General features: G+C 47.3%; 53 protein-coding genes (2 of these 53 cut by a window edge). 23 read left to right on the forward strand and 30 right to left on the reverse strand.

Going from position 1 to position 57671, the window contains the following annotated elements; all coding sequences use genetic code 11:
- The 6 genes from ACES2G_RS01745 to ACES2G_RS01770 all read right to left on the reverse strand — a co-directional run.
- Positions 1-272: the 5' portion of a hypothetical protein gene (locus ACES2G_RS01745; protein WP_374001139.1), read on the reverse strand. It extends 751 nt beyond the left edge of the window; only the first 272 of its 1023 coding nucleotides appear in the window; it begins with the start codon at positions 270-272; the stop codon falls past the left edge of the window.
- Positions 273-341: 69 nt separating this feature from the next.
- A complete protein-coding gene (locus ACES2G_RS01750) occupies positions 342-1112 on the reverse strand; it encodes an alpha/beta hydrolase (RefSeq protein ID WP_347358801.1) in 771 nt (256 codons plus the stop codon).
- Positions 1112-3925, reverse strand: coding sequence for a pyruvate dehydrogenase (locus ACES2G_RS01755; RefSeq protein ID WP_374001140.1), 2814 nt, complete (start codon positions 3923-3925; stop codon positions 1112-1114). Before ACES2G_RS01755 ends, ACES2G_RS01750 begins: the two co-directional genes overlap by 1 nt.
- 235 nt (positions 3926-4160) lie before the next feature.
- Entirely contained in the window at positions 4161-4328 is a 168-nt protein-coding gene (locus ACES2G_RS01760) for a hypothetical protein (RefSeq protein WP_347358799.1), read from the reverse strand.
- A 115-nt stretch (positions 4329-4443) separates the two neighbouring features.
- Complete coding sequence (locus tag ACES2G_RS01765) at positions 4444-5640, reverse strand: Bcr/CflA family multidrug efflux MFS transporter (protein ID WP_374001141.1); 1197 nt, start codon at positions 5638-5640, stop codon at positions 4444-4446.
- An 83-nt stretch (positions 5641-5723) separates the two neighbouring features.
- Positions 5724-6674 carry a TonB family protein gene (locus ACES2G_RS01770; RefSeq protein ID WP_374001142.1) on the reverse strand — a complete coding sequence of 317 codons (951 nt, stop codon included), beginning with the start codon at positions 6672-6674 and terminating at the stop codon, positions 5724-5726.
- Between the two features lie 134 nt (positions 6675-6808).
- On the opposite strand from ACES2G_RS01770, the gene ACES2G_RS01775 reads away from it, so the two are divergent.
- From ACES2G_RS01775 to ACES2G_RS01785, 3 genes are all read left to right on the forward strand, one after another.
- On the forward strand, positions 6809-7534 hold the full coding sequence (locus tag ACES2G_RS01775; protein ID WP_347358796.1) for a Stp1/IreP family PP2C-type Ser/Thr phosphatase: 726 nt from the start codon (positions 6809-6811) through the stop codon (positions 7532-7534).
- A gap of 22 nt (positions 7535-7556) precedes the next feature.
- The gene (locus tag ACES2G_RS01780; RefSeq protein ID WP_347358795.1) at positions 7557-8561 is read left to right on the forward strand and encodes a M23 family metallopeptidase; all 1005 of its coding nucleotides are present in this window, start codon (positions 7557-7559) and stop codon (positions 8559-8561) included.
- Positions 8562-8663: 102 nt separating this feature from the next.
- On the forward strand, positions 8664-9260 hold the full coding sequence (locus ACES2G_RS01785) for a hypothetical protein (RefSeq protein ID WP_347358794.1): 597 nt from the start codon (positions 8664-8666) through the stop codon (positions 9258-9260).
- A 79-nt stretch (positions 9261-9339) separates the two neighbouring features.
- On the opposite strand, the gene ACES2G_RS01790 is transcribed toward ACES2G_RS01785, so the two are convergent.
- Positions 9340-11523, reverse strand: coding sequence for a hypothetical protein (locus tag ACES2G_RS01790; protein ID WP_347358793.1), 2184 nt, complete (start codon positions 11521-11523; stop codon positions 9340-9342).
- Positions 11524-11864: 341 nt separating this feature from the next.
- Between ACES2G_RS01790 and ACES2G_RS01795 the strand changes: the two genes are divergently transcribed.
- From ACES2G_RS01795 to ACES2G_RS01810, 4 genes are all read left to right on the forward strand, one after another.
- Positions 11865-12413 carry a hypothetical protein gene (locus ACES2G_RS01795; protein ID WP_374001144.1) on the forward strand — a complete coding sequence of 183 codons (549 nt, stop codon included), beginning with the start codon at positions 11865-11867 and terminating at the stop codon, positions 12411-12413.
- Between the two features lie 18 nt (positions 12414-12431).
- A complete protein-coding gene (locus tag ACES2G_RS01800) occupies positions 12432-13613 on the forward strand; it encodes an acetyl-CoA C-acetyltransferase (protein WP_374001145.1) in 1182 nt (393 codons plus the stop codon).
- Between the two features lie 69 nt (positions 13614-13682).
- A complete protein-coding gene (locus tag ACES2G_RS01805; protein ID WP_347359197.1) occupies positions 13683-14435 on the forward strand; it encodes an SDR family oxidoreductase in 753 nt (250 codons plus the stop codon).
- Positions 14436-14442: 7 nt separating this feature from the next.
- The gene (locus ACES2G_RS01810; protein WP_347359196.1) at positions 14443-14817 is read left to right on the forward strand and encodes a hypothetical protein; all 375 of its coding nucleotides are present in this window, start codon (positions 14443-14445) and stop codon (positions 14815-14817) included.
- 15 nt (positions 14818-14832) lie between these two features.
- Here the strand turns inward: ACES2G_RS01810 and ACES2G_RS01815 are convergent, their stop codons facing one another.
- Entirely contained in the window at positions 14833-16149 is a 1317-nt protein-coding gene (locus ACES2G_RS01815; protein ID WP_347359195.1) for an HD domain-containing protein, read from the reverse strand.
- Positions 16150-16555: 406 nt separating this feature from the next.
- Between ACES2G_RS01815 and ACES2G_RS01820 the strand changes: the two genes are divergently transcribed.
- The 3 genes from ACES2G_RS01820 (at position 16556) to ACES2G_RS01830 (ending at position 20034) form a co-directional block, all read left to right on the forward strand.
- On the forward strand, positions 16556-17404 hold the full coding sequence (locus ACES2G_RS01820) for a flagellin (RefSeq protein ID WP_374001147.1): 849 nt from the start codon (positions 16556-16558) through the stop codon (positions 17402-17404).
- Positions 17405-17894: 490 nt separating this feature from the next.
- Positions 17895-18728 (forward strand): flagellin, encoded by an 834-nt coding sequence (locus ACES2G_RS01825; RefSeq protein ID WP_374001148.1) that lies wholly within the window; start codon positions 17895-17897, stop codon positions 18726-18728.
- Positions 18729-18882: 154 nt separating this feature from the next.
- The gene (locus ACES2G_RS01830; protein ID WP_347359192.1) at positions 18883-20034 is read left to right on the forward strand and encodes a hypothetical protein; all 1152 of its coding nucleotides are present in this window, start codon (positions 18883-18885) and stop codon (positions 20032-20034) included.
- Here the strand turns inward: ACES2G_RS01830 and ACES2G_RS01835 are convergent.
- Genes ACES2G_RS01835 through ACES2G_RS01880 form a run of 10 tightly spaced genes read right to left on the reverse strand, consistent with a single transcriptional unit; the run spans position 20018 to position 30248 of the window.
- The gene (locus ACES2G_RS01835) at positions 20018-21286 is read right to left on the reverse strand and encodes a hypothetical protein (protein WP_347359191.1); all 1269 of its coding nucleotides are present in this window, start codon (positions 21284-21286) and stop codon (positions 20018-20020) included. The genes ACES2G_RS01830 and ACES2G_RS01835 overlap by 17 nt on opposite strands.
- Complete coding sequence (locus tag ACES2G_RS01840; RefSeq protein ID WP_374001149.1) at positions 21283-22350, reverse strand: hypothetical protein; 1068 nt, start codon at positions 22348-22350, stop codon at positions 21283-21285. The genes ACES2G_RS01835 and ACES2G_RS01840 overlap by 4 nt, the downstream gene beginning before the upstream one ends.
- Positions 22347-23087, reverse strand: a complete 741-nt coding sequence (locus ACES2G_RS01845; protein ID WP_347359189.1) for an outer membrane beta-barrel domain-containing protein — start codon at positions 23085-23087, stop codon at positions 22347-22349. Before ACES2G_RS01845 ends, ACES2G_RS01840 begins: the two co-directional genes overlap by 4 nt.
- On the reverse strand, positions 23087-24130 hold the full coding sequence (locus ACES2G_RS01850; RefSeq protein ID WP_347359188.1) for a hypothetical protein: 1044 nt from the start codon (positions 24128-24130) through the stop codon (positions 23087-23089). The genes ACES2G_RS01845 and ACES2G_RS01850 overlap by 1 nt, the downstream gene beginning before the upstream one ends.
- A gap of 12 nt (positions 24131-24142) precedes the next feature.
- Positions 24143-25375, reverse strand: coding sequence for a TonB family protein (locus tag ACES2G_RS01855; protein WP_374001151.1), 1233 nt, complete (start codon positions 25373-25375; stop codon positions 24143-24145).
- An 8-nt stretch (positions 25376-25383) separates the two neighbouring features.
- Positions 25384-25665: a hypothetical protein gene (locus ACES2G_RS01860; protein WP_262554450.1), complete on the reverse strand. Its 282-nt coding sequence runs from the start codon at positions 25663-25665 to the stop codon at positions 25384-25386.
- Positions 25662-28622 carry a hypothetical protein gene (locus ACES2G_RS01865; protein ID WP_374001152.1) on the reverse strand — a complete coding sequence of 987 codons (2961 nt, stop codon included), beginning with the start codon at positions 28620-28622 and terminating at the stop codon, positions 25662-25664. Before ACES2G_RS01865 ends, ACES2G_RS01860 begins: the two co-directional genes overlap by 4 nt.
- The gene (locus tag ACES2G_RS01870; RefSeq protein WP_374001153.1) at positions 28619-29116 is read right to left on the reverse strand and encodes an ExbD/TolR family protein; all 498 of its coding nucleotides are present in this window, start codon (positions 29114-29116) and stop codon (positions 28619-28621) included. Before ACES2G_RS01870 ends, ACES2G_RS01865 begins: the two co-directional genes overlap by 4 nt.
- A 5-nt stretch (positions 29117-29121) precedes the next feature.
- Positions 29122-29571 (reverse strand): biopolymer transporter ExbD, encoded by a 450-nt coding sequence (locus tag ACES2G_RS01875; protein ID WP_347359694.1) that lies wholly within the window; start codon positions 29569-29571, stop codon positions 29122-29124.
- On the reverse strand, positions 29568-30248 hold the full coding sequence (locus tag ACES2G_RS01880) for a MotA/TolQ/ExbB proton channel family protein (protein WP_374001154.1): 681 nt from the start codon (positions 30246-30248) through the stop codon (positions 29568-29570). The genes ACES2G_RS01875 and ACES2G_RS01880 overlap by 4 nt, the downstream gene beginning before the upstream one ends.
- 266 nt (positions 30249-30514) lie before the next feature.
- Here ACES2G_RS01880 and ACES2G_RS01885 point away from each other — a divergent pair, with 266 nt between their 5' ends.
- Positions 30515-31615, forward strand: coding sequence for a hypothetical protein (locus ACES2G_RS01885; RefSeq protein WP_374001156.1), 1101 nt, complete (start codon positions 30515-30517; stop codon positions 31613-31615).
- Between the two features lie 46 nt (positions 31616-31661).
- On the opposite strand, the gene ACES2G_RS01890 is transcribed toward ACES2G_RS01885, so the two are convergent.
- The 3 genes from ACES2G_RS01890 to rnr are packed head-to-tail and all read right to left on the reverse strand — an operon-like array spanning position 31662 to position 36555.
- Positions 31662-32432, reverse strand: a complete 771-nt coding sequence (locus ACES2G_RS01890; RefSeq protein WP_374001157.1) for a LysR family transcriptional regulator — start codon at positions 32430-32432, stop codon at positions 31662-31664.
- A gap of 12 nt (positions 32433-32444) precedes the next feature.
- The gene (locus tag ACES2G_RS01895; protein ID WP_374001158.1) at positions 32445-33944 is read right to left on the reverse strand and encodes an ABC1 kinase family protein; all 1500 of its coding nucleotides are present in this window, start codon (positions 33942-33944) and stop codon (positions 32445-32447) included.
- Between the two features lie 49 nt (positions 33945-33993).
- Positions 33994-36555: a ribonuclease R gene (rnr, locus tag ACES2G_RS01900; protein ID WP_374001159.1), complete on the reverse strand. Its 2562-nt coding sequence runs from the start codon at positions 36553-36555 to the stop codon at positions 33994-33996.
- A 316-nt stretch (positions 36556-36871) separates the two neighbouring features.
- Between rnr and ACES2G_RS01905 the strand changes: the two genes are divergently transcribed.
- Both ACES2G_RS01905 and ACES2G_RS01910 read left to right on the forward strand, forming a co-directional pair.
- Positions 36872-37186, forward strand: coding sequence for a BrnT family toxin (locus ACES2G_RS01905; RefSeq protein WP_347359246.1), 315 nt, complete (start codon positions 36872-36874; stop codon positions 37184-37186).
- Entirely contained in the window at positions 37158-37427 is a 270-nt protein-coding gene (locus tag ACES2G_RS01910) for a BrnA antitoxin family protein (RefSeq protein ID WP_347359247.1), read from the forward strand. The genes ACES2G_RS01905 and ACES2G_RS01910 overlap by 29 nt, the downstream gene beginning before the upstream one ends.
- Positions 37428-37437: 10 nt before the next feature.
- Here ACES2G_RS01910 and ACES2G_RS01915 read toward each other — a convergent pair whose 3' ends face one another.
- On the reverse strand, positions 37438-38343 hold the full coding sequence (locus ACES2G_RS01915) for a Fic family protein (RefSeq protein ID WP_374001160.1): 906 nt from the start codon (positions 38341-38343) through the stop codon (positions 37438-37440).
- Between the two features lie 278 nt (positions 38344-38621).
- Here ACES2G_RS01915 and ACES2G_RS01920 point away from each other — a divergent pair, with 278 nt between their 5' ends.
- A complete protein-coding gene (locus ACES2G_RS01920) occupies positions 38622-39587 on the forward strand; it encodes a hypothetical protein (protein WP_374001161.1) in 966 nt (321 codons plus the stop codon).
- A complete protein-coding gene (locus ACES2G_RS01925; protein ID WP_374001162.1) occupies positions 39587-40348 on the forward strand; it encodes a hypothetical protein in 762 nt (253 codons plus the stop codon). The genes ACES2G_RS01920 and ACES2G_RS01925 overlap by 1 nt, the downstream gene beginning before the upstream one ends.
- A 41-nt stretch (positions 40349-40389) precedes the next feature.
- On the opposite strand, the gene ACES2G_RS01930 is transcribed toward ACES2G_RS01925, so the two are convergent.
- The gene (locus ACES2G_RS01930) at positions 40390-41460 is read right to left on the reverse strand and encodes an outer membrane beta-barrel protein (protein ID WP_374001163.1); all 1071 of its coding nucleotides are present in this window, start codon (positions 41458-41460) and stop codon (positions 40390-40392) included.
- A gap of 502 nt (positions 41461-41962) precedes the next feature.
- On the opposite strand from ACES2G_RS01930, the gene ACES2G_RS01935 reads away from it, so the two are divergent.
- The 7 genes from ACES2G_RS01935 to ACES2G_RS01965 all read left to right on the forward strand — a co-directional run bounded on the left by ACES2G_RS01935 (position 41963) and on the right by ACES2G_RS01965 (position 49796).
- A complete protein-coding gene (locus ACES2G_RS01935) occupies positions 41963-43024 on the forward strand; it encodes a hypothetical protein (RefSeq protein ID WP_374001164.1) in 1062 nt (353 codons plus the stop codon).
- Positions 43025-43733: 709 nt separating this feature from the next.
- Positions 43734-44750, forward strand: a complete 1017-nt coding sequence (locus tag ACES2G_RS01940) for a hypothetical protein (protein WP_374001166.1) — start codon at positions 43734-43736, stop codon at positions 44748-44750.
- A 34-nt stretch (positions 44751-44784) separates the two neighbouring features.
- Positions 44785-45711: a hypothetical protein gene (locus tag ACES2G_RS01945; protein ID WP_347359254.1), complete on the forward strand. Its 927-nt coding sequence runs from the start codon at positions 44785-44787 to the stop codon at positions 45709-45711.
- Positions 45712-45861: 150 nt separating this feature from the next.
- Positions 45862-47100, forward strand: coding sequence for a Fic family protein (locus ACES2G_RS01950; RefSeq protein ID WP_347359255.1), 1239 nt, complete (start codon positions 45862-45864; stop codon positions 47098-47100).
- Between the two features lie 208 nt (positions 47101-47308).
- Positions 47309-47941, forward strand: a complete 633-nt coding sequence (locus ACES2G_RS01955) for a response regulator transcription factor (protein WP_347359256.1) — start codon at positions 47309-47311, stop codon at positions 47939-47941.
- A 204-nt stretch (positions 47942-48145) separates the two neighbouring features.
- On the forward strand, positions 48146-48454 hold the full coding sequence (locus ACES2G_RS01960) for a helix-turn-helix transcriptional regulator (protein WP_347359257.1): 309 nt from the start codon (positions 48146-48148) through the stop codon (positions 48452-48454).
- Positions 48444-49796, forward strand: a complete 1353-nt coding sequence (locus tag ACES2G_RS01965) for a type II toxin-antitoxin system HipA family toxin (protein WP_374001167.1) — start codon at positions 48444-48446, stop codon at positions 49794-49796. The genes ACES2G_RS01960 and ACES2G_RS01965 overlap by 11 nt, the downstream gene beginning before the upstream one ends.
- Before the next feature lie 16 nt (positions 49797-49812).
- On the opposite strand, the gene ACES2G_RS01970 is transcribed toward ACES2G_RS01965, so the two are convergent.
- Positions 49813-49992 (reverse strand): hypothetical protein, encoded by a 180-nt coding sequence (locus ACES2G_RS01970; protein WP_347359259.1) that lies wholly within the window; start codon positions 49990-49992, stop codon positions 49813-49815.
- Positions 49993-50183: 191 nt separating this feature from the next.
- Here ACES2G_RS01970 and ACES2G_RS01975 point away from each other — a divergent pair, with 191 nt between their 5' ends.
- Positions 50184-51026 carry an EamA family transporter gene (locus ACES2G_RS01975; RefSeq protein WP_374001168.1) on the forward strand — a complete coding sequence of 281 codons (843 nt, stop codon included), beginning with the start codon at positions 50184-50186 and terminating at the stop codon, positions 51024-51026.
- Between the two features lies 1 nt (position 51027).
- On the opposite strand, the gene ACES2G_RS01980 is transcribed toward ACES2G_RS01975, so the two are convergent.
- The 6 genes from ACES2G_RS01980 to ACES2G_RS02005 form a co-directional block, all read right to left on the reverse strand.
- Positions 51028-52692, reverse strand: a complete 1665-nt coding sequence (locus tag ACES2G_RS01980) for a hypothetical protein (protein WP_374001171.1) — start codon at positions 52690-52692, stop codon at positions 51028-51030.
- A gap of 30 nt (positions 52693-52722) precedes the next feature.
- Positions 52723-53175, reverse strand: coding sequence for a hypothetical protein (locus tag ACES2G_RS01985; protein WP_374001172.1), 453 nt, complete (start codon positions 53173-53175; stop codon positions 52723-52725).
- Between the two features lie 201 nt (positions 53176-53376).
- Positions 53377-54453 (reverse strand): hypothetical protein, encoded by a 1077-nt coding sequence (locus ACES2G_RS01990; RefSeq protein WP_347355976.1) that lies wholly within the window; start codon positions 54451-54453, stop codon positions 53377-53379.
- Between the two features lie 12 nt (positions 54454-54465).
- On the reverse strand, positions 54466-55338 hold the full coding sequence (locus ACES2G_RS01995; protein WP_374001173.1) for an ABC transporter permease: 873 nt from the start codon (positions 55336-55338) through the stop codon (positions 54466-54468).
- Positions 55339-56367, reverse strand: coding sequence for an ABC transporter permease (locus ACES2G_RS02000; RefSeq protein ID WP_374001174.1), 1029 nt, complete (start codon positions 56365-56367; stop codon positions 55339-55341).
- A protein-coding gene (locus ACES2G_RS02005) for an ABC transporter ATP-binding protein (RefSeq protein ID WP_374001175.1) crosses the window boundary here: on the reverse strand, positions 56364-57671 show its 3' portion. Its footprint extends 159 nt past the window's final position; 1308 of the gene's 1467 nt are visible here — the last part of the coding sequence; the start codon falls outside the window, past its right edge; it ends in the stop codon at positions 56364-56366. Before ACES2G_RS02005 ends, ACES2G_RS02000 begins: the two co-directional genes overlap by 4 nt.

Genomic DNA, 57671 nt, shown 5'->3' on the forward strand with positions numbered 1-57671 from the left:
CCCAAAGCGATGCGAATATCCAGAACGCCGTCGTTTAAAATTCCACCGTAGCGTTTCAGGCAGATGGAACGTTTGTCCGAGGTCAGATTGTTGGGATTGTCAGTGGCTTTGTCTTCTAACAGGGAAAGGTAGTGTTCCCCCATATTGTTGAACAGCTTTTCGTAAAGGTAGCCGGTGCTGCGCCCGCCCCAGTTAAATGCAGAGGCGGTGGATGAAAGGCCCAGAAGAAGGCCAGCAACTAAAACGATCTTAAGACGGATTTTATTCGCCATAGTCCCCCCATGAGGGACCAGAATAAAAAACAGAAGGAACAAACGCCTAGTAAAATTCCTTTGTCTTGTTCAAGAGCAAGGTTGGGCCACGCGCTTAAGGAACTTTTCCAGCGTCGGAGCATACTCGGCCTTAAAGTCCCGCAGGCCTGTCAGGTGACCGGCTTCCGGCAAAGACAGTTTGCTCCAATCAAGTTGAGTATGCGGCTCAAAGACGTCATCGATATGTTCTGGCGGAATCAGCAGATCCTTCCAGCCGCGAATCGACAGGATGCGGAAGCCCGCAGGGAAGGTCGCCAGATCTTTATGAAGATCCTTGTGCAGGAAGGGGCTCCAGCTCAGGCTTAAAACGGGTGTGAGAGCCAATCTTAAAGGTAAAGGACGAATCTTGTATTCATGCGTATAGAGATTGTAAGCCGAAGGCAGGAAGCGTCCGGAAGGACCACTGTCACATACCAGTGCCACAGTGTCGCTGCAATTTCTGCGGGCCATGGCTTCAATGGCAGAAGCTGACGGATTAGAAAACGAAAAGATGATTTTCTTTCCCGGAATCAGATTCAGCAGGGATTCAATTTGATCAGCATAGACGTGTTTAAGGCCAAATCCGCCCTTGGCGCTGATCGGAAGTTTCAGAGAACGAAGATTTTTGTGGTCGCCTTGAAGCTGAAAGGCAAAGGCATCAAAGCCCCAGGAATTAACGAGCTTGATATGGCGGAGAAGCTGCTTTTTGCTGCCTTCGAAGAAGTGAACGAAGAAGATGACTTCTTCAAATTTCTTCTCGCGAGCTAAAAAGAACTCCCCATCGAAGGGGAGTTCTTGCTGAGCTAATTCTGTGTAGCGCATTAGTGCTTCTGGCTGTGGGTGGCGGATGGCCACAAATCAGTCCAGTGAGCCACTTTGTTGGAAGCCTGGTTGGCTTCGCCCAAAGCTTGTTCTGACACCATGACTTTTTCAAGAGCGGTTTCAGAAAGGACTTTTCCGCACGCTTCTACGATGGAAGCGTCGTCAAGGTGGTGGTACTTGTAGATCTCCGTTGGACGACCGCACTTGGAGTGCTTGCGAACCGCAAGGCATTCCTGGCGTACACCAATGATAGAACCCAAGTTATCCAACAGACCCGCTTCACCGTCGTGAACGCTGACTACAGGGATGCGGCGACCAGCGACAGTGATCAAATCACCAGTAGAGATCTCTTCTGCTTTTTTCAGGTAAAGATCCGCGTTGATGCCCAGTTCATTGCGCAAGTAGTGGTAATCATTTTCGTGAGCCTGGATACCAGTCAACAGATCAGATGAGGTCACCACGATCACGTTGGCATAAATACCGCGAGCCAGAAGAGCTTCAGAAGCTTTCATGGCTTCAGCCACCAAGGCACCCATTGCGAAGATATTGATTACGTTGTCGCCTGGCTCGTAGCCTGCGTAACCACGGTAATCAATCAGGAAGTAAGCGCCTTTAAGCACTTCTTCACGAACAGTTGCGAACATTTCTGCTTCGCTCATCGCTGCCACTTCTTCTTCGTTCACAGCTCCTGCAACCGGGAATTCCGCGCGGGACAGTTTGCCTTCCAGACCCACTTTGAAGCGAGCTTGTTTGGAAAGATACTTCACGAAGTCTTTTTGTTCCGCACCGCGAGTCACCAGGCGCAACAGAACGCCGGATCTGCCTACGTTGTCGTTCAGAACGTGTCTGCGAATCGCGTCCACCATGATCCAGTCAAGCTCTTGGCAGAAGTATGGCTCCCAAGTGATTTGATTTGGAATTTGAACGTCAGATTTCCAACCGTGCTGAGCACCTTCCGGAGAAAGAGTCACACCTGATGGAGTACCCACGCAGATAAATGAAGATTTCCAGTATAGATTGTAGAAGTACTGATCCAAGGCACGTTTCAGGAAGAAGTCGTACACAGTCATCAATGGGATGATTGGCACGCCTACAACGTCACGCATTTTACCGAAGGCACCCACGCAGGACATAACGTTGCCTTCCGCGATTTCAAAACGCAGGAAGCGATCCGTAACATCTTCGCCAGGAACCAAGTCTGGAAGTTTGTCATCTTTGACGCCCAACTCAGCTTCGATGTCGTCAACTTCCTGAGCACCGAAGATCTTACCATCCATCGCTGGATTCAAGTTCGTCGAAGTGCCCACGTCTGGAGCCATGGAGATAAACAGTTCGCCCGGAAGCTTGAACGGTTTTTCATTGGCAGTCAGGGCTTTTTGGCCCGCTTTCAATTCAGATTCATTCAGGGATGTGTTGGAGATACGAGTCAGTTTTGCAGTCAACTGGCCCAGCATCCATTGCGTGTGCGGGTAGCTTGTCATCTTCGTGTTGATTTCCAAAGAAGATGGCATGTCGCCAAACTCAGCAAGCTTGTTCAGGAAGAACTCCTGATTTTTTGCTTTCAATGCATTCTGAGCTTTGATGTCAGCAAGGATTTTCTCACCCCGAGCCGCCAGGAATTTACCTTCAACAGATTTTTCTTCGAAACGTGCGTAAAGAGTGTCGCCAGTGATGCCTTGTTTTGCGCGCAACTCTTCAACTTCGTCTTCGTGAGGAAGGGAGGAGTGGTTGCCCTGCTGAGCTGCGGCTTTCAAGCCCCAGCCTTTAAGAGTGTGGGCAATGATGATCGTTGGTTTACGTTTGGATTCTTTGGACTTCATCATCGCTTTTGCCAGAGACATCATGTCGTGTCCACCGAAGTCACGAAGTGCTTCGTAAACATCCTGATCCGCAATCGGCGTTAGGAACTTTTTAAGAGTCGGATAGTCTTTGATCAAGCTGTCTTTAAGAAGTTTTGGATCATGAACCAAAAGCAACGCTTGCAAGTCATAGTCCGTCAGTTCTTTTTCCAGGAAGGTTTTGAAAGTCTCGCCGTCTTTCTTTGCAAAAAGAGCTTCACGTTTAGCGCCGTGACGAACTTGGATCACTTCCCAGCCGTTGGCTGCCATTGTTCTTTCAACACGGTCTGCATCCGTACCACCCAGGATAGCGTTGTTCACCAAGCGGTGACCATCCAGGGATTGGCGGTTGTAATCCAGAATCCAGGTCAGGTTGCCGATTTCACGTTCAGAGAAGTCAGGCACTGCTTCATACATGGAACCTTCACGGAATTCAGAGTCACCGCAAACTGCCCAGAAGTGAGCGTCTGGTACGTCGTAACCGTGTTCATGAGCATAGCGATAAGCCAAAGCCATGTAACCCGCTTCAACAGGTGGAATACCTACAGAGCCAGATGGGAAGAAGTTGTGCTGATCCGGATCGTATGCAGAGTGATAAGATTGGAATACGAACTCGTCACCGTTGGTGAACTTACGCAGACCGTGCATTGCCTGGTTGGCTTCTTCCAAAGAAAGTTTGGAAAGATCGTTCTTAAGAAGATTGTCCAACAGGTAGTTGTAAGCGTGGTCTGTCGGGGATGCGTGCGGTTTGTTGGCGATATGATCGAAGCCGGATTTTACCAACAAGTGCAATGCACCCATGATGTGAAGGGAGCTTGCGCAACCGGCAGGGTGACCACCGATTTTTGGATCGCCTTTTTCTTTGTCAGGACGATGGTTGGCTTGCCAGATCATCTGGGTCGCCAGGTAGTGGGCGCGTCTTGCGATAGAGTCCAGAACCTCAGGTTTTGCGTTTTTGAGTGTAGAGTTATCCACGTGGTTCTCCTAAGTTTTTTCAGTCTTTTATGCGCTTGCAACCTAGCATTCTACCCTAGAGGAGTCCACGTGTTTAAGCCCTGCGGCAAGAGTTCTGGCTCTAATTACAGGGGGCTTTGCAAGGGTTGCTTTGAGGGCCTCATTTTCAATGGGTTTTCAGAGGAAGAGGTCCGGATAAGGATGCAGTGCCCAGATTGCGTAGGGCACTGTTTTTAAAGGGAAATTTATAAACTTTTCAAGGAGCCTGCTCTTCGTGACTTTCTTCAATAGTGCCATCGGGGGTGCGTCGTACGCGGCCGGTATCAGGTTTAGCCGTGCCTTGATGGCGGCTGGGTTTGTGAATTGGAGGACTTGTTTTTTGCGTCGGTTTCGTTGTGGGCGGTTTGGCGGGATGGTTCTTCATGAGGTCTCCTTTTTCAGAGACCCCCAATGCAAAAGCTATGTCCGTTTAAATGGAATAAAAGCAGGAAGTGTAGAAGCTTGGGGGCAGCTTGCCTCATTCGCCGAGGCAAACGACCTCACAGAGATCTTTTGATAATCACCCGGTGCAGAACTAACGCCAACACACCAAAGCCCCCCATCAGTACGCACATCGGCATCGTCGTGCCATTATGCAGACGACTGACTGCTGCAGAAGAAAGGGCTGCGATACCATACTGCAAAGTTCCCAATAAAGCTGAAGCGCTGCCCGCACTTTTCTTTTGTGTCGCCATGGCTCCTGCCGTGGAGTTGGGGAAGGTCATTCCAAGGCTTGCGATAAAAAGAAACAGCGGAATCATGATACCCCAGAAGCCCCAGTTTAATATTCCTGCCGTAGCCAGCAAAGCTCCCAGAACAGCCAGCACCACAAAGATTTTTTCCAGAATGGCATCATAGCTCAGGCGCTTCAGCAGGCGGGTGTTGATCTGGGAACATAAAATCAAACCCACGGCATTGGAGCCAAACACCCAGCCAAAACTTTTTGCCGGAATTCCAAAGTGATTGATAAAGACAAAAGAAGATCCGGTGATATAAGCAAACATTCCAGCCTGGGCTGCGCCCCCGGCCAAAGCGTAACCCATAAAGTTACGATCCTTCAGAATGCTGCCATAAATTTTCCACGAATCTTTAATATGCACCCGTTGATCGGGATGATGTGTCTCAGGAAGGAAGGTGGCGATCAGCACTATGCACAAAGTACTGATGACTGCCAGCAAAGCAAAGATCATGCGCCAGCCAAAGTGCTCACTGATCTGTCCCCCCAAAACCGGTGCCAGAATAGGAGCGGCACCCATAACCAGCATCAGCAGCGAAAAGACTTTGGCAGTTTCCTGATGTGTGAAAAGATCACGTACGATCGCACGCGAAATCACCACGCCTGAACAAGATCCCAGGGCTTGCAGAAAGCGGAATGCAATCAGCATTTCCACATTTTTGGTGAACGTGCACACCACGGAAGCTACAGCGTAAATTCCCAGCCCCACATACAAAGGCTTCTTGCGCCCATAGCGATCCGTTAAAGGGCCATAGAAAATCTGACCTGTTGCCAAGCCCACAAAAAACGATGCCAGAGAAAGCTGTACCGATGACAGCGGCACTCCCAGATTTTCTGCAATCGCAGGAAATGCAGGCAAGTACATATCAATCGACAGCGGTCCGAAAGCCGTCAGGCTGGCTAAAAGTAAAATCAAAGCAGCAAAGGGAATGTTGTACTTGGCGGTGGTGGTGGAGTTCATGGCTCTTCATAGCAGGAAGAGAATTGAATTGCACGGGGGAAGTCCGAAGAGGCCTCTTAGTGAGGAGGCCTCATGAAAAGCACTTAGGTTTCCAGAACAAAATCCCAACGGATTTTCACAGTGCCATCACCTTCGACAATTCCTTTGGGCGGATTCGGGAAGGGAGCGGCGGCACGGAAGGCTTCAATTGCGGCATCATCCAGATCGCGAACGCCGGAATCACTTAGAACTTGCACGCGCACCAAAGTGCCCTTGTCGTTCAGAACGATCATCAGCTTGGTGATACGATCCTGGTTTGTCGCAGCTGGAGAGCGACCTTCTTTGAACATTTTGCTGAGCTTTTCACGAACGCGGCCTTCCCAGTGTTGAGAAAGCTGTTTGCGAATGCGATTGTAGTACGAGTAGTACTTAAACTCGCGCGTGTTCAAAAGAGTTTCCAAACCTCTATCGACGTCTTTTACATAATCATTGGATTGGCTGGCTTCAGAACCGGTTCCGGTGTTTTGTTCTCCGGTGCCACGCCCTTCGCCCAGTCCAGTTTTTTGTTCAGCCAGCTTCTGTCTTTCCAGCGCCTCGCTGGCATCAAATCCTTTGAAAAGATCCTTTGCGATCTGCTTTTGTGCGTCTTCAGACTTGGCCACGGTTTTTTGGCGACCGTCGCCTTTAGGTCCACTTTTGGTGGCCTCGGCCTTCTTCTTGTTCTGGAATTGGCCGCGTTGAGCCGCCATTGTTTGCTTCTCGACCTTTTGGTTTTTGGCACTCAAAAAGCGTGTGTCGACCTCTTCTTCGTTGGCTGAAGTTTCACTCTGCTCTACGACCTGGTTCGCAGGCACCTGCAAGGCTTTCTTTTGAGCTAATTGCTCAGCCTTGGCAAATTGTTGAAGCTGGTCCGGAGTCAGAAAGTCGATGCTGACTGTCTCTTTAAGGGGGGCTTCATGTTTGAAAAGTCCTGCGATGTAGAAACCCGCCACCACGAAAACGTGGAGAGCCAGGGAGAGCACTATATACTTTCTGAAAGACGGTGACTTCTTCATAAGACCTCACCCCTTTCTATCGGTATTATGACACTTGATATTGAGGTGATGGTGAGTCGGCCTCAAAGATTGCGACTCAAGTCTAGGGCCAGACTTTGACTCTTCTGTCAGTAGTGGGTGAAAATGAAACATCTATGAAATTTGACTCGTGGTATCTGACAGATAAAGGTCTTCGTCGTGATTCAAATCAAGATTCCTGCCTCATCAATAGAGAGCTTGGCCTCTTTATCGTGGCAGATGGAATGGGTGGACATTCAGGCGGCGAAGTCGCTTCCAGCATGGCGGTGGAAACCGTTGAAGAAATCATGCTGCAGCCGGAAGCGCACAGGAAATCCCCCCGCGAAATGATTTTGCAAGCCTACGAAGAATCCTCCAAGCGCATTTTCGATAAAGCAGCCAATGAACGTCCAGAGCTGGCAGGCATGGGAACCACGATGGTGATGGCCTATATTCGCGGCAAGCACCTGTATGTGGGAAATGTCGGAGATTCTCGCTGCTATTTATTTAAACGTCCAAATCTGTGGCAGATCACCGAAGATCATTCGCTTATCAACGAGCAATTGCGCGCCGGCGTGATGAGTGAAGAGCAGGTTCGCCAGTTTGTGGGACGAAACGTCATCACACGCAGTGTGGGTTATGAGCGTGAAGTCTATCCAGATATCATTGAACGCGAGATTTTCCCCGGAGAGATCTTCCTCATGTGTTCCGATGGGCTGTCGGGTCTTGTGGACGATAAAAGAATTTCTGAGATTTTAAATCAAAATACACCTGACAAAGCCGTTAAAGCCTGTGTAGAACAAGCCTTGGCCAATGGTGGAGATGACAACGTCACAGTGATGCTGGTGCATTTCCACGAGTAAGTCTGTTTAAGGAGCTAGGGTTTTGGATAAAAAGAAAGTCACGCTGTTTATAGTGAGCAATCAGACGGGGAAAACCCGTAAGCTTGTGCTCTCGGCTGCCTGGCTTAAGGCCATCTCCTTTATTTCTGCGATTGTTATCATCATCTTTGCTGCCGGTCTGGTGGATTATTTCGGCCTTCTTTTGCAGGCCATGGAAAATAAACGCCTGAAGGCGGAAAATGCCCAGCTCATCAAACAGTTCCAGGTGGTTGAAAGTAAAGTCAGCGCGTTGGAAAACTCGTTAGAGCGTGTGAAGACTTTCACGACCAAACTGAAGTTGATCACCAATGTGGATGCGGATGACCGTATCACCAAGCTGACGATGGGTGCGAAACCTTCAGCCGGTCAGCCGGTGGAGGAATACGAACCAATGGAACAGCGTGAAGACGCTGAGATGTTGGCGGAGCAGGATCAGATCTTTGCCAACAAAAAGCCTTTGAATGATCAGACCGGTGAACTGGCAAACGAAAATGCCGACAAAGACTATGCTTCCCTGGTTGTGAGAATTGATAAGGCCGTAAAGGAAACGCAGCTCAAAGAACAAAGTGTTATTGATCTTTGGGAAAGCTTGTCTGAACGCCAGAGTTTGCTGAACTCCACACCTAATATGAAACCGGCCAAGGGTTGGATCACATCACGTTTTGGTTACCGGGTGTCGCCATTCACGGGTAAAACAGCACTGCATGCGGGCCTTGATATCGCAGCAGCTCCGGGATCTCCGGTGTATGCGCCTGCGGATGGTGTGGTGGTTTTTGCCAGCTACGACGAGTCTTACGGAAAGCTGATTACGGTTGATTACGGTTACGGTGTAACAACGCGCTTTGGTCACTTGTCACAGATTTATGTGCAGGCCGGACAGCGTGTGAACAAGTGGGATGTTGTCGGAGCGGTGGGTAATACCGGACGCTCGACGGGGCCGCACTTGCATTATGAGGTTCGCATTAATGGAACCGCCGTGGACCCTCTGAATTACATCCTCGACGAATAAGCCAGACTCTCTTGGTGTGGCGCTTCCTGAGTTTGGCAAATATCAGTAAAATTATTAGACCCGGATTTTTTGTAGGCACTACACTAAAGGTGTGAGGTGTTTATGAGATCCTTTATTCTTGTTTCAGCATTTCTATTCTCGGTTTCGGTGAGTGCGGCTTTGCCGCCGCAGTTCTCGGAATGTCTTTCGCAAAACAGCGGTACGAACATGAGCGCAACGGATGTGGCAGAGATCGCGAAAGTCTCGCGCATCACCTATTGCCAGAATCAGGTCAGTATTGTGGGTAAGAATGATCTTCAGGCGATGCTGGCCAATCCCAACGTGAATGTCGGAATTTCTGTCAGCAAAACCAGCTACTCCAATCAGGATTTGCTGGATATGGCTGCCACTGGAACCTATGTGCTGTATGTGGATGGCAGTCGGCTGTCGCGTGATAACCTGGTGGCGCTGTTAAATGCCGGGGTTCAGGTTGTGGTTCTGTCTGGCAGTTCGGGGCTTAGTAAGTTGGATTTGTTGGCGATGGCTGCAGCAAAATCTTTTATCTTGAATGTGAATTCATCCGTGTCGAAAGCCGATCTGCAGGACTATGTTCGAGCGGGAATGCAGGTTGTGATTCGTACTTCTCAAGCGGGCCTCAGTCGTCAGGACATTCTGGATGTGGCTCAATTGAACACGGAAAAGGTTTCGATTTTCCCGTAAATAGATTTGTGAAGTTTAAAAACGAAAAAGGGCTCCGGATATGGGAGCCCTTTTTCTTGGCATTAATGTCGGGACTTTATTACTGATTCATCACAGAAACTGCAGGCATTGGACACTGCAATTCTTTAAGCTTTTTGCTGATCAGGTTCGCATCGGCCTGGAAGCCTTTGGATGCCAAAGTTGTTCTGGCTTGATCGACAACAGACTTCAGGTAACCTTGGCCACCCAATTGTTTGTTACCACGGCAAGCAGTGACAACGGAAGAATCCATCTTAACATCCAAAACCGGATCAATCATGTCGCAGAAGAACTGGATAGCGCCGATATGATCGATGGATGCAGACCAATCCAACCAAGCAGATTCAAGCTGTTGACATACCAATTCGTTCTCACGAGAACCCACTGGAAGCTGTTTCAGGTTGAAGTTGCTCATCGCCTTGCTGATTTCCAAGCTCTTCTTTTGCATTACAGGGTCTTCGTAGATAGTGCCCATAACGATTCTCATGCCTTTACCTTGGCCGGAATCAGTCATGCTGTAAGAACCTTGGCGCAAAGCTCTCATGTTTGTTGTGAAGGCCGCAACAGACTGGTCATGCATGGTCTTCGTGTGGTTGATCCAGGCAAGAACCGGTGGTTTACCGAAGCTCCAAGAGCTGCGGGAACCGAACAGGCCGGCTTTCAAGTTCACCATACGTTGAGCCAACTCGGAACGGTCAATGATAGAGTTGTCTTGAGCCAATTCCTGCATGGCTTTTTCAACACGTTTGATTGTCAGTTTTTCTGTTTCAATCAAAGCGTACTGAGCTTTCCATTGACGGTAGTCAGCGCTCTTGGACAGGTAGCTTTCAAGCTCCATTTTGTTTTGGTTCACAACACCTGAAGTTGCGTTGACAGCCTGGCGCATAGCCTGAATCCAGGAACGGCCATTTTGGGCGCAAAGTTTCAGAGCACTTTCGTCTTCAACAGCTTTCACTGCGTATTCAGAGACACGCTTCATTGAGTTCGCGTGAACTGTTTTTAATGTCAGCGCCTGAAGTTTTTGAGTGCGATCGCTCTGTACAGTGGCTTTATCCAGATTCACGAAGGCAGAAGCCGGGAAGGTCTTGCCATCAGAAGCCCAGTTCACAAGCTCATTCGCCAAGGTACAAACCATCAGGTCATCGTTGTTGGCTTTAAGTTGTGCTTCCACAGTTTCAACATCAGCACGGTCATTCGCCAACTGAGTGTTTACGGCTGTATAGTATTTTTCAGAAGAATCTTTATAGTTCAGCAGATTCGTAAGCTCCGCTGAAGGTTTAGAGAACTTCGCATTGTAAAGATCAACGCTTTTTTCAAGCTCTTGAGTGATCTTCTCGATCTTTCCACTTTGCGCCAACTGCATGAAGCGAACTTTCTTCGCCACTTTCGTGAATTGGCAAGTGTTCTGAAGAACCGCCTTGCGGTGTTCAGCTTTGCTCATATCCAAAGTGTTTTGATCGATCATTTTTGCGATGGCAGAAATACCGCTGGTTGCAACCACACCACCGATAACGAACGGCAATGCTGGAGCCAAAGCGGCATTCATGGAAACGGCGAACAAAGCATACGGAGCCATACCATTGATCACATCATTCAGGGCCAACAGAACTTTACCCGTGGACATCGTCTGACGACCACACTTGGAGTTCAGGAAGTTGTTGTTGTTGACGATGTCACCCAGATTGCCAACGGCAGTCAGGGCAGCTGTCATGGTCTGCTCAACGCTGTTTACATTCACCTGTGCAGGATCTTGCGCTTGCATGATTTGTTGCAAAGAAGCGATGCTTTGTTTGATCGCGTTCCCGTTGTCTTCGATCGACTTCGCAGACGGACTGCCCGTACATTCCGGAGACGTCTGAACCTCTTTATTCAAAGAATCAATCGCAGAGATCAATTCGGCATGAGGGCGGTTGTCAAACAAAGGACAACTGTAGGCATCAGGAACTTTGGCTGCATTCATTTTCCCTGCACCACTGCTGGTGGAAGTCACCCGTGGAGTGCTGGAGGAGTTATTGTTAGGACGACTTGGAGCACTTGTGGAAGACCCTGCGGAAGAACCGGTATTTGTCTTCGGAATCGTTGGGGAGGTTGGTGTAACCCCGGTATCATCGTCATCGCCGAATAAATTCAACGAGAAGATCGAAGTATTTCCGCTTGAATTGGCCCACACCTGTTGAGGGGGGACAACGAAGCTCGCCGTCAGCGCTAATGCCAGTGCGCTTCTTTGAACGTTCTTGAGTTTCATAAAGTCTCCAATGTTTAACTTTTTGCCACTTTTACTTTTTTCGCGCGCCATTCTGAGACATTCTGCAGACCTTAGCTCATCTAAATACTTAGAATCACATAGTTCCTTCTTAACATCTTAAGCATGCACACGAGTTCAGGTGCCAACGATGCAATTTCAATGCGCAAGTTGCTCCACTTTGAAACAAGTCCATGGTGGAGGTGACAATATATTGCCAAGTGAAGTGCCACTGGACGGCTCTTGACGTTTTTCCGGGGATTTCGCTGTTATTTGCTTATTATCTCCACTTTAAAGGGACTGGGGCCACTTTGCGTGGAACGCTCTTTGTATAAGAGGTAAGTATGAGACTTTTGGTTTCCTGCCTTCTCTTTATGATGACCTTCTCTGGAGCCTGCTGGGCCAAGGTGGACTTGCGTACCACCAAGCCGCTGGTGATTCCAGAGGACAAAGTCACTCCGAAGATCACGAAAGAAGACGTGGCCAAAATCATCCCATTGGACATCAAGAAAAATGAAAGCACAGGATCTGTCATGAGTCGTATTGCCGACCGTGGTTTTAACTTGTGGTTTAATTCGGAATTCATGAAAAACAGTGCGCTGGGCCGTGCTGTGGAAGAAACTCAGGAAAAGCTAAAAACAGATGTTGTGGTTCCGGCGAGCACTCCGCATGGAATCGTTCATAAGTTCTCTTTCCGCGTGGAAGCGTTCCAGGCACTTGCAAAGATGGAATATTCCGGCTGGTTGAAGGCTGCGATCAACTATGATGCGAAGGCCTCCGAAACGGATATTCAGTTCAAAGACAAAGTCTTGGATAATAAAGATCTTATCGTCAGTCATAAAGCCAATAAAGAACAGGGCTTGTCGATGATAGGCCTTGCCTGGTCCTGGTAAGCGTCCTACCCTTAACTCATGGAAAATATCGTATTTATCTCTGGGAAAAGAACTCCCTTTGGAGCCTTTGGCGGATCTCTAAAGGATGTTTCAGCAACGGATCTGGGTGTGGCTGCCGCCAAAGCAACCCTGGAACAAGCCAGTCTTTCACCTGAAAAAGTGGATCACGTCATTTTCGGAAACGTTGTTCAGTCAGGCGCTGATGCTGCTTACTTACCTCGTCATATTGGTTTGAAAACTGGTGTGCCGGTCGCGGTTGGAGCTTTTGCTGTCAATCGACTGTGCGGCAGTGGTTTCCAGTCTTGGATTAATGCCGTGCAAATGATCCAGTGTGGGGAAGCGTCTGTCGTTCTGGCCGGTGGGGTGGAGCAAATGTCGCAGATTCCTTATGTGGCCCGCAAAGTTCGCTTTGATGGAATGCGTATGGGGAACTTCGAACTGGAAGACCTGATGACCTCGGCGTTGACGGATGCCTATGCGAAAATGCCAATGGCCATCACGGCTGAAAATCTGGCTGTTAAGTATGGAATTTCTCGCGAAGAATCAGACAAGTACTCTATTCAATCACAACAACGCTTCCATGCTGCTGTTGAAAAAGGTTTCATGAAGCAGGAAATCTGCCCGGTTACAGTCGAAGGCCGCAAAGGAACTGTGGTTGTTGATAAAGACGAACATCCAAAGCCAGACTCCACTTTGGAAAAGCTGGCGACATTGAAACCGGTCTTTAAAAAAGACGGCATCGTAACGGCAGCGGCAGCCTCTGGAATTGTTGACGGAGCTGCGTGCTCGTTGTTGATGAGTGAATCCAAGGCCAAAGAGCTGGGTTTGAAGCCGATGGCTCGCATCATCAGTTATGCTTCCGTAGGATGTGATCCAACGATCATGGGAATTGGCCCTGCGGGCGCGGCTCGCAAGGCTCTTGAAAAAGCCAATTTGAAACTGGAACAGATGGATCTGGTGGAAGTGAATGAGGCGTTTGCGGCTCAGTATCTGGCAGTGGAAAAAGAATTGAAGCTGGATCCGACGAAAACTAACGTGAATGGCGGCGCGATTGCTGTCGGTCACCCCTTGGGCGCGTCTGGAACTCGCATCATGAATCATCTGGTTTATGAACTTCACCGTCGCAACGGGAAGTACGCTCTGGGCTCTGCCTGTATCGGCGGTGGTCAAGGGATTGCGATTATCATCGAAAAAATCTAAGTCTTGTGAGCCCCGGAACACCTTGTTTCCGGGGTTTTTGTTAATTCGGCCTTTTGTGAAAGACTCATCATGGAATTCAATCTTCGAGAACGTACAACTTTGATCGTCGGCCCCTTCAGTTCCACTGTGCAAAGTCTGGTGATAGGTTTGACTCAGATGGGTTCGGACTGTGTATTGCTGGATTTCGACAACTCCGCCAGCCAGCGATTTTGCAATCAAATTAACGACGCCCGTGAAATCAACCCCCGATACGGCAGAGCTTTGGGAGTGAAGTCCGCCATGAAAACCGCCGATGATATCAAAGACGCGGTCGGATCTGCGGCGCAGGCGTTCGGCAGTGTGGATCTGTTTATTGATGCACAAACCTATAACATGCAGAACCGCTATAAAATTGGCGACAGTATCGACTATCTGGACGAAGAAATTCAGCAGAATTTTAAATCTTCCGTGATGCTGACTCATGCCGTTTTGAATTTTTTGAAAAATCGCAAGCGTGGCAGCATTTTGTATCTGCTAAATGAAGTTTATCCCGACCCGATCCAGGCCGGTGCCCGCGGAGCTTTGGTTCCTTTTGCGCAGTCATTGGCGAAGCAAGTGGCAGAGCATAATATCACCGTGAATGTCTTGAAATTGGGTCTGACCGAAGAGTATATTCTGGCCCAGCACCCGGAAGCCAAGTCCATCAAAGAGGCGATTGAAGCTTTGAAGGTGAAAGAGCCGCATCTGCGTATCACCGAGCCGGATAAGATCACCAATACTGTGACTTATCTGGTAAGTCGATTTGGTGCGGCAGTGAATGGCCAGGTTATTTCTTTAAGTTAGGTGGGACATGCAACAAGGTAAGCTTACGATTCGTCCGGTAGCGGTGATGTTTCAGTGGTGGGATTTTATTCCGCACTACACGCTGAAGGACTGCTGGAACAAGGCCCCTTTGGAACTGGATATTTCCGAGGTGCTGGCGATTTATAAGCGCGGTCCGGCTTATCTTTATCATTGCCGTCGTCAGGATGTGAACTATCTGGTGTATCTGGGGGATGTGCCGGAAGGGTTAAAGCATATTCCAGTTCAAGAAGTGGGACCTTTTGAAGTGCTGAAGGTGATTCGTCAATTTCCTTCAAAATGGAAAAAGGCCTTCCCCAAGTTGTTGGGTCTGGCCTTTATCACGATTGTTCTTTTGAAAATGTTCTTTTCTTTCCGAAGTTAGGCGGCTCTGGTCCGCCTAGAGTTTCAGACCTTTCAGAATCAATTCCGCTTGTCTTAGATTTTCCGGTGCTACATAGATACGGTCGATGATACGAGCGCCTTCGTAGCGTTGGAAGATCTCAGTCGTCTGATTGATCGGGGACGGTTGGGCCCAGCGATCGTATTGATCCACAACATAAATTTGCAAAGCACGTTCTTCCGGGGAGGCCGTGTGGTATTTGGAAAGACGTGCTTTGGAGCTGGTGCGGATGACTTCAATACCGTCAGCTTCCAGAGCTTTTTTGATAGCTTCCGGGCTTTCCGATTCAGAGGTGTTGTGCTGCTCGATCAGAACCTTGAACGGTTTTCTTTGGGCGATTCGTTGTGCCCAAGGGTTATTGGCGCCGGACAAATGTTCATGCAGGCGATAGTCATTGTACTTGGTGTACTCGTTGATATCTCCTGGCAAAACGAACGTGCAATCCGGGGAAGTCAGATAGCGGTTCAGCATTTCCTCATAGATGATGCTCTTGTGGTGACAGTAAACCATCAAGTGCATGTGGTGACGGGAAATTAAGAAGTCGTCGAAAGAATAAAGGGCGCGGCGGTTCAGGCCCAGATACATTTTGTTTTCGCGACGGTGGAAGGTCATGTTCTGGATCAACCAGGACAGGTCAATTTTTCCGTAGTTCGTGCCGCAGAAATAGCTGTCGCGCTCCAGATAGTCCATGCGGTCCACATCCAGCTCGCTAGAAACCAACTGACTAAGAATCGGACGGAAATCAACGCCATTATCGATGAAGAAATCATCCGGGCAGTGCAGGGCCTTGTCGATCAGGCAGGCCACGTGGATCGGCTGAATGTCAGGGAACTGGGTGCGCAGGGTTTCAGAGATTGCGGAATCAGTGACGTATTTAATCGTATAGTCTTCGTGATTGGCGCGACGGTTGTGATTCATCACCGTGTGAGCTTCTTCGCCGTACTGTTCTTGCTCTTTATAAAGCTGAATCTTCAACTCAGAAAGATGTGGCATGACTTGTTCCGTGGTGTGGCTCAAAGGGCCGTGTCCCACGTCGTGCAACAAAGCCCCCAGGCGCAGCACCTGACGGAAACGGGTTTTCACGGAAGGTTTTGAAAAAGGATAAACCCGGAAAATCGCATCGAAGGTTTCACCAGCAAGATGGCCCACGCCGACAGAGTGAATATAGCGGTTGTGTGTCGCACCCGGGAAACTGAATTCCGCATAGCCAAGCTGCTTGATCGCACGAAGACGTTGGTATTCAGCGGTATCCAGCACGGCCACTTCAGGTTCAGAGTAATATATAGAGCCATGAACGGGATCGCGAATTTCCATCTTTTCTCCTCTGGGGCAGCACTTCTATGAGACTCAATTAGCGGGTCTTCTCTGGCTATGTCAAACAGCTTCATTTAAAGATAAAGGACTCGTGCCCCGAGGCCTATATATGCGTATTTGATACAGGACCAAGGGCTAGATACAGGGTTTTTATTGCGCCGGGTGCGACGCGGGGAAATGAAAAAACTTCACTGAAAATAGATATTTAGGGTTATTGCTCGAATGAGGGCTCTGACGGCCTGATACAGGTCCTAGGGCCAGAAATGTAAAAAAATGAGACGTATCACTTTAGGAATTTCTGGGGGCTCCGATGAGTAAGGTAAGCAAATGAACCGCCCAAGGGCACTAAGAAAGTGCACTGAGTTTCAAGGATAGAAACTCAGCAAATCTTCAAGGAGGAGGAAACATGGGTCTCAGAATTAATACGAACAGTGCTTCGTTGAATGCTCAGAGAGTTCTCTGGGGAACGAAGATCGGTCTTGATAAGAGCATGGAAAAGCTCGCTTCAGGATTCCGTATCAACCGCGCTGGTGATGATGCTGCCGGCCTCGCGATCTCTGAGAACTTAAAAGCTCAGGTTCGCGGTCTAAAACAAGCATCCCGAAACGCTCAAGACGGTATCTCTCTGGTTCAAGTGGCCGAGGGTTCCATGAACGAGATCTCTTCGATCTTGATCCGTCTCAGAGAATTGTCTGTACAAGCAGCTTCCGATACTATCGGTCCTGTAGAAAGACAGTTCCTGAACGTGGAATATGATCAGCTGGTTTCAGAGATCGACCGTATCTCCGAAGGCACAGAGTTCAACGGAACTCAGTTGCTAGCGGGTGTAGGTTCCATCTTGGATTTCCAAGTTGGTACTAGAAATAATCCTGAAATCGACCGTATCTCTTTCGATGCTTCTAAAGCCGATGCAAACTCTGCAGCTTTGGGTGTGAACCTGACCTCTGTTTCTGATAAAGCTTCTGCACAGAATGCCTTGTCAGCAATCGATCAGGCGATCGTGAGTGTCTCCGCCATGCGCGCAGACTTCGGTGCGATCCAGAATCGTCTTCAATCTACAGTTTCAAACATTCAAGTGTCTGTAGAGAACATGTCAGCCGCTAACTCTCGTATCAGAGATGTGGATGTAGCTGAAGAGACGTCTGAAATGACTAGAAACAACATCTTGTTGCAAGCCGGTACTTCCGTACTAGCACAAGCGAACCAACAAGCTAACGTAGCACTTGGACTCTTGAACAAGTCATTCCAAGGATAAAACTTGGAATGACCTAGGTTCCCGATCTTGACTGATCAAGATCACCCTCAAGTGTAACGACCCGAGCTCTGTAAAATGAGCTGACAATTTGATCTGTTTCCTGCGACGAGGCCGTCTTTCACGGCGGCCTCATTTTTTCAGTCAAACTTTGGCTGGCGGGGATGGATTTGTGAAACAGGATTCTGCGTCCGGTTTCATGATGTGTGAACAAATGCCTTTTGATAAAGCTCTCGTTCGAGTGACTTTATCCGCCGATTTTGCATGCTGCATTTTTTCTTCGCAGCGACCGAATTTTCAAAAATTTTTCCCTCAGTAAAAAATAAAAAAGAAAAGACAAAAACTGGACTCGAGCAGTTGTAATTTATTTCCGAAAAGTAAGCAGGGAACTGTATCGCAAGTTCCGAATATTAATTTTACAGGTGCACGGATCGCGCCTTTTGCCAATGGATGGCACATTTTCACGGAGGAAGAACTATGCACGGAGGATAGAATGGGATTAAGAATCGGTACCAATGTGGCAGCGTTGAATGCGCAAAAGAATCTGTACATGACACAGATCAACGCGAATAGATCAATGGCAAGATTGGCTTCTGGAATGAGGATCAATCAAGCTGCTGACGACGCCGCAGGTCTTGCGATCAGCGAAAACCTCAAAGGACAAATTCGAGGTATTAGACAGGCCAACCGAAATGCCAACGATGGTATTTCTCTTGTGCAGGTCGCTGAGGGCAGCTTGAATGAAGTCTCCAACATGCTCATTCGTTTGAGAGAGTTGGGTGTACAGGCTTCCTCTGACACTATTGGTGAAACTGAAAGAAAGTTTTTGGACGTTGAGTATCAACAGTTAAAATCCGAGATTCAGCGTATTACTGAATCCACGGTTTTCAACGGTTACGAGCTTCTCAACGGTACTGGTGGGATGATTGATATTCAGGTCGGCGTAAACAACGACCCTTTCCGCGACCGTATCAGCTTTAATGCAGGTGCGGCCAACGCCACGGTTGATGCCCTGGGATTGACGGCAGAAAACGTGTCTACAAAGGAAGGCGCTCAACTGAGCTTGGATACCATCGATCAGGCCCTGACATCGGTGAATGCGATTCGCGCGAACTTCGGTGCGCTACAAAATCGTCTGCAATCAACATCCAACAACTTGTTGATCGCTGATGAAAACTTGTCAGCAGCGAATTCTCGAATCAGAGACACTGACGTGGCGGCAGAGACTTCTGAGATGACAAGAAATAACATCTTGTTGCAGGCGGGCGTGTCAGTCCTGGGTCAGGCGAACCAGTCACAACAATTGGCTTTGAAGCTCTTGGGCTAATAAGTTAAACACGAAGGCGGCTCCTTGAAAAAGGGGCCGCCTTTTTTTATTTTCTGTTCCCAGTTTTTCATCGGACTTTCATTTAGACAAATGCCGCTCAGAGTAATGCGAATATTGTTGAAATGAGCCTTTCCGCAAGGCACCTACAAAGTCTATGAAATTCATTGCGGCTCTTCTTTGCAGTATGGCTCTTCAGGCTCAAGCAGCCTGGGATTTAAATGACGTTTCCTATCTGATGCCTTTGCCCAACAAAGCTGGCGAAGATTCGCTGCTGAAGCTGGAAAGCCCCGCCCGCGGTGGAGCTTTGTTGCCTCTTTCTTTTGTAAACCAGATTCCCGTATTGGCCATTGATCACAACCGGGAGGAGATCAACAACACTTTGCGAGTCATCGGTGTTCGCATTGATCCGTGCTTCCCGCTTCCAACTCCGCAATCTTGTCAGCGTCAGATCCGGTTGGTGTGGCAGCCGGTGGAGCTGTCCCGTCGTGATGAGGTCGAGTCCGTGGATGCAGCCTTGCATAGCTTCTATGTTTTACAGGATTGGGAATTTGCCAACCTTTTAAAGGAACTGGCAGCCTGGAAAAAGAAGTACGCTGTGAACACGGCCTACTTGCCATTGCAGGTTCATCCGGCTTGGAAGGAACAAGGGGATGCAGCTCCGGCTTTGACTGAATTCAATAAGATCATTTTGAAGTATGCGGGTGCGGGGAACTTCACTCGTGTAACGGCAATGGTTTTGCGTGGGAATGCCGACATGTGGGCTTTTGCGGGCTTTGAGCCGACAGAAAGTGGAAAGTTGCAGATGTTGCGTGTGCCTCGCTTGGGGGACCGCATGGCGCAGTCTTTTATTAATCTGGCAGTACCTCGGGATCACTTTGCCGGCGGGGGGATTGCTCCATCACCCAAAGGTCCTGACACTTTCAATAATTTGGCAGGCGAATCCATTCGATTGGATGAGCCGGGGACGGAAGAGCTGATTCGCAAAGAAGCGCGCGCCGCTTTCCGCGTGGAAAATCCCAAGAACTTCACACCAGAAAACATGGACTGTGTCAGTTGTCATGTGGCTCAGCCAGCGATTCAATGGGTTTTGAATAAACGGCCGGAATTGAAGGTCGATCAGCTTTGGGCTGGTGAAATCTACGCGAACGCGAAATACAATCTAAGCAACACAAGCCCTGAGGTCTGGAACACCCAGCAGATCAGAGCTTTTGGTTATTTCGGAAAAAACGTGGCGATCAGCCAAAGAATGATCAACGAGTCCGCCGAGGTGGCGGATCTGATCAATAGAATTACTGCGCAAGAGTAAGAGGAATCAAATCCACCGCGAAGCGGGCGTTTTCCTGGTACTTGTACTCGATGTCGCCACCCAGGCGCACAGAGTTGTTTTCCGGATCATAAGCCCAACCGCCCGCAACTTTATTCGGGATGATTTGACCACGACCGGCATTGAGTTCTGCAGGTGTACCGTAACGAACGCGGACCTGTAAAACACCGTTATCAACACGAGGACGTTGGCTTAGGAAGATTTCTTTCGCCAAAGTTTTTTTAGTGATATCAGAGCCGATACGAGCCAGGTCATCACCAAAATTTTTGTTCACAATGCCCACAATATACTTGGACTTAATGCTTTCTTTGGAGCCTTTTTCTTCGTTGGCCAGAACAATCAGTTCTTCCAGTTTTTCCGGACCGAAGCCTGTGCAAGTGCCGTTATTTTTCGGTGTCTTCTGAGTCATGTCAAAGCACTGAGGATTGTATTTCGAGTGAATGCGCAAAGCCCAGTCTTTGTGTTCGTCAGAATCGGAGGCTTTTACAAGCACGCCGTAAACTGAAAGCTTGTTGGCCTTGCCACCTTTGAAATCCAAAAGTGTGCGGGCCATTTGTTCTGTGCTGATGCGGGAGTTTTTGATCTCATCAGCGTCCGTCAGGAAGACCACAACCAATTGAGCATTTGGTCGGAAGAAGCCTTCGTTCACATCACCACGACCGGATTTCTCCAAAGCCGCAGTCAGTGGGGCAAAGAACTCTTCATGTTCAGGACCACCTTGCTCATAAGGAGCCACTCCAACGTTCAAAGAGGAAGCCAGAATGCTTTTTTCCTTCTTTGTTACATAACGCTTGTTGTAGGACTGACCTTTGGAATCCTTGATGTAGCGCAGTTCACCCATTTGGAAGGAATCTTTATTGGCTTTGACAAAACGTTCGGTGCTGTCCCAAGTCGTGATTACGCCAATGTGATAATCGATCATGGCGTTCTTGTTGATGCCCGTGGTGAAACGATCCAGGTTGCGCAAAAGGTTTTCCTGGGCGGACTTCATACTTTCAGAGTTGTCAGTCACGAACAGAATGTCCACCTGCGGGTTGAAATCCAACTGACTCTGACCGCCGTCTTCGGTGATCCACGTGAACTTTTGTTCTTCTACGTGTTCATACTGCGGGATTTCCACAGGAGCCGGAGCGACTTCCGGTTGTTGGGCCATAATACCGCTGGATTCCGGGCTGCAGGCTGCAACCAGCATCAAAGCAGAAGCATAAATGCAAAGGGCAATGAGTTGTTTCACATTTTCCTCCTGATGTTCTGAGGGCAGGTTTTGGCCGCCACGTCGTACTTATCAAGCTCATCAATCCAAGGACGACCATCATCCATGAAGACCAACTGATCTTCACCGGTCTTGTTGAAGTCGCCTTTAGAGTAAAGCTCTTGGGCCAATTTCATGTCGGTATGAATTCTATGGATCGCTTCCACTTCAATCAGATTCAACTTCTGAACGATGCGGAAGTTGGCTTCGGATTCGTCTTTCGCCAGTTGCTTCATGCGATTTTTAAGTTTCGCGAAGCTTTCCTGCTGAATTTTGGAAACCTGGGATTGCAACGTTGGCTGAGTATTGCGGTCTTTTAGGATCGCCAAAGCCTTTTCAGAAACTTTGAAACGCAACATTTCTTTCTGAAGATCCAGATCTTTATAGTAAAGAACCGGCAAAGTCAGAAGAGATTCAGCCACGTCAGAAGCCTTAAGTGGGAAGTTCACAGTTCTAGAAAGAACTTTGGCAAAGGATTCGTTCATACCGGTTTCTGCCAGCTTTTGAACTTCCAGAACGCGGTTCTTTTGTCTTTCTTTAAAAGCTTCGTGAGTTTCAAAGACACCTTTGTAATCACAGATTTTAAGCTGGGTCAGAGAGCGCAGGAAGTAAGCTTCCGAGTTCACGACTTCGCCAAACTGCGGGCTGATCAGAGTTTTCGTTTGTGCCAGTGCTTTTTCGGCGTCATTTTTACGGAAATAAGCCCAGCCTTTTTCCTCAATAGCTTCAAACCAATAGTCGCTGCCTTTAGGGATTTGATTGTAAAGCTTCAGGGATTCGTCAAATTGACCTTTAGAGAAAGCCAGGCGGGCTTTCTTCATGGAGTCTTTACCAGTGCAGTCAACACACTTTGGCAACGCTTCTTTTTCAAGAGCTTTGAAGTCCAAAAGCTTCAACGTTGCTGCGTTGTCTTTTGCAGAAAGCGCCTTTTCAAAAGACTGGCTCCAGTCCTTGAGAACAAGGCTCTCTGCAGCGCCAGCGACAGACGCTGTCCCCAGCAAAGACGCAATCAAAATGTTCTTAAGGAACAAGTTGCGGGAGATCATAAAATGAATCCAATTCCCAGAGAGCCAACCACAGTATCCAATGTTCTGGAGCCTGTTACGGGTTGATCTTTATAAGTTTGGTATCTCATCTCGGCACGGGCAGAGATATTTTTTGTGATCCACGCACCCACACCAGCACCCGCCGTCATCAGGCTGGTTGTGCCGCTGGAAAGAGTCATCTGACCGCCACCAGCAAGAAGGTAAAGATCAAACTGAGTTACACCCATATCCAGGAAGCTGGTTTTACCGTAGATTGGATACCAGTTCACAACGGCGATGGCTGCGTTTTCCGGATAGTCGATATCAACTGCATATGCACGGCCACCGGCTTCGTAGTTCTTCTGAGCTTGGTCAAAGATACGTTTGCCTTCATCAGTCAGGTTGTTACCGAAATCATAGTAACGAAGACCCAAAGACCAACGGGGAGTGATGTGATAGTCCGCTGCCACACCCAGAGCTTGCGTTTTTACGTAAGAGTCACCACCGAAAGTGCTGCCGTAAGAAAGACCGAACTCAATGCGGTTGCGTCTTTCAACGATTCGGTCCTGAACAATGCGTGTGCGCGTTTGAGATTTGATGTTCTGAGCCATCTCCATCAATTCCTGGTTTCCACCCAAAGAATCAATGTCGTCAGCCAATGTGGCTTTTTTTGCAGAAGCTTTGCCAGCTGCCATCGCAGGTGTTGCCATAAAGGCTGCAGCGATAACAGAAAGGGAAAGAAGCTTAAGTGTTTTCATTATTGGGCTCCTTGGGAAGCCTGCTCAGGTGCAAAGCGGATCTTTAACTGAGTCAGGGATTCTGGAGTTGACAGTCCATTTGGACCATAAACTTTAAAGCTAAGGCGAACACGCACCCCATTAGCATTCACCATGAATGTCCCATCTTTCGCCAGTTGCGGTTGGACAGTGATCTTCTTTGTGTCGAAGACCAACTTGAACTTCCAGCGAGAGTCCCCAAGGTATTCAGGATCTTTTTGTTTTGAATCAGCAATAACGTGACGGGAACCATCCAGCTCCAGGAAGTCATTACCGGCTGTGTAGCTAACACCGTCATAACTGACCACAAGGCGTGGTTTCTGTTGGCTGCGGCCATCGATGCCTGGCACCTTCACTGTGACGGTGAAAACAGTCTCAAGACCTTGCATCACTTCAGCGCCCAGACCTTCCACTTTCAATTCAGCAGGAGCTTCCTGGTTTTTGAACACGAACAAAGTCGTTTCTTTTTCACGCACCAAGCCTTTAAGTTTATCTGCATTCTGGCTGGTCGCAGAAACAACCTCTGCGATGAACTTAACATTGACGGCTTTCATGTTCGCTGTGGAAGCCACAGTGTAAAGAGCCGGATTGTATTTCAGGATATAAAGGTCTTTTTCCTTTTCGGAAGCTTCAAGTGTCGCACCTTCAGGCAGACCTTGCGCTGTCAGCTTGATTTGAACGCCCGGAACAAGGACACGAGCGTAAACTTTGAAAGAGGACTCCTGACCTTCATTGAAAGTCATTTGAGCATCCGGAGTGATGACGATGAATTTTTCGTCAACTGTGGATTCTTCTTTAACCACCACTTTTGGTTTTTCAACCACAACAGTGTTGGTGATTTCGCGTGGTTTGTCCGGACCGTGAGTGATTACGTCTTTAGAGTGCTTTCTCAAAGTGTCCAGATCAAAGGACTCACCAGTCGTGGCATTTTTGCTTTCTGGAACCGGATTTTTCTTCCAGTCACCACAGCCGGATAGGACCAGAGTGACAGGGAGAGCTAAAAGAGTTGTTTTAAGAAAGTTCATATTCTACCTCGCTTAGCGGCTGCTCACGCGCATAAGTTCAAATGGGTAAAGAACGTCAACATTTACATTTCCAACAGGACGCGGGAACTGCCATGATTTCATTCTCTGCAACATGCAGTTTTCAACCATGCGAGACCCCAGGGAAGACTGAGCCACTTTTGCCATGGTGATTCTTCCCGCCGGACCGATCACAAAGTCCACCGCCACGCGACCACCGATGGATGGTTGGGCCTGAAGACCTTTTTCATAACAGTAAATGATCTGACCTTTGTTTTTATTGATAACCGCGATGATTTGGTCACGGTCCAAACCGCCTTCAACAGTGGCTTCTTCATCTAGCGGCAAGCTGACAGCAGAAGTGCCGCCGACCAAAGAGATCTTGCCATAACCCGCACGACCGCCACCAACACCTTTGGTGCCGTAACCGCCAGCGCTTTGAGCACGACCACTGCCTTCACCAGCAGAACCCGCGATCAGACCGTTTCCAGGAAGGTAGCCTTTAATGCCACCGCGACCTGCGGAACCGACACCGCCACCACCGCTGCCAACGCCGGCAGAACGGATGGCTTTCATGGAGTTGTTGTCCAGACCCTCATAACCACGAGTACCTTTTGGAGTGCCACCCAAAGCCGCCAATGCACCCATACGGTTGACGTCTTTGGCTTTGGCAGTATTCACCTTGTAAGGTTTTGTTTTCAACTTGGCTTGAGCTTTAGGTCTATAGACTTTATTGGTTTGTTTGATTTTAGTCTGAGAAACCTTCACGTGAGCGCGAGGTTCCTGAACCTTCTGAGCTGGCTCTTCTTTAGGCAGAACAATCGTCACCAAAGTGGGCTCTTCTTTTTTAGAGAAGTAAGAAGCCCAGATCCAAGTGCCCATCATCAGGCTCAGAACCGCCGCGATGTGAGCCAAAGTGGTCTTTTTCAGGACCATCTTCAATTGTTCGTCATCTTGATCTTCAGAAAGCTGATAAGTAGGGCTGTTTGCAGGCATACCGTTGGCTGCCAAACGCAGATGCCCCAGGCCTTCCAAAGCAACGCCTTGTTCATTCATCTGGGAAAGATCGATTGTCTGCAATAGACTGTATTCGATCTCGTTGGATTCCAGAGTTTGAAGATTGGAAACCACCTCAATACGGCGACTGTCTTGCAAGTACACGATATTGAGAGATTCAGAGTCCACAGCAAAGGTGCGGACTTTTTGTCCTAGCCTATTTTCAAGAATTAACAGCTTTGCAGTACTCATATTCAATCCTAGTTTCTTTTCTCGTCTTGGTCGATTTTGTCATCGAACCGGTTTCTACCACCCAGCAGATCCTCAAGAAGTTTGTCGTTCTCGACGGTTGCTTTGGTGTTTAACGAACTTTGGTACTTACCTCTGAGGGCACTGCCATCAAATTTGAACGAGGTGCCGAGTTTGGGCCTATGGCTTTGCTCTTTTTTCACCTTATTCGCTCCTGTCGCCTTTTGAGACGCGGAAGCTGGTACCGCTAGTAGAGATAGCAAAAGGGGGGCCAGAAAAATCACCTGTTTCATAGGCTTTTTCCTCTCTGAATTTGATTTAAACGGGCTTCCAGGTAAGACGGCATCAGGGGGTGGCCCATTTTTGTCTCTAGGTATTTCAGGTTTTCAAGGTCACGAACATTGGACGGGTTTTCAGACACGGATTTACGTGCGGAAACCAGGTCTTTGCTTGTGAAAGATGAGCTGCCCAAGGCATCAGAAACGGCCGTTTTCATGCGGCCCCGGCCTGGAAGCTCTTCAAGAATTTGCATTTCGCGCACCAGAAGCTTTTGAACTTCGGGGCGAGCTTGCTTGTAGTCGTTGGCAAGTTGAGCCAAAGCAGGGGATGTCGCCCACAATTCATCCATTTTCTGGCGGGCTGTTTTAGCTTTTACCAGATAAGGTTTGGAACGACCCTTCAGGATTTCCACGTATTGTCTCTGTTCTGCCGGGCTCAGGCCTTTTGGCATTGGCAAAGCCGCCAGATCACGCACCAGTCGGTCGTTTTCAGAAGCCACGATGTTGAGCATGATCAATTGAGCTGTGATATCTTTCAGCGCCACAGATTCGCTCAAAAGTTTATCCGCTTTCGCAGTCAGGCCCATACGCTCTTGAATGGATTTTTGCACAGTACGATCGTTTTTCGCATTCAACTGATGACGAGCAATCGTTGGATGGAATTGACCCACTTTGTTGTAGAAATCCTGCTTTTGGAAGAACTGAGCTGCCGATTTACGACGAAGCTCTTTCATCTCGAACACGGATTTCAAACCGTTTTTATCCATAGTACGGGCATAAACCAGCAAAGCTGTTTCATTCAGAAGATCCGGTTTCGCCTTCAGTTCTTTGGATTGAGCTTTGAGCTCTTTCACTGGGTTGGAAGACAGCAGAACCAGGCGAGATCTCATCACCAAGGAGCGGTCGCCTTTGAGGCCCGCTTTCAAAGCTGCTTTGTAATGTCTTTCCGGATTCATGTCAGCCAGATCGGCCAAGGTACCCAGGCGGAACTCGCGGTCTTTTTCAGACATTTTTGAGTTTTGAACCTGGGATGCCATACGATAAGCATTTTTGAAATCCAAATGCTTTTCGTAGTGAGCGGCCAATTGCTCGCGCAATTCATCTTTGCGAGAAGCCGGTACTTCAGGCATTGCAATTTGTGCCAGCATCGCCTGAACATAAGTGGAGTCTTCACCCGTCTTTTTAGCCAAAACAGCAATGTTGTTATAGAACAAAATCTTCTCGTCAGCTTTGGCGCCAGACACGTCTGTTGTCAGAACCTTCTTAAGAAGTTTTGAATTCTCAGAAGATGAAGACTTTGGATTATTGGCAACGGCCGCCACTTGATTCATCAGGGCTTTACGAGCCAAGGCCGCAAACTCTGTTTTGTGAGCAGGGAACTTTTCAGAGTATTCCCAGGCCCATTTCTGTAAGACTTCTTCATCTTTCAACTGGGCCGCAGCATCCAAGGATAGATCCGCTGCTTTTTTACGAAGATCTGCGTTGCCCTTTTTGTCCAAAGCCAGATCGTTGAACGCCAGTGCGGCCTCTTTCAGATTCTTTTCCTGATAGCTCAGGTAGGCCAACTGATAGCGAACTTCGAAGGCCTTCGCATCGTCGTCAGTGTATTTCAAGAAATGAAGATATGCCTCACGACGAAGTTTCAAGTCCTGGGACTTTTCTGCAGCGGACACTTCGTTTGCCAAAGCAGCTTCGCGTTCTTTTTTAGAGAAAGAGCGGCTTTCACTGATGCTGCGATAGATCTGGATTGCCAATGGATATTTCGCCATGTCCATAGCGATCTGGGAACCACGGTTGGCCATTTCGATATCAGAAGGGAAAGTCTTATTGTAGATCAAGTAAGCGTTCATCAGATCCTGATCCGGCTTCAACTTCTTGGAGCGGTGAAGTTCTGTTACATAACGCTTCATGGTTTTTTGCAACTCTTCGCACTTGGATTCTTCACAGCCGGTATTTTTGAAAGCCGCCGCTGCCTTGGCGAAGTCTTGTGTGGATTGAGTTGTTTGGCCGCGGTCGTAATTGACTTGCGCCATACGAACAAAGGCTTCCAGACGTTCTTCTTTTGTCAGATCCGGTTGTTCCAGATAGCGATTCAGAATTTTGTGAGCCGCTTGTTTTTGACCCAAACGATCCGCTTCAGAAGCGAAATGGAACATCAGCTCTTTACGGTTTTGAGTCGGAGCCAACGTCTCGAATTCAACGATTTCCTTGTCGGTGATCGCTTTACGGGAATAGAACGTCGCCAGGTCTCTCATGATGTCAGCATGGAAGACAGGGTCGTACTTAGAGCCCTCTTCCGTATCACGCGTGATCAGGTGCTTGTTCTTCAGAAGGTTTTCCATGATCCCAATGGCAGAAGAAAGCTTTTCTTCATTGAAATCACACCAAGCCATGTTGTAAGTGACCAAGGCGCGGTTTTCCAATTTATCGTCTTTAAGAGCGATTACGTAGTTCTTGCGGGCCTCCACGAATTTGTTCTTTTGGAAAAGAAGATCGCCCAAAGCGGCGTGAGAACGGGATACGATAGCAGGATTGATTTTCTTCGCTTTGGCTTCTTTGATGATTTGTTCAAACAGGCGAATGGCATTGTCGTTTTGGCCGGCCATTTCATACAGGTGGGCCAATTGGAACAGGATCGGACCATGTTCATTGATGCGAACCTGACGAAGTAATTCTTCGTAAATTCCAATGGCTTTTTGACGGTCGGCTTTGGAGCCTTTGCAACCGTCGCAGTTTGCTTCCACTTCCAGCATGAAGCGGTCACGGGCACGTTCAGCCAACAGATCGGCCAAACGCTGCTGTGTCGGAACCCAGGAAGGATCTTCCTTGCCAATGGCAGAAAGGACTCGTTCCATCTTCTGGATGACCAAGTCCTGAGTTCCGGAGTTCATCTTGTCGGCATGTGCAAGACGAACATTCAATACTCCGAGGCAAACAACACTGAGAATGGTAAGTCGTCTTAGATTTTTCATTTTCCTGGCACCACTGCAAATTTAAGTTTCTCGATACCGGCCAAGGAACCCGCTTTGATTAAAGGATCCAGCTCGGCGTATCTCATTTCTGTATCCGCCTGAATCATCAACTCCAGGTCTTTTTCTTCGGAGTTCTTTTTGATTTCGGCCAGCTTGTCCGTCAGATCACGGGCTGCGATACGCTTGTCATCCAAAAAGTAATTGCCTTTTTCGATGCGCAGGATTGGAGCCACTTTTTCGACACCCTGACTGTGATTGGCCATCGGAAGGCTGATGCGGGATGGAACTTGGGTTTCCATGCCGCTGTTTTGTGTCCCAATCAGCAGATAGATCACGATGATCGAAAACGCATCGATCAACGAAGTCAAAGGCAGCGCCAACGCCAGGTCACGGCGAAGCGGGCTTTGTTTTTTGCCACCACCACTCAAGGCCAGGGCCTCTTTCATCGGTGAGCGTTTGGATGTGGAAGTTTCCAAAAAGGATGTCTTTTTCATAGTTCCTACCCCAGCGGGGACAAGCCCACGCCTTCAAAGGCACTTTGTTTAAGGTGATCCATCACACGGATAACGTCTCCGTAGGATGTGTTCGCCTCAGGACGTACAACACTTGTTTTAAGATCTGGATACTGATCGCGAAGCGCTTTGAGTTTGCCTTCCAACGCATCCCAATTCACACCTTTGGTTGATTTGGTAATGCGGGATTCAAGCACTTTGGCTTGAGGAAGATCACGCAAGGAGAGTTGAACGCCACCGTCAGCAGCCATCGTCACCCACAATGAAGGGGGATTCTTGGCGCCGGCTGTGGAGTTGTCTCCAATGGCCTGCTTTGTATCCAAAGTCCCAATCTGAACAAATACCGCCGTCAACAACAGGAAACAGATCAGGACGGAAAGGATATCCAGAATGGGAAGGATGTTAATTTCAAAGTTCAACTCTTTCTTCTGGCTCATACAAGAGATCTTTCTTTCTTGTTAGATACCGGTGCGTAGTGGAAGCCCAACTGGATGAACAAGTTCAAGGCTGCTTTGTTCAGATCTTCTGTCAAACGGGAAGCACGGTTTTGCAGAACCGCGTACATGATCAACGCCGGAACAGCAACCAATAGACCGTAAGCCGTTGTATTCATCGCCAAAGAGATACCATTGGAAAGGATCGCCGCTTTTTCAACCGGATTGGCATTTGCGATACCCGCGAAAGAGTGGATCAAACCAGTGATCGTACCCAATAGACCAATCAAGGTCGCTACGTTGGCAAACATCGCCAGGAAGCCGATACGCTTTTCGATGCGAGTGTTTTCCTCAAGAAGGATTTCGTCCATCTTAAGCTGAATCTCTTCTTTACCGCCCATATCAATAGCGGCCTGAATACCAGCAGATGCAACAACACCCAATGGTTCTTTGGCGCTCAATTGCAAAGAACGACGAAGAGCTTTGTCCAAGTTACCGCTTTTAATGTCTTCAGCGATCGCTTTGGATAGATCTTTTTGATTAATCTTGCGATTTACGAAAAGCGCGATAGAGCGCTCAGCGATAATCGCTACAGAAACCACCTGAGCAGCCAAAATAGCCCACATCCAGAAAGCATCTGCAGAAGTAAAACCACGACCAAGTGACAATAGGAATTCCATAAGAGTCCTCCGTTAAAAGAATCCGGAAGACATATGAGCAAGGGGGGTGCCAGAGCCCAGCGTCTCATTACGAGGCTTTGAGAAAGAGACCTGTGCATTATTTAGCCATCAGTGACGTTTTATGGCGTCACCTCGTCCCTAAGCTGGACCTACATCTTGCAAGCGCGGTGGGCCTGGACTTCTCTTGAACATTCTTGAGTTAGATTCACTTATTTGTCGCCTTACACTCTAGTTTTAACCCATTAAATACAAGGAGTGTATTTTCAATGAAGGCGACGATTCTTAAAGCAACTGCGGTTGCAACCACATTGGTTTCCTTTGCAGCTTGTTCTGGTGGTGGAGGCGGCGGCGGTGGCGGCTCCACAGGTGGTGGTTTTGGTTCAGCAATATCGGCCCAATTTATTGATGCACCGGTAAAGGGCCTAACTTTTACGACATCGTCGAACTCAACTGGCAAGACAGGATCACAGGGGAAATTTACTTGTAAACGTGGTGAAATCGTCAACTTTTCATTAAAAGGCCTTAAGCTTGGTCAAGCGGCCTGTGGCGAAAAGATTTTTGTTCATGATTTATTTGCACCCGTGGGCGTAAGTGGGCATACGTGGTCTCAAGCTGCGTCCGTGATTCAATCTTTTTCTACTGGCACATCAGAGCTTGATCTTACGGCGGCGAATTCTTCTGCATTGGATTTAAGTTCTTTAGTTTATGGCGGTGGCTTTGATACTACTGTGGGAAATAAAGTAACCGAAGCGGCTATCTCCGGGACTGAACATAAAAATATTGCAGACGCGGCTACGGCTGCCGATCTTTCTTTGGTAGAGCATGGTGAGGTTGATTCAACTTTTGCAGCATTCTTAGATGGCTTGATTGCTGAGCAAGGCGGACAATTTGTGCTTAAGGCCTCTCTTTCTTCTGGCACGATGGTTAGTAATGAAGAGTTCTGCTCTAAAAAAGTGGATACATTGAAGCAAGTAAGCAGCTCGACAGTCTCTGGAAAGAAAATTTACACTTTGTCCACAGTGCGCGCGATTAGTTACGATGAAGCCAGCGAAGCGAATTCCGACGTTACTTGCAGTAGCGTCACCCCGACTGATTGTAAAGCAGTTGAAGCAGCCATGGTGCCGAATAGTAAAATTATTTCTGGTCCAAAATTTGATGTGGCTGCTGCCGCAACAATTAACGACTATCTGGAAGTCCCCGGCTTAAATGTTTCTAGCTACACTGTCGTTTCTTTAGTTGCGACTGCCGCAGTAGATGACGTGAAGGTAAGTGGAACATTCTACAATGAGCTGACCGTTTTAGCTAAGCCAAGTGAAGTGCCATTGTCAGTAGGACAAAAAATAAAATGTCTCTACAAAATTGATTAAATTTGAAAGACAGAATTCAAAAAAGGCCGGTTCACCCGGCCTTTTTTTAGTCTTCGATGGCGGCGGTGATATTTTTCCACAGCAAAGGGTTTAATAACTCGGAACCGATCATCATGACGGGTTCGGCGTCTTTGGCACGGCCGCGCTTGGCTTCTGTTGGCATATGGCCTGTTCCGCCGTTTTGTTCAAACCACGAGCGACGAATCGACAATGAGTTTGAAACAAACAGGTGAGGGAACTGTTCAAGTTCCTTTTTGTTGGCTCGACCATATTCAAACGTACTCAGAACACAAAACTTATCCGAGGAATTGATAGACTCCAGACGCTGGAATCCCAGTTCCATCAAGTATTTAAACTTCTGTCGGCCCGGTTGTTTTGATGTGAAGATAAGATCCAGATTTCCGGACAGGAAGTTGGCTTCCAGTTCGTTCAAATCAAGAATATCCAGAGTGATCTTCTTGACTCCGACTTCTTCGAAACACAAGCGTGAAGCATTGAGGGCAAAATCGGACAGACCTTCCAGTGTCCCGATATGTAATTCGCCAACCATCTGGTTGTTGCTGATACTTTGTAGTTCTGAGACCAGGCGATGACTGGACTTTTCAAAGATTTCAGAAAGCTGAAAGGCCACGTTGGTCCAACCGGATTTTCTTTTTGCCGAACGATCCAAAAGAACGATTTTCAGCTCGTCTTCGATCTTGGCAATAATGCGGGAAAGCTGAGGCTGGCTCAGGCCCACATGCAGGGCCGCTGCGGATAGATTTTTGAAGTTCACAGCTTTTGCCAGTACGCTCAGCTCATAATACAACTGTTGCATCAAGTCTCCGCATCAAGGTTTTCTGATATAATTTAAAAAGGCCAGCATGCCCAGCAGGGCCGCCATGACATAGCCAACAAAGCTCATAGTCGGCATGCCCATGATATGGCTTCCGGTCGGGTGAACAAAGATAAACGAGGAGCTCAGGATCAAGGCAGCAATGATCACCGCCAAGAACAACAGATTGGAAGAGCTTTCCACAGACCTTTTGAGTTCTTTGATTTCCCCAACATGCAATCGGAAGGCATGATCCGGGCTGTTCACTTTGCGCAGGAAGAAATTCAACTGACGTGGCAAAGAGTTCAGGAAGTTTTTGGATTCCCGAGCCATCTGAGACATTTCGTTGATCAGTTTGTCCGGTCCGAAGTGTGTTTTTGCAAGTTCTCCGGCAAATTCCAGGGAATACTGAAGGAAATCGAAATCCTTGTGAATCTTACGGCCCATGCCCTCAATGGCCACGATCGACTTGAAGAACAGCATCAGATCGGTTGGGACATGAATATGGTGACGAGCCGCGATTCCCGAAGAGCGCATCAGGACTTTACCCAGATTGACGTTTTTCAGGGTCAATCCAAAGTAAGGAGCGATAAGCTCGCGCAAATCCTTGGCGAAGATATCGACGTTCACGCGGTCAGTAAATGGAGCGAGGTCCACATACTCATAAGCCAAGCGTTCGTAGTCTTCACGGGACAAGGCCAGAAGCATATTGGCAATTGAAGCTTGCGTGCGGGAATTTAGGCGACCCACAACTCCAAAGTCGATAAGACCGATTTTATTTTCTGGAAGAACAAAGAAGTTTCCAGCGTGCAGATCTCCATGGAAAAGGCCATCGTGGAAGACCATCTTAAGGTAGGCCTTCAGACCTCGGCGAATGACTTCTTCCGGGTTGATGCCTGCTTGCAGCAACGAAGCTTCCTGGCTTAAAGGGACACCCGGCAGGGCCTCCATAACCAGAACGCGTTCAGTGGTCAGCTCCAGATAGACTTTGGGGATCTTGATATTTTCATCACCGGCAAAGTTCCCTTGAAAACGACGGATATTGTTGGCTTCAACTACAAAATTGGTTTCAAGTTCCAAGGTGCGGAAGTATTCATCCACGATGCCAACGGGATTGTAGGATCTGGTTTCGGGAATATAAGTAACCAGCAGATCTGCCAGCAGGTAAAGCACATTCAGGTCATCGTTGATCGTTTGGATAATGCCGGGACGTTGAACCTTGATGACAACATCTTCACCGGTGCTTAAGCGGGCACGGTGTACTTGTGCGATGCTGGCCGAGCCCAAAGGCTCTTTGTCGATGGATTCAAACTTTTGATAAAGGGTGTTGCCGAACTCTTCGCGAAGAACCGTTTCGACGGTTTCAAAAGAGATGGATTGGACGCGGTCATGCAGCTTTTCAAATTCCGCGACATATTCTTCAGGGACAAGATCGGGACGGGTCGCGAGCAACTGTCCCAGCTTTACGAACGAGGGGCCCAGCTCTTCAAAGCTCATCCGCATACGCTCTGGCATTGAGAGGTCCTCAACGTCAGAGCTTGCGTTTAATCTTTGAATAATGAATTTACCGAGTTTTACCTTTTCCGCGACCTGATGAAAGCCGTGCTTTGCGAACACCCCCACGATCGTTCTGAGTCTTGCCGCGTTTTTTAGAGTCTTTCCGATCTGGCGTCCGGTGCTTAAGGCTGTCACTATTCTTCTCCGAATTGTCGTCATTATCTCGGAGTTTAGATTGTTCGGCAAACATCAATTTTTTACTGAGCTTTGGTTTGTCCGAAGCGTCCCCATTGGCTTGTTCGCGGTATCTCTCTGGACCAAGGATCATCTCGAGTAAAGTCTTGTCTGGACCACGCTTTTCTTCATCGTCCAACTGGCGTGGTTTCAGATTGTATTGCTTTTCAACCTTGCGCAGTTTTTCAGAACTTCCCTCGGGAGCATCTTTACGAACATCGCCGAAGAATCTTGATTTTCCGTGTTCCTGAGGCTTGGCTTTTTGCTTAGAGTGATCAGGTGCTGGCTTGCCATGTTTTCTGTCGTGTTCGCGATCTGGACGGCCTTTGCGCTCAGAGCGATCTGCGTGACGTTCTTCATGGCGTTCTTTACCACGGGCAATATGATCTTTTGGTCGTTTTTGTGCGTGCAGTTTTTTAAGAACAGCGGCAGCTGATCTTTCCGCAGAAGTCTGTTCGCCTTCATGCTCTTCTTTTTCCAGACCAGCCAGGGCAAAGTTGATTTGTCCCTGCTCAGGATCAGCGGCAACCACCTGAATGCGGATGCTGTCACCAATGTTATAAGCGAAGCCCGAGCGTTTTGCGACCAAGCGAAGGTTTTCTTCATCAAATTCGAAGCGATCTCCACCTAAATCATCCAGACGAACCAAGCCGTCAATATCGTATTCACGCAAAAGAACGAAGACGCCGAATTTCGCCACAGAGCTGATCATGCCATCAAACTCCTGCCCCACGAATTTTTCCATGAAGCGGGCCTTTTTGATGGACTGAACCTGACGTTCAGCTTTCACAGAGCGCTGTTCCGCTGCGGAAAGGATCGTTCCGGCTGTGGAAAGGTCATCTTCGTTCATCAGGCGATAGCGGGAATTTGGCATCACTTGGTTTTTCAACAAGCGATGTACAATCAAATCTGGGTAACGGCGGATCGGAGAGGTGAAGTGAGTATAGAACTCAAAGCCCAAGCCAAAGTGACCGACGTTGTTCATGCTGTATTTGGCCTGACTCATGGATCGCAAGGTCAGGATATTCAAGATCTGGGATTCGGGACGGCCTTCAAACTCTTCCAAAGCTTTGGTCAGGCGCTTTTGCAGCTTTCCTGTTCCCAGTTTGGTTTTTCCGCCGAAGTTCTCCAGATATTTTTCCAGAGTGCGAATCGCCATTTCATTCGGCGGTTCGTGGATACGGTAAAGGGCGGGGATTTCACGGCTTGCCAGGAATTTTCCAACAGCCACGTTCGCTGCCAACATCATCTCTTCAATTAAACGATGCGAGAACAGACGTTCAGATCTTTGAATGTCCACCGGAACCCCGGCGCCATCAATAACCAGTTCCGTTTCCGGAATTTCAAGGTCCAGCGAGCCTTCTTTGAAGCGTTTTGCCATCAGGATCTTCGCCAGATCGTAAAGTCTGAGAATATGCTCTTTAACGTGCTGGTGCTTTTCGATGGTGTTGCCGTCGATCATTTCCTGCGCTTCACCGTAGGTTACGCGGGCTTTGCTTTCCATGACTCCCTCATAGAAGTCGGATTTCACCAATTCGCCGGTGAAGTCAAAAAGCATTTCGGCGACCAGGCACAGGCGTGGCACGTGAGGATTCAAAGAACAAAGTCCGTTGCTCAGAACCTCTGGCAGCATGGGCACGACATAGTTCGGGAAGTACACGGAAGTTCCGCGTTCATAAGCATCTTTGTCTATGGCAGTTCCGATTTTCACATAGTGGCTGACATCGGCGATGGCAACATAAAGACGGAAGCCTTCATTGGTCATTTCAACATAGACGGCATCGTCAAAGTCTTTGGCAGTGGCACCGTCAATCGTGATTAAAGCTTTATCGCGCAGATCGCGACGACCCTGGAAGTCTTTTTCTTCCGGCACTTCGCCAAAATGTTCAGCTTCTTCCAGTGTGGCTTTTGAAAATTCCAGAGGAATATTGTTCGCACGAATCACGCGTTTGATGTCGGTCAAGGGGTCCAGAGCATTACCGATGATTTCGGTCACTTTGCCAGTGAAGGGTTTTCCTTCGTCAGGATAGCTGGTGATTTCCGCAGCGACCAATTCTTTGTCTTTGGCGCCCATGGAATCTTCTATTTTGATTTTTAGGTCCTGGCCCCAGCCTTTTCCTTCGTCACGAAGGGCGCCGGTACGTTCATTCATTTTATAAAAACGGCCCACTACGGTTTTGGTTCCGCGTGATAGAACACGCACCAGCTCACCACGGAAACGCTCACCGCCTTTTTCCGGGAAAACTTCGATGGCCACTTTGTCGTTGGTCATGATGCCTTCCATGGAATGGCGAGGAATATAAACGTCGGGGTGTTCTTTGTCTTCGGGGATAAAAAAACCAAATCCGTCAGGATGTCTTTTGATGGTGCCGTTGAGGATTTTCTTTTTTTGCATTGTCAGGCTGTATTTCCTTTTATTTGAGATTATCACAAGTTAGGCAGGCGAAAAGGAGAATCTTTATGCGACAAAAGCTGCCGCCGAAGTTCTGTTAATGTCAGCAATTACTTGTGATTGAACAGATTAGTTATGACTCTCTGAGATCTTGTAAGAGGTCAGAGAAAAGAGAGGTACTTCATATATAACTGATTTCTTTTCATAACACAAATCTCGAAATTGTCCGCTAGCCGTATTTCTTAAGTGGCCGAATATATTTAGCTAATTCCTAAAGATGGTGCCGCCCTTGCAGCCTTCTTGGCTAAAGGGTCAATTTATGGTATATACTGAAATAGAAGGGTTTGAATGGGATATGAGGAAGGCCCAAACAAACTTTGAAAAACACCGGATTAGATTTGAGGAGGCAATTAAGGCCTTTGACGATCCCTACGCGTTAATTGATGAAAACTTAAAAAGACAGGTGGGCTCAGAAAGCCGTGCTGTTTTAATCGGTGAGGCGGACGGCCGCATTGTTGTTGTGGTGGTTTTTACCCTGCGAAAAAGAGGGAAATCACTGAGAGTCATAAGCGCGAGACGTGCCAGTAAAAAGGAAAGAAGACTTTATGAAGAAGCAAAAAGAATTTCGTTTTGATAAAGCCCGCCGGGTTAGTGCTAAGGAAACGGAAGCGTTCAAGAGAGCTATTGAAGCTACTCTGGGAGTTAAAAGACCGGCGCGTGGACGTCCTGTAAAGGCGGCTAATGAAAAGTTTCAGCCTATTTCAATCAGGCTGCATCCGATGGTTATTGCTTGGGCGAAGAAAGAGGGAAAGCGTCGTGGGGTTGGCTATCAAACTATTATAAATGAAGTCTTAATGGCCAAGGTTGCTGCATAGCAAGGGGGGGCTATTTAAGGCGAGGAGTGGTTGCTTTGTAGGTTGCTTGTGCCTTTTCTCCGGTAATGGTGACTTTATTTTCCTTAACCGCAAGGGCAAGATCCCGACTTGCTGTAGCAGTTGAGATTTCTGGGAAAAGCTCTAGGTATTTTTTTCGACTAAAAGAGTTCTCCCTAAAGTGTTCAAGAGCAAAGTGAATTCGGTCAGTACTATTTGCTTTTTGCGGGCGCTGTGCGGACTTAAAATGTTTAAGGGCAATAAGAATGATCTCAAGTGAAAACTCCAGAAAGGCAGTGGAGTCTCCAGCCTTATCGGATTTTTCTAAGACCGAATAGTATTGCATCTGCTTTTCATGGATAAGTGTTTCTGTGGAAATATACTCAAATACCGGGGAGTGTTGCATAAGGAGCAATTGCTGCCAGAGCCTTCCCATGCGACCGTTGCCGTCTTCAAAGGGATGAATAAATTCAAGCTCATAGTGAAACACGCAAGCTTTGATTATGGCGGAAGTTTCTCGGTCCTCTTTGAGAAACTTAAACAGTTCTCCCATTAAATGAGGAACTTGCTTTGCCGGAGGAGCTACATGACTTACATGAGTGCCCTTAAGAATACCAACCTGTCCAGTTCGATATTTGCCGGCATTTTTAACTAGACCTTGCATAAGCAGCTTGTGGGCTTTGAGAAGGTGTTTTTCCTGATTTGGATTGAAGGAGCTGAGGGAATCATAAACCTGAAGCGCATTTTGCACTTCCATAATCTGCTTTTTAGGGCCCAGAACCCTTTTCTTTTCCAGGATGGCGGTTATTTGTTCTCCGGTGAGTTCATTGCCCTCTATGGCCAAGCTATGCTGCACTGTCTGAATTTTATTTTCTTTTCTGAACTTTACCGATGGCTTACCTACACTATAGCCCTTCATTTCCCCTATGAGTTCATGGATTTTTGTCGTGAGAGAAAGGACTTTTGAGGTAATTTTAAATGGGGGATGAGTCATACGGTGATAGTATCATTTGATACTATCACCGTAAAGGATATCCCCAAATTATTCATGCCCAGACCCTATTAATACCTGCCGGACTTAATGCCCGAATCACCATTTTTAATAAAAATTTATAAGTAAAATCAATTATTTACCATGTTTACCATATTATTTACATTTACATGGTAACAATAGTATTTATAAGTTAACATGTCTCTATGGAGACAGCTCGAATTAACACCCTTTTGGGGGACTTGATATCCTTTAAAATAGTAACAATTACTCCTAATGTGGAAATTCCAAAGGGGATTCCTCATCTTGTCTTGAAGAGCTATCGACTAACAACAGCCAATATTCAGGGGCTGGCATTTATCTTAGCTGAAGCCGCTTCTGATGAAGTTGAAATTAAAAAAATATTGCTACATCAAGATATTTTGAAAAAGGCAGCGGCAAAACCCGTCATGTTTATATTCAATGAATTAAAGTCTTATCAGCAGAAAGCTCTGATGGGTCACAAAGTAAATTATGTCGATATGCGGGGAAATATTTTTTTGCCGGATGCTTTGTTAGCAGTTCGGGCTGCAAATGAAAAAGCGGTGGCATTTCCTGCGAAGCTAAGTTTACGAGGTAAAGCGGCAATTATTAGATATCTTGTTGTGGGTGATATTCAGGGGAAAACAGTCAGTGACTTCGCAGATTTCTTTGCGATTTCCAAAGTGCATGCCAGTCGTTTGGTTGAGGAACTTAGAACGTTTGAGTTGATTAAAATAAATAGAGAAGGTGTCAGTAAGCATGTCCATTTTTTACCCAAGCGCGAATTGTGGAACCAAGCTAAAGGTCTTCTGGGAAGTCCGGTAATCGCGCGTATATATTTGAACAGGAAAACCTTCGGAGCAAAACTTGCGGGGTATTCTGCCCTAGGACATCTAACGATGCTGGATGGCGGAATGGTTCAAACTCAGGCGATCGGCAAGAAAGACTTTTCCAAGATCGAGGCGCAGCTAAAAGCAGTTCCAAAAGAGTTGGCGCAATACTGTCTTGAAGTATGGGAGTGGGACCCCAATGCGATATCCGAAGGTAGTACCGTTGATCCGATTTCCCTCTATCTAAGTATGCAAGATAGTCACGATGATCGTACGCAAATTGCTCTTAAAGAACTTCTTAAAACCGTATTGGGGGATTAGTGGTTCATGGTTTAGAGCATTTCACGAAGAGGCTGGCCGCTTTTCGTGAGCATTACGTTATTGTTGGCGGTGTTGCTGGAAATTTGCTGATGTCGGGATTGGGAGTCTCCTTCCGGGCTACGAAAGATCTGGATATCGTCGTTTTCATGAAGCCTGATCCTGCCTTTCTTAAGAACTTGGCAGATTATATTAAAGACGGAGAGTTCGAGAATAGAGAGAAGTCAGCAGGAGTGGCTCAGTACTATCGTTTTAACAAGCCTAAAAATCCAGAGTTTCCCAAGCAGATTGAGTTGTTTTCAAAAAAACCTGAAGATTTAGAACTATTTGATGAGCAACATATCATCCCTTTGCAGAAGATTGAAATGGGAGATCAGTTCTCTGGTATTCTGCTGGAGGATGACTACTATGACTTAATTCAGGCGAATGCGATTGATGGAGACCACTGTAATTTTATTAGTGCAGTCGCACAGATTCCATTAAAGGCACGGGCTTTTAACGAGCTCAGAGAACGCCGTGAAGGTGGCCATAAGGTGGATGGAGATGATATCAGAAAGCATCGCAACGATATTCTATTGCTCTCCCAGGCACTTCCGGCTGGTGAGTCACTGAAGATTTCAGGTCTTCCCTTGGTGCATCTTAGAACGTATTTGGATGAAATGTCGGGCTTGGTGAAAGATGCAGGTGTACTTGGATTCTGCCGAAGTCAAAAAATTGGGTCAGTTGAAGAGGCGCTAAGAATTATCGAAGGATTTTATTTTTAGATGGAAAATGGAGGGAAAATCCCTCCATTCCAGTCAGTTGCTTAGAAGTGAGCCAATGCGCCCAAAGTGATGACGTTGGCAGTGTCTGTAGGGGCTCCATCGCTATCTACAAAAACTTTCTCGTCAGCTTTGTCCATGCGGTACTCAACATAAAGATTCAGGTTTTCGTTAAGAACGATTTTGTCACCAATAGTCAGTGAATCCACCTTCTCGCCTGTGCCATAGTTCAAGGTGCTTGCTCCGCGGACCATCTCATAACGAAGAGCCAAGTTATTCATGCCTAGACCATAGGTGATCAAAGCCGTGCTTGCATCTGCCCAGTGAGTTCCAGAGCCATCAGGTTTTGTGGTGTAGGAGTCATAGATCAAAGCTGCCAACATGTTTTCTGTAATTTGGTAAGATGCCCATACGCTGGAAGCAGACTTTTCAACTTTTGTAGCGCCTGGCTTGTCGGTACCCAAGTAGTATCCAGCAAACCATGTGAAGTCGCCAGCGATCTTGCCAGTGAAAGAAAGCTCTGTTGTTTTGGTTGGAGTATAGTCTTCACCGAAAGCGCCATATTGTGCTTGATTGTAGGTGGAAAGAGTTCCAGTTAACCAGTCGCCAGCAACGTACTTTGCACGCAAACCTTCACCATAGCCAGGAACGATGCTTTGGTAAGCGATAGTCGTGGTGTAGAAAGCATTTTCATACTTCATAAGTGATTCGTAGCCCATTGTTGTCAGGAAGCGGCCAAATCCAACGTAAAGGTTCTGCATTGGTTTGTAGAAGATTTCTGCCTGCTCTAGCGCGCCGAAGTTATTGGTGGAAGATTTGGCATTTGTGGGTGTTGCTGGGGTATCGACTTCGGAGATGTATGGTGTAGGCGAGTACGCCAAACGAGTCAGGAAGTAGATTTGATCTGTTTCTTTGCTGATTAGTACCTGAGCGTTGCGCAAGCGGTAGGTCTCATTGGTTACACCATCGGTATATGGCATGGCAGTGCCTTTGGTGGACAGGAAGTTGAAGTCGAAAGCGACCTCACCGTTCACTGTCAGGCCAGAGATTTCAACAGCTTGCGCACTGAAACCGCACAAAATTAATAAACCCGCGACTAGTACATTCTTTTTCAAAGTAGCTCCTTATATATAGTGTGAATGTTACGGATACCGAAAGATGGTAAGACCTAGGTCCAGCTGTGTAACGTAAAAACATTGTAAAGCTAGACCTTGATCTAGCATGACATGGCGAATTTGAAATTTCGCGTCAATTGTCATTTCTTAAATCTTTTTTGGACCTCAAACCGTGTTCTATTGTCCACCGGACCTTTGGCGCTCCTCAAAAAAAGGCCCTTTTGATATCTCCACCAAACCCGCTGCTGGCGCGAGTTTGAGTGGAATAATTGTTCTAAAAAAGTAGATTCTGCCGCACTGGTGTATGGTCGCAGATTGATGTGTTCGGAAGGTCACAAGTTGAATCGCGTTGATGAAGTTTTAAGCGTGATGAAAACGTACCGAAAATTTTTGTTGTTGATCTTGGGCTAGGTCCTCATTAGCATTTTTTGTGTACTCGATTAAAACTTTTAATGGATTTAAAAGAAATCATACGATTGCAACGAAACGAAAGGATGCAACAATGAAAAAACTTTTAGTAGTAGCAGCTTTGGTAACAGCAGCAGCTCCAGCAGCAATGGCTTCTAAAGCACGCGTAGAGGCTTTGAACAATTCCCGTCACGTTTTGGATTTCCAAAGCGCATTTGACAGACCTTACCAGTTCTTGGCTCTTTCTGAGCAAGCAACTATCGAGTGGGGTGATAAAGGTGCAGCTGCAGTAGATCCACATGCTGAAGGTGGCTTCGTAAAACGTCACGGTGACGATACTGCATTCGGTGTTTATTTCGGTCGTCGCTCTGCAGACTTCTCTGAGGCTGTACAGTACGCTAGAACAACTGGTGGTCTTGCGAATATTATCGATGAACAAAATGGTTTGAATCTGTTCTACGCTGGTAAAATGTCAGAGTGGACTTACGGTGTTACTTTGAAGTACTCTAACGGTAAAGATGATTCTGTTGACGCAAAATCTTCTTCTTCTGGTTTGGCACTTGGTGTGACAAACGGTACTTGGGATGTTGACTTGGTTCAAGGTTTGAGCGCTAAATCTGAAGTTGGTTCTGATGGCGTTGAATCTAAAGGTTTGACTAGCTTGACAGTTGGTTATCACATGTCTCCAGAGATGGAAGTTTACGGTAACTTCAAAACTGTAAAAGTTGAAGGTACGGGTGCTTTGTCTGCAGCTAAAATCGAAAAAACTTCTTACAAAGTTGGTATGGTTAACACTTTGGTTAAATCTGACGAAGGTAACTTCTTCTACGGTGTAGAGTTGGCTTCTGCTAAGACAGACAAAGTATCTGAGTCCATGACTCTGCCAGTGTACATGGGTGTTGAAGCTAACGCAGCTTCTTGGTTGGTTCTTCGTGCATCCGTTGCTCAAAACGTGATCCTGAACGAAACTAAAGACATCACTGGTGGCGGTACTGATGGTGACAAGAAAGACCTTGACTCCACAGTTATGGCTGCTGGCGCAGGCTTCAAGTTCGGCAAAAGCATGCTTGATGTTACCTTCAAAGGTGCAGCTGCTGGCGAGTTCAACACGAACACAGACATGTTCTCTCAAGTTGCTTACACTTACACTTTCTAAGACCTAGTCTTAAAAGTTGAGAAGAGAAAGCCCAGGTAACCCCTGGGCTTTTTTTATTTCCTCAAGCTCTTCCTGAGCCCTATAGCCGGCGATTGCAGGCCATAGACTAAGAAGCCCCCTTGATCACAAGCTCGATAAGAGTCTTTCAGATTAGCTTCTGATAATCAGCTCTGTCCTTGGTAGCTATCTTTCTAAGATCGACAGGAGCTTTCAGGGTAATGGCTGTATCCTTTTTTCTGATCTTTAGATCATAAATATCTGCAAATGATTTCCACGTTCCGCTTTCAATCAAGGATGATAGAGCTGAGAAACGAGGCTTCGTCTGAGAGAGATTCTCATCGCTGGTGTAAGTGCCTCGGCACCATTGACATCGATTTGATTCTTATAAAAGGAGAGCCAGGGGCGTATTTCGGAATGTTCGGAATTTCGAAAATGCATTTCTGAAAGAAATTTACACCCCTGAAACAGGGGGGATAAAAAAATATATCGAGGACACGCTTTTGAAAAAATAAAAATTTATCGACCGCCTTGTGACCCGCTGTGGGCAAGGCATTTGCGACGATGATGAAAGAAAGTCGCGGACACAAAATTTGCACGTGAGTCATGCGAATAGAAGTAAAAATCAAAAATAATTGACCATGTTATTCGACGTTTGCTGAAGTTTTTGTGCATAAGCAAAATTTCATAACAACAACATGAGGTTCAATTAATGAAAAAGTTTGTTCTTGTCTCCGCACTATCTTTGGTTGCAGCAACCCCAGCAATGGCTTCTAAGGCCCGCGTTCAAGCTTTGCAGAAGGCAGAGTTCTTGAAAGATTCTCAAACAGTTTTCGAGAATCCAGCGCACGTAAATTCTTTGGGTAAGTACCTGACTTTGGAAATGGGTGGTTCTACAAACACTTCTGCGCCAAAAGCTGAAGGTGGTTTGTTCACTGATGAGTTCGGTGCAAATATGGGTGTTTATGTTGGCCACTTGAGTCCGATCCAACAAAGCCTGCGTGCTGGCGCTCCGGCTTCTGAAGGTCAAAACAATCCGGTAGAAGTTTTCTATGCTAAAGATGGCTGGGGTGCTTCTGTGGCGTTGTCCAACTCTGATGACAAGCCAAATAAAACAAAGGAACAGTACCTGGCGGCTCGCTTCGGTATTGACCGTGACGGCATGGAGTTCGCGGGAACGGTTGAAGCTATCGCAGTTACCGAAAACGCGACAGACAAAACAACAGGCGCTCCTTACGTTACTTTGAACTTCGAGCAAGAGATGGGTACAAACTACTTCTTCAGCAAATTGAACTGGGGTGCGGGTAAATACGAAGCAGCTGCAGGTGATACAGATGTTAAGGACATCGGCGCCGAAGTTGGTATCCTAAGCCGCAAAATCAAAAACGTTTACTATGGTGCTTCTTTGTCTTACGCAAAACGTGAGATCGGCAAAGATATCACAGCTATGAATCTTCCAATCTTCGCAGGCGTTGAGGCTGAGTTGAATTCATGGGCGGTGGTTCGTGCGTCTGTATCACAAAGCTTCTTGCTAAGCAGCACTCAGGACAAAAATCAGGCGGCTTCAGGCGATGAAACTGTTACTAACAAAAACGATACAACTGTTGCTGCTGGTATTGGCCTGAAATACAACAACTTCGCTTTGGATGGCGTTGTAGCTGGCTCTACTACCGGTCAAATCAACGGTAACGACGTTCTTACTCAAGCATCTATCACTTACAACTTCTAATTTCTGAGACGTCAGGCTCGGAAAGGAGTTATGTATGAATAAAAGTATTTTCGCGGTGGCAGGCCTGGGCCTGCTGCTTAATGGATGCGGTGGCGGCGGTGGTGCGTTGACAGCCGCTGGTGGCAGCGTAAATCTGGCGCAGGCGACAGCGATCTTGAACGCTCAAGGCATTAGCACGGTCATGCAAAGTTTGGTGCCGACAGGTGGTTCAGGCAGTCCTGTGACTGTCCCGGCAGCCTTTGTCGGTGTGTTTGACTCTTGCACAAAAAAGAATCCGGATCCTACTGTGGATGACGATGGTGATGGAATTCCGGCACTCTTGGAAGTGAAGTTTAATTGCAATCGTGTAGCTGGGGATCAGCCAGGCTACTTTATGGATAGAGTGGGCTCGTACAAGATTCAGGACTTCAAGGATGCGGCAGGAGCTGAAAATAAGGGGTGGGGCGGAGGATATCGTTATGAATATGACTTCTCCAATTCTTATCTGGCACCGCAGGAGGAATTTACCAACGTCTATGATGGATTCTTTGAAGTAAAGAACACTTCTTCAAAGATGAGTTACAGTACGGCGTACACTGGTACGGTACGGGGCTTCAACAAAACTCCAGTTTACTTTGAATTCAATTGGAAGTGGCAGAGTCAATGGACCAACACATATATTCCGGAGGACATGAGTCTCCCTTATCAGAAGGGCAGTGCTAAGTTCGACGGTTTCTTTGGTGTTTCCGGTGTGATGGCACCAGATCAGCAAACAGGCAAGCAAACCGAAGTGAAGGTGGTGTTTGCTCTGAAATCCAAGAACCTGAGATATGACCGCTCCTGCACTCATTATTGGAGCGAGGGCAGCATCAGCTATATTGATGGTTCTAATAACGAACTTCGTTACGAGTATACCTGCGGATCGCAGACCGTATACTTCAATGGTGAGGATATTACGAATAATCTTGTTCGCCTAAATTAGCATCCCGGCGTTCAAGGTTTGCAATCGGAACCCCACAGCCCTAAGAAGCTGTGGGGTTTTTTAGCTTTCGGATCGATAAAAGTTAATTACAACATTTTTTATTAAAATTTAATATATCAAAGTTAATTATGAAATGATATATTTAACCTTATGAGATCTGATGAGGTTCACTCTTCGTTAAAACTAGAAAAAGGTTTAGCTGCTCCCTACGAGAATACATGGTTTGTGATTCCACAGGCTCCTCCTCGTGAGACTCCATTGTCGGGTGTTTTAAGGCATTTGGGAGAGGCAAATCGAATATTGCAGGGGCTTCCGTCTGCCGCGTCTCTTTCTTCCTTGGATCGACTGGTCCTGGCTCTTTTTGTGAAACGAGAAGCTGTGGCTTCTTCGCGGATGGAAGGCACTTGGTCTACAATTGATCATGTCTTAACTCCCGGTGAACTTTATGATCTTAATGATAGATCTGCCCGAGCTTCCGTTTTGGGTTACGCCCATGCACTTGAAAATATCTTTGATATGGTGGCTTCTCAGGGGGCTGAGGCTCTTAATATAGATCTGATTAAAGACATGCATAAGCAAATTATGTCGGGCGATCCTGATTATAGGGGTATGCCGGGACTTCTGCGTTCTGAAGAGGAGCCGCCCCGCTATGTTACTATCGGGGGATTTCCCAGAGTAGAAAATTCGACTTACAATCCTGCGCCTCCACTGTGCATACCGGAAAAGATGTCTGAGTTGTTGGGATGGATGAAGGACGATATTTTGATCGATTTAGGAAATGCAGGAATGGGCATGAGCCTTTTAGTTCGCATGGTGATTGCCCATGTGCATTTTGAGGCTATTCATCCGTTTCGTGATGGTAACGGCCGTATAGGCAGAATGTTGATGGCGGTTCAGATGATTGGCGAAGGGTTTTCTCCTTTGTATCTGTCCGGCTATATTGAGATCAAAAAAGATCAATATATTAAGGGACTGGAGCAAGCTCAGAAAAAGTTGAATTATGCTCCCATCGTGGAGTTCTTTTCTGAAGCGGTTATCGAATGTTCAAAGGAATTCCAAATTACCAAATCGGCACTTCTTGCACTTCCCGAAAGGTGGCAGGAATCATCAGGCTTTCGTAAAGGTGCGGCGGCGGCAAGGATGCTGGAGCACCTTTTAATCTATCCAATTTTCTCTGTGAAAATATTGATGAATCTTTTAGAGGTGAGTGCCCCAGCCGCCAATAGAGCTGTGGAGCAGCTGGTTGATGCTGGTATCGTGCGTGAGAGAACAGGATTTGGAAGAAACAGAATCTTCGCCGCGGAAGAAGTCATTTCCTTACTGTCGCGACCAATGACTGAGTCTGTGGAGGACTCTTTGTTGAGGGCCAAGTCATTATTAGGAACATAAAGACACCACCCCTATTTATGGTCATCCATATGGGGGATGGTGATTTCAGATTCTTTCTGGAAAACTCAAGAAATACTCAATTCAAAGTATGAATAAAACTCTTCTAATGTCTGCTCACTAAGTTGATGTTAGTTTAGTTTTTAACACTGCTTTAACACAGCAAACTGATTCAATTCTTTAGTGGTAATATAGAACGTAAGAAGGAGCCATGAAGAAGAAGGTACTTCTTGTTGACGACAACAAGGACTTTGCACTGCTTTTCCAAGCGAAGTTCAGTCATATTGGAGAAATCCAGTGTGTGTACTCCTATGAGGAGGCTCTGAAGGCGCTTGCGGAAGGGCCTTGGGACCTGTTCTTTTTGGATCACAATCTAGATGGTAAAACTTGTTTTGATTTAATTCCGGCCATTCGCAGTTCCCATCCGCGTTCTCATATTATTATCGTCACGGGCCATTCCAACAAGGAAATGGCGATCAATGCGGTTAACTATGGTGTCAGTGGCTTTATCGAAAAACCCATTATGGAAGAGGAAATGACGAGTCGGTTGCAGGCGATTGATTGGTTCGGCTCATCTTTGATTTTGAATCAGCTCAACAGAAGCGCAAGCTTCAAGGGACGTTCGTGCCCTCTGACTCGCGTTGAATACATCATTCTTGAAACTCTTTATACCAAGTCACGTCAGTTGATCACGCGCGAAGAGCTTGAGCAGAATATCTGGGGAGGCCGTCATGTGGCGAAGAACTCTCTGGATACACATCTGTATAATCTTAAAAGAAAGATTCCAGAGCTGAAGGACCATCTGTCCTCTGTTCATGGCTCTGGTTATATTCTGAATATCTAACTTTCCATCGCAGGCCTCACCGTAGACTCCCCACTTGTCATCCGGCCTATAGTTTAGTGTGAGAAGGGGAGGCTTCCATTGCTTGTCACCTTCGGTAGAAATCTATATGATTGTATATTATAGCAGTCAATAAATAGATTAATGACCGCCATAATGGTCAATATGATTGGGGATAAGGTGGCGAAAAAGAAAAATAGAGCTTATATGAAATACACCCTGGAGGTTTTGGATCTTCTTGGTCAAATGATAAAGATTGAACGCAAGACCCGTAAAATGAGTGAGACGGATTTTGCGGATAGATCCGGAATCTCCAGAGCCACTCTGCAAAAAATAGAGAAGGGCGATCCAACTGTCGAGATTGGAATTGTCTTTGAGGCTGCGCACATCGCGGGTATCAAACTATTTGAAGTCGAAAATAGTTTCGCAACCCTGCTTGAAAATACCAACGATAAGATCGCGCTTTTGCCAAAACGAATTCGCAAACCAGCAAAAGGCCCACAAGATGACTTCTAAGATTCAATCCTATAGCGAGGCGTTTGTTTGGATATGGCTTCCCGGTGAAGCCTCTCCGGTTGTTGCGGGAAGGCTTGCCCAGGACGGTCCTAGTCTTGTTTTTAATTATGGTCAAAGCTATCTAGAGCGAGAAAGTGGAATCGCGATTTACGACAAAGAGCTTCCTCTGCAAAGAGGAGTGCTGCCCTTGCTGAAGGGTTTGAATATTCCTGGCCCTATACGGGATAGTGCTCCGGATGCGTGGGGGAGACGGGTTTTATTGAACAAAAGGTATGGATCTAAGAGTTCCGAGATGGATCCTGGAAGCCTTAGCGAGCTCACCTATTTGCTCGAATCAGGATCTGATCGAATTGGCGCTCTTGATTTTCAGGAGTCGCCAAAGGAATACAAGCCGAGGGGAATGGAAAATGTGTCTCTCGAGGAGCTGGTCACTTCTGCTGAGCTTGTTGAAAAGGGAACACCCCTTCCTCCAGATCTTGAGATTGCTTTGTATCATGGAAGTGCCATCGGGGGCGCCCGCCCTAAAGCGCTTGTTGATGATGCAGGCAAGAAATACATCGCAAAGTTTTCTTCAAGCAGCGATACATATAGTGTGATTAAGGCTGAGTTTATTGCCATGAAGCTTGCCAGCTTATGTGGCTTGAACGCAGCCCGGGTCACACAGGTCAAAGCTGCCCACAGAGATGTTTTGCTTATTGAGCGTTTTGACCGAATACTTTCCCCTGGAGGCTGGCAGAGAAAGTGTATGATCTCGGCCCTCAGTCTTTTGGCGCTGGATGAAAATATTGCCCGATATGCGAGCTATCAGGATTTCGTTGAAGTTATCAGGAAACATTTCGATCACTCCTCATCAACCCTCAGGGAGCTTTTTTCTCGACTGGTCTTTAATGTCTTAGTGGGCAATACCGATGATCATGCTAGAAATCATGCGGCCTTTTGGGACGGAAAAATACTCTCTTTAACACCGGCCTACGATATCTGTCCGCAGATGCGCACGGACAACATCGCTAATCAGGCAATGATCATTAAAGATGGCAATAAAAAAAGTCAGATTAAATCATGTTTGGAAGCTGCCGATGTATTTATGCTATCAAGGCAAGAGGCATTGGAGATTATAGAAAGAATTTTGATGGGGATCACAACAAATTGGAAACAAGTTTGTGATGAGGCGGAAGTCAGCATCGTTGATAAAAATATTTTTATGAACAGGCAGTTCCTGAATCAATATGCTTTTGAAGGCCTAAGCGGGGAAGCTGCTCATTTTGAAAAGCTTGTGATGGACTTTAAAAAAAGGGAAAACCCCAGGCCTTGGGGGGGGGATAGACCTGGGGTTCGGGGGTAAATTTAAAATGTTGTGATTAGCGAACGCCAGCTTTGGTCGTCGTTTTCACATCTTTTGCCACTTGAGTGAATTTTGCAGGAGGATTCGTATTTGCAAAACGACCTACATTCACTTTGCTGTCACACTTTGTAGCGCCAAAGGATACTGTAGCTGACACTGTGATGATTGCTGCTGTGAAGATCTTGGTGAATGTCATTTTGTACTCCTTTGTGATTCGCTGTATACATATCCCTAATGCTACGAGCGTGCCAGAGTCCGTGTTTTGGAATGAGAATTTGCCAACGAGTTTTCAAGCACTTATAAAGGCTCATTCTCAGTGTGAGATCGCAGTGCCAACGCGTGCCCTAGAATGCGCGCACCCTGTTAGGAAAGTGACGGAGTTGCCTAATGAGTTCTCTTTATAAGTCCATCGGTCTCATTTTGATAGCGATGCTGTCTATCCAGTTTGGGGCTTCGGTGGCCAAGGGGTTGTTCCCGGTTGCGGGGCCTGCGGGAACTACGGCTTTGCGGGTTTTCATCTCGGCTTTGATTCTTGTTCTGGTTATGCGCCCGTGGAAAGAAAAATTCTCTGCAAAGCGTATGAAGTCCCTGGCGGCCTATGGGGTTTCTCTTGGGGCTATGAATCTGTTGTTCTATTTTGCGTTGGAACGTATCCCTTTGGGCATTGCTGTTGCGTTGGAGTTCACCGGTCCCTTGGCGGTGGCCCTATTTGCTTCAAAGCGGGCATTGGATCTTTGTTGGGCTTTGCTGGCGGGCCTGGGTATTTATCTGGTTTTGCCAACCTCAGAAGTTTCTCATGCTTTGGATTTAACCGGGGTGGCTCTTGCATTGGCGGCGGGGGCTTTCTGGGGACTTTATATTATCTTTGGGAAAAGAGTTGGCAATGCGGAAGGCTCATCTTCCGCGAATGCGGCTGTTGGGATGTGCTTTGCCGCTTTGGTAACTTTCCCGGTGGGACTGTTTACGAACTTTGACCAAGTGATAAACCCATCGTTGTGGCCGATGGGGATTGCTATTGCGATCCTTTCCAGCGCTTTGCCATACTCATTGGAAATGAAAGCCATGCGCGATATGCCCGCTAAGACTTTCGGCATTTTAATGAGCCTTGAGCCCGTCATCGCAACTTTGATTGGGATATTGTTCCTGCAAGAAACCCTAGCCCCCATTCAGTGGGCGGCCATTGCCAGCATCGTGATTGCCTCGGTCGGCAGTACGGCGACTGCGAAGTAAACTATTTGTGTCGCTTAAAATATTCGGAAACATCCAGCAGGCTTTTTACGATATTTTCGCCGGCGGGCTTGCAGGTGTTCAGACGGTTCTGGGCATTGCACTGAATTTTTGCTGAAAGCTCAGTCAACGGGACTGCGAGAATATCCTTTGCCAGGATGTGATAGGTTTCTCCATCGCTGTTCTCAAAAGCAACGCCGATCGTTTTATCGGAAATTTCTTCGGATTTAGATAAGAAGATATATTTAAATAAGGCGCCAGAGATGTAGAAATTCTCTTTCTGTTTTTGAGAGAACTCCAGCATTCTGGTTTTGGAAACCTTCAAATAAATTTTGTCATAGCCACTTAGCCCGACGCCAAGAATATTGGCAATTTCCAGGGATGAGTTGCTGTTGGTGGCGATGAAGTTCAATTCTTCATCTGCCAGCGATAGAGTCTGTGCCAGTTGGAAGAAGCCTGTATAGGTATTGCTCTTAAGAAGCTTTAAGAAGGACTCTAACGAAGGGATGTCGATACTTCTGTCGGCAAGTTTTCTTTCCACGACCAGGCGTTGCAGAATTTGTTCGCTTTGAGTTTTTTCTGGAATGATATCCTGTTCAGAGAAAAGTTTGAAAAGGACTGCGCTTTGACGGCTTTCCAAGGCAAAGAGCACTTCTTCTGCGTTCCAGAGATTTCGAACGATTGGGAACAGGCTTCGTGAGTTGTTTCTTACGAAGCTTTCCAGATCATAGCCAACTTCTTTGGCCATCGCCAGACTTTGCAGAATCTTGTTTGTGCTCCCGAAAACCAATGAGGCCATCTTCAAAAGATTTAAGTCATTGATTTTAACAGCACGGGTGGTGGGGGCGGCAATTTTTGAGAAAGCCGACACGGTGACGGCATTGCTAACCAGATTCGCCTCGATTGCAGAATTCAAAAATAACAATTCGGCATCTGATACCGGAGCTATCAATGAGACACGGGCGGAGATAAGGTCAGTCGCTGAAAGTTTTGATCGGCAGGTTTCGATAATAGAAGCGGTATGAGCGCTCAGGCGCTTTGATTTCAATGTCGTTTGTACAACAGAATCGGAGCACAGATTAATCAGGTCGACTTTTTCGCCGACGGCATTAAAGTATGCTTGAAAGTCCAGTTGGGAAAGGTGGTCAGTATCAATAAAAGGATAGACTTTCTTTTCCAGCAAGCTGGTGGTTACTACCTGAATATTATTGAGGTGATTCGAGCTGATATTGTTGATCTTCATAAGGGTTTGCAGGTCAGCATTGCCTTGAGTGGTCGCAAACCCAGTGGCCCAGGAACTAAACGATTTGAATATAATAGAACGGGATGTCGCATCTTTGGAGTTTGCGACTGAAATGGCAGAACTAAGGATATTGTTGAATACTTTAATATCATTAGGAATGAGGGTTTTTGCTTCTGCCTTTGAAATAAACTGTCTGATCGCTCTGCAGAGATCAGCTTCATTGGTGCTGGTGCTTAATGGAAGTAACTGAGAGTCATCAAATTTGGCATCGACTTGGATGTCCTCACAGAACTGGGAAGGCACTTTCTGTGTTTCCTGGACAGTGATGATTTGTTGTTTTTTCTCGTCTTGGTTCTTTTTAAATGAGCAGGCGCCGACCATGAATATGGCCGGCGTGAGAACTAGTATTTTGAAAATTTGTCTCATGCTCATTGTGGTTATCTCGTACTTAAGGTTTTAGTATCTAAGTTCCGGATGAACACGCAAACCTTGGATCTGATTCTTTTCATCCATCTCATTCAGGGATTGCCATCTGTCCTCAAGGTCAGCTGACAGCTTTTGAAGTTTTTGAATGTCGTGGCTTGCCTTGAATTCACGGTGAAGACCTTTTGCCTGCTGAACTGTAGATTTGATAGCCTTGTTCAAATTTGGCTGGCTAGAATCTTTCAACCCTGAGATTTTGGCTAGTTTGGTCTCGATTTCGTTGGATAGTTGGTCAAGTTGACTAATTTCTCGGTTGGATTGTGCTCGCTCTTTCGAGTCAGCCTCCGCTGCAAGAGTTTTATCCCATTGAAGCTGTTGATAGATCTCATCTTGATAGAATTGCTCAGAGTCCATTTCTTCCGCCATTGCTTTAACAGAACCCAAAACCATAATGATGGCCATTGCCAGTACGATCTTCTTTTTCATAACTCTCTCTCCTTTAGGAATCTTCTTCCAATTGGAAAGAATGCGAGCAATGTGCCCGGTCGGAAAGAAATTAGCGGGCAAAGGGTTGTCTAGAGATATGACAGAGGCCTAACAGCGGCATACAGGGGAAGGGGTCGATCTCAGGATGAGACACAAGCTTTTAGAAAGGACGGCGGTGCAACCACCGTCCAGAAATCGGGACTATTTGGTTTCGGTTTTTTCAGCCTTTGGAACTTCAATATAATCAGGAGTCACAAAGTCCACGGTGAATGGATACTTATAAGATTTGTAAGCTCCGATTTTTGGTTTCCCTGCAGAAACATAGGCTTCGTCCCACAAAGCTGCCAGAAGGACCGCTCCGCGAGCCATCTCAGTCACGATCATTGGCTTCATTTTCTTGAAGGCTTCTGCAGCAGGCTTTCTTTCTGCGGCTGTTTTTAACTCCATGCCTTTTTCTTTTACCAATGTGGACTTTTTGGTAACTGGATCAAGCTTCAGAAGTTTTGGAATCTCATTGTTAGAGATCACACTTAGAACCTTCATTTTCTCGATCGCAGTTTTTGGCTTCATGAACGCAGGGTTTTTCATCGCACGGGCAGACTTCAAAACCAGATAGTCCAAGTCGCCGTCGAACTGGCCTACGACCTGATCTTCGAAGTAAGCGTGGATGCCGCCGTGTCCGGCTGCATAGCCATCATAATCGGCTGTCGTATGGAAGGGCTGGCAGTTATCACCCACGAAATGACCCATCAGACCCATGGAAACCACCATGTCGTAAGCAAGCTTGTTGTAAGGAAGTTCGTTGTCTTGTTCTTCCTTAAAGTTTGTTGGAGCTTTCGCGGCAGCAAAGTCATCTTTCAGGCCAGCGATATGGCGCATGAACTGATCGGCTCTCCACCAGGAAGAACCGAATTCCTGTGGGATGGACTTGATTGTGGTGCCATCATTCTTGAACTTATTCGGTTTGCCCGTGAAATCCGTCATCAATTGTTTGTAATCCACTGTGATGTCTTTCACGTCCAGGCCAATAACTTCGATGTCGATGAAGTGGGTGGAGTTGCCAAGTTTTGCAGCGTCACCGCCCAAGCTCTTCCAATAGAAGTCAGGCATATTGCACAGGTGACCCATCATCTGAGGTTTGTGCTGCAAGTATTCCTTCAAACCAGGCTCTTTCACCAGGAAGGTGGCAACACGGCAGATGGTATCATGCCCACGCCCACCCCAAGCCAAAGCTTGTGTTGAAGATAAAAGGATCAATGCCAGCAATACATTTTTCATAGTGACCTCTTCTTATTGGTGACCCAGTGCCTTTGGAGCTCGGCTTTTTCCGATAAAGCCCGCAAGAGCAATGATAGTCACGATGTAAGGTAAAATTTGAACAAACTGAACTGGGATTTCGATGCCACCTATTTTCACACCTTGCAGGCGAATCTGAATCGCGTCTGCAAAGGCAAAAAGGATGCAGGCGGCAAGGGCGGGGACGGGTTTCCACTTACCAAAGATCAAAGCCGCCAAAGCCATAAAGCCACGCCCACCGGTCATCAGTGGTGAATAAGAGGAAGCCAGGAATAATGACAAGCTAGCCCCACCAAAAGCGGCAAAGCCACCACTTAAGGTGACAGCGGCCCAACGAACTTTGCGAACACTAACACCACTGGCTGTCAGTGCTTCGGGATGTTCCCCGGCAAACAGAACCCAAAGTCCTGAACGCGTGCGATACATCCAGAAACTGATGGCTGCAACCAGAGCGATAGCTAACAGCAAAGGCTCAAACGTAAAGCGATCTTCCACCAGCAGGGCTGGGGTGGATCCGGTAGAGCTGTACAGAATTTTTGTGATGAACGGAATAAGCCCCATCACCAGAAGATTGAAGGCCATGCCTGTAATAATCTGATCGGCTTTGAGTTCGATAACAAAGAAAGCATAGAGGGCGCCAATAGCAAGGCCCGCGATCAAAGCCGCGCCCCAGCCCGCCCAGGCGGAGGCATAGCTATAGCCGACCACTGCACCAGCGAAAGCTCCCATCAACATAAAGCCTTCCAGGGCGACATTCACCACGCCGGAGCGTTCGCTCATCAGGCCACCCATGGAAGCAAAAATAAGTGGCGTTGCCAGACGTAAAGTTGCCAAGGTCAGAGCCAGAATCCAGGTCATTGTTTCCATTTAACCCTTCCTCCTTTTGTGCTTGAACCATTCCCAGTATCCCTGGGCGACAACACCCAGGATAACCAAGGCCTGAATAATGCGAGAGAAGTCCCGGGTGATTGTGCTGGTTTCAAGATCCAGATCCGAGGCCCCTTTGTGAAGGGCGCCCATCAGGAATGCTGAAACGATAATTCCCAGCGGATTGTTGCTGGCCATCAAGGCTACCGCAATACCGATAAATCCATAGTCCGGGGAAAAACCGATACGATATTGCCCGGCGCTGCCGACAACTTCTGAAAGTGCGACAAATCCGGCTAAGGCTCCAGCCAGTGTCATGGCTGCAATCTGCACTTTCTTTTCGGAAATTCCCGAGCGATGAGCGGCTTCAGGATTAGCACCCACTGCCCGCAACTTGAAGCCCCAAGCGGTTTTCCAGAGAAATATCCACATTAAAACGGCAATCACAATGGCAAAGATCAGCGACGCGTTGGCAGGAGTATCCGGGAACAGGCGGGCAATCAGATCATAATCCTTAAACATGTAGTTCGGGGATATCAATGCTGTTTCCGGATTTTGAGAATCAGGATTGGGAATGATCTTTAAGGCAAACCAGCCGGCCAAACCAGCGGCGATGAAGTTCATCATGATGGTGATGATAACCTCGTGACTGCCCCGCTCGGCCCGCAACCACCCGGCAATCCAACCCCACAGGCCGCCAGCCGCCAAAGCGGCCAATACTGCAAGAATCGGCGCCAGAGGGAACGGTACCTGCGGGAATAAAACCCCTACGGCCGCAGCGGTGACAACCGCCATGGTCATTTGTCCTTCGGCACCGATATTAAAGAGTCCGGCATGAAAGCCGATGGCGACAGAAAGACCACAGAAAATAAGTGGAGTGGTATAGGACAGGGTCAATCCCAAGTCATACATAGAGCCAAAAGCACTGCGAACGAGAATAGTAAAAACATTCCACGGGTTTTCACCCGCAAACAAAGTCAGAAGCAAAGCCAGAGTCAATCCCAGCAGGAATCCGAAAATGCGTTTCAATGTCCACCTCCCATGGCTTTACCCAAAGAGGTTTCGTTGAAATCTGAGCGTTTGAATTCGGCCACCAATTGGCCTTTGTAAAGCACGACGATACGGTCTGACAGAGCCATCAATTCATCCAACTCTGAAGAGATAAGCAGAACTCCGGAGCCCTCATCCCGGCTTTTGCGAATTTCATTGTGAATGAACTCGATGGCGCCGATATCAACACCGCGAGTGGGTTGAGCGGCCAGAATAATATCGGGTTTTTGTGTCAGGGCACGTGCGACAACCAACTTTTGCTGGTTGCCCCCAGAAAGTTTACCAAGTGCCAGATGCTCGTCGTGGGGGCGGATGTCGTAGGTCTTCATGATTTCCCGAGTGCGTGCAATCAGTTCACGCGTCTTCAGGAAAAGACCTTTGGTGAAGCGGTGTTCCTGGCCCAGCAGGAAGTTTTCATAGACGGGACGTGAAGGTAAAACACCAAAACGCAGTCGGTCTTCCGGGAAGGCCTGCAGAGAGCCCTGGCGCTGAATGTTGCCGGTCAGGGAATTCTTGCTTAGTGACTTGGGATCCAGCAGACAGCGAATCAAAACATCCTGTCCGTTACCTTCAACACCGGCCACGCCGACAATTTCGCGAGATTTGATATTCAAGTTGATATTGCGCAACTTATGCGTGCCCAGATCAGCGGAAAGATTTTCGATGCTCAGAAGAGTTTTGGATTCATCAATAGTGGATACGCGCTCTTCCGGCATTTGCATGCGACGGCCGACCATCAGGGCCGCAAGATCTTCGATGGATGTATCGCGGGTTTGTTTTGATTCCACCATACGGCCAGCGCGGAAGACGGTGACAGCATCAGAAAGAGCCATCACCTCTTTAAGCTTGTGGGTGATGATCAGAATGGTCTTTCCTTCGCTTTTAAGTTTGCGAAGGTTGATGAACAGATCCTGCACTTCCTGTGGAGTCAGAACAGCCGTCGGCTCGTCCAAAATCAGAATGTCCGAATCCTGGGAAAGAATCTTCAGGATTTCAATGCGCTGTTGTTCGCCGACAGAAAGATCTTCGACTTTGGCATTCAGATCAACATGGAAGCCATACCGATCGGCAATGTCGTTGATACGCTGAGCTTGTTCCTTGCGTGGAAGCAGGGCAAAGGCAGAGCCCTTTTGCTGCAAAAGAATATTGTCCAGCGCCGTGTAGGGTTCAGCTAACATGAAGTGCTGGTGAACCATTCCGACCTTGGCGGCCATCGCATCAATCGGGGAGCTAAATTCGACCGGCTGACCGTTAAGCAAAATTTCGCCAGCATCCGGTCGATA

This window comes from Bdellovibrio bacteriovorus, from assembly GCF_041888015.1.
GTDB lineage: Bacteria > Bdellovibrionota > Bdellovibrionia > Bdellovibrionales > Bdellovibrionaceae > Bdellovibrio.

Bases quoted from the DNA above. Each gene is read 5' to 3' on its own strand.
- ACES2G_RS01750 (WP_347358801.1), bottom strand. From the start codon at position 1,112: ATGCGCTACACAGAATTAGCTCAGCAAGAACTCCCCTTCGATGGGGAG.
- ACES2G_RS01760 (WP_347358799.1), bottom strand. From the start codon at position 4,328: ATGAAGAACCATCCCGCCAAACCGCCCACAACGAAACCGACGCAAAAA.
- ACES2G_RS01765 (WP_374001141.1), bottom strand. From the start codon at position 5,640: ATGAACTCCACCACCACCGCCAAGTACAACATTCCCTTTGCTGCTTTG.
- ACES2G_RS01770 (WP_374001142.1), bottom strand. From the start codon at position 6,674: ATGAAGAAGTCACCGTCTTTCAGAAAGTATATAGTGCTCTCCCTGGCT.
- ACES2G_RS01775 (WP_347358796.1), top strand. From the start codon at position 6,809: ATGAAATTTGACTCGTGGTATCTGACAGATAAAGGTCTTCGTCGTGAT.
- ACES2G_RS01785 (WP_347358794.1), top strand. From the start codon at position 8,664: ATGAGATCCTTTATTCTTGTTTCAGCATTTCTATTCTCGGTTTCGGTG.
- ACES2G_RS01790 (WP_347358793.1), bottom strand. From the start codon at position 11,523: ATGAAACTCAAGAACGTTCAAAGAAGCGCACTGGCATTAGCGCTGACG.
- ACES2G_RS01795 (WP_374001144.1), top strand. From the start codon at position 11,865: ATGAGACTTTTGGTTTCCTGCCTTCTCTTTATGATGACCTTCTCTGGA.
- ACES2G_RS01800 (WP_374001145.1), top strand. From the start codon at position 12,432: ATGGAAAATATCGTATTTATCTCTGGGAAAAGAACTCCCTTTGGAGCC.
- ACES2G_RS01805 (WP_347359197.1), top strand. From the start codon at position 13,683: ATGGAATTCAATCTTCGAGAACGTACAACTTTGATCGTCGGCCCCTTC.
- ACES2G_RS01810 (WP_347359196.1), top strand. From the start codon at position 14,443: ATGCAACAAGGTAAGCTTACGATTCGTCCGGTAGCGGTGATGTTTCAG.
- ACES2G_RS01815 (WP_347359195.1), bottom strand. From the start codon at position 16,149: ATGGAAATTCGCGATCCCGTTCATGGCTCTATATATTACTCTGAACCT.
- ACES2G_RS01820 (WP_374001147.1), top strand. From the start codon at position 16,556: ATGGGTCTCAGAATTAATACGAACAGTGCTTCGTTGAATGCTCAGAGA.
- ACES2G_RS01825 (WP_374001148.1), top strand. From the start codon at position 17,895: ATGGGATTAAGAATCGGTACCAATGTGGCAGCGTTGAATGCGCAAAAG.
- ACES2G_RS01830 (WP_347359192.1), top strand. From the start codon at position 18,883: ATGAAATTCATTGCGGCTCTTCTTTGCAGTATGGCTCTTCAGGCTCAA.
- ACES2G_RS01840 (WP_374001149.1), bottom strand. From the start codon at position 22,350: ATGATCTCCCGCAACTTGTTCCTTAAGAACATTTTGATTGCGTCTTTG.
- ACES2G_RS01845 (WP_347359189.1), bottom strand. From the start codon at position 23,087: ATGAAAACACTTAAGCTTCTTTCCCTTTCTGTTATCGCTGCAGCCTTT.
- ACES2G_RS01850 (WP_347359188.1), bottom strand. From the start codon at position 24,130: ATGAACTTTCTTAAAACAACTCTTTTAGCTCTCCCTGTCACTCTGGTC.
- ACES2G_RS01855 (WP_374001151.1), bottom strand. From the start codon at position 25,375: ATGAGTACTGCAAAGCTGTTAATTCTTGAAAATAGGCTAGGACAAAAA.
- ACES2G_RS01860 (WP_262554450.1), bottom strand. From the start codon at position 25,665: ATGAAACAGGTGATTTTTCTGGCCCCCCTTTTGCTATCTCTACTAGCG.
- ACES2G_RS01865 (WP_374001152.1), bottom strand. From the start codon at position 28,622: ATGAAAAATCTAAGACGACTTACCATTCTCAGTGTTGTTTGCCTCGGA.
- ACES2G_RS01870 (WP_374001153.1), bottom strand. From the start codon at position 29,116: ATGAAAAAGACATCCTTTTTGGAAACTTCCACATCCAAACGCTCACCG.
- ACES2G_RS01875 (WP_347359694.1), bottom strand. From the start codon at position 29,571: ATGAGCCAGAAGAAAGAGTTGAACTTTGAAATTAACATCCTTCCCATT.
- ACES2G_RS01880 (WP_374001154.1), bottom strand. From the start codon at position 30,248: ATGGAATTCCTATTGTCACTTGGTCGTGGTTTTACTTCTGCAGATGCT.
- ACES2G_RS01885 (WP_374001156.1), top strand. From the start codon at position 30,515: ATGAAGGCGACGATTCTTAAAGCAACTGCGGTTGCAACCACATTGGTT.
- ACES2G_RS01890 (WP_374001157.1), bottom strand. From the start codon at position 32,432: ATGCAACAGTTGTATTATGAGCTGAGCGTACTGGCAAAAGCTGTGAAC.
- ACES2G_RS01895 (WP_374001158.1), bottom strand. From the start codon at position 33,944: ATGCCAGAGCGTATGCGGATGAGCTTTGAAGAGCTGGGCCCCTCGTTC.
- rnr (WP_374001159.1), bottom strand. From the start codon at position 36,555: ATGCAAAAAAAGAAAATCCTCAACGGCACCATCAAAAGACATCCTGAC.
- ACES2G_RS01905 (WP_347359246.1), top strand. From the start codon at position 36,872: ATGGTATATACTGAAATAGAAGGGTTTGAATGGGATATGAGGAAGGCC.
- ACES2G_RS01910 (WP_347359247.1), top strand. From the start codon at position 37,158: ATGAAGAAGCAAAAAGAATTTCGTTTTGATAAAGCCCGCCGGGTTAGT.
- ACES2G_RS01915 (WP_374001160.1), bottom strand. From the start codon at position 38,343: ATGAAGGGCTATAGTGTAGGTAAGCCATCGGTAAAGTTCAGAAAAGAA.
- ACES2G_RS01920 (WP_374001161.1), top strand. From the start codon at position 38,622: ATGGAGACAGCTCGAATTAACACCCTTTTGGGGGACTTGATATCCTTT.
- ACES2G_RS01935 (WP_374001164.1), top strand. From the start codon at position 41,963: ATGAAAAAACTTTTAGTAGTAGCAGCTTTGGTAACAGCAGCAGCTCCA.
- ACES2G_RS01940 (WP_374001166.1), top strand. From the start codon at position 43,734: ATGAAAAAGTTTGTTCTTGTCTCCGCACTATCTTTGGTTGCAGCAACC.
- ACES2G_RS01945 (WP_347359254.1), top strand. From the start codon at position 44,785: ATGAATAAAAGTATTTTCGCGGTGGCAGGCCTGGGCCTGCTGCTTAAT.
- ACES2G_RS01950 (WP_347359255.1), top strand. From the start codon at position 45,862: ATGAGATCTGATGAGGTTCACTCTTCGTTAAAACTAGAAAAAGGTTTA.
- ACES2G_RS01955 (WP_347359256.1), top strand. From the start codon at position 47,309: ATGAAGAAGAAGGTACTTCTTGTTGACGACAACAAGGACTTTGCACTG.
- ACES2G_RS01960 (WP_347359257.1), top strand. From the start codon at position 48,146: ATGAAATACACCCTGGAGGTTTTGGATCTTCTTGGTCAAATGATAAAG.
- ACES2G_RS01965 (WP_374001167.1), top strand. From the start codon at position 48,444: ATGACTTCTAAGATTCAATCCTATAGCGAGGCGTTTGTTTGGATATGG.
- ACES2G_RS01970 (WP_347359259.1), bottom strand. From the start codon at position 49,992: ATGACATTCACCAAGATCTTCACAGCAGCAATCATCACAGTGTCAGCT.
- ACES2G_RS01975 (WP_374001168.1), top strand. From the start codon at position 50,184: ATGAGTTCTCTTTATAAGTCCATCGGTCTCATTTTGATAGCGATGCTG.
- ACES2G_RS01980 (WP_374001171.1), bottom strand. From the start codon at position 52,692: ATGAGACAAATTTTCAAAATACTAGTTCTCACGCCGGCCATATTCATG.
- ACES2G_RS01985 (WP_374001172.1), bottom strand. From the start codon at position 53,175: ATGAAAAAGAAGATCGTACTGGCAATGGCCATCATTATGGTTTTGGGT.
- ACES2G_RS01990 (WP_347355976.1), bottom strand. From the start codon at position 54,453: ATGAAAAATGTATTGCTGGCATTGATCCTTTTATCTTCAACACAAGCT.
- ACES2G_RS01995 (WP_374001173.1), bottom strand. From the start codon at position 55,338: ATGGAAACAATGACCTGGATTCTGGCTCTGACCTTGGCAACTTTACGT.